Raw genomic sequence first — 48,288 nt, 5'->3', positions numbered from 1 at the left:
GGTTACATTCCGAACCCGGAAGCTAAGCCTTTCAGCGCCGATGGTACTGCAGGGGGGACCCTGTGGGAGAGTAGGACGCCGCCGAACTCCTTTTAGGAAGAGCCCCGTGCCCTTGTGGCACGGGGCTTTTCTGCGTTTCCGGACCGGTTGTGGCCGGCCCCTCCCCGGCTGGCCATGGCCCTCTAAAGTCGGCCTGCAGCTTTGAGGGCCAGGTACGCATCGGCGAGGGCGGGTGCGAGGGCATCGGGCGGTGCGTCGACCACGACGACGCCCTGGCGCCTGAGCTGTTCCGCGGTGCGAAGGCGCCGGGCCTGGGCTTCGGCTCCGGCGGCCGCCTCGTATATCGCGTCCACTGTGCCCCGTGCCCGGGCCATTCCTCGACGTGCGGGTCAGCTACTGCCGCGAGCAGCACGGTGTGGAGCTGGGTGAGCCGGGAGAGTACCGGCAACAGCCCCTCCTCCACGGCCGCCGCGTCCAGACTGGTCAGAAGGACGACCAACGAACCACGAGGGGCATTTGCCAGAGCCGTGGCTACGAGACCTCGTGCATCGGTCTCCACGAGCTCCGGTTCGAGCGGTGCCAGCGCATCGACCACGGCTGCAAGGGCCTCCCCGGCCGCACGGCCCTGAACCCTCGCCCTGACGCGACGGCTGTAGGCGAGCAGGGCGACGCGGTCGCCGGCACGGGTCGCGAGAGCGGTGAGGAGCAGCGTCGCGTCCATCGCCGCGTCCAGGCGTGGAACGTCGCCGACCCGGCCTGCCGACGTACGGCCCGTATCGAGGACGAGAAGGATGTGCCGGTCGCGCTCGGGGCGCCAGGTCCGAACCGCGACTGCGGCCTGACGAGCGGTGGCCCGCCAGTCGATCGAGCGGATGTCGTCACCGGGGCGTAAGCGCGCAGGCTGTCGAACTCCGTACCCTCCCCACGGGCCAGGATGCTGGTACGGCCGTCCAGTTCGCGCAGCCTGGCGAGCCGCGACGGCAGATGCTTGCGACTCGTGAACGGCGGAAGGACGCGGATCGTCCACGGCACCTGGTGGTTGCCCTGGCGCGCAGCCAGTCCCAAAGGGCCGTACGAGCGGATGGTGATCTGCTCGGCTCGGCGGTCGCCTCGGCGTGTGGGACGCAGAAGGGTGCTCAGACGCCGTCGCTCGCCGGGCGGAACGGTCAGCGTGTGGCGGGAGGCGGATGGCTCGGTGTCGGGCAGCCAGCTGCTGGGAGGCCAGGCATCACGGAGGTGTGCCCGCAGCCGCCGACGGGAAGGATTGGTTACGGTGAGTTGCACTTCTGCCCCGTCACCGAGTCGAACGGATGTATCACCGGATCGGGTGAACTGAAGCGAACGCACTGGCGCTGCCAGGGCATAGTCGCACAGAATTGCCAGTGAAATCGGGGCATTGACCGCGAGCATTCCCGTCCAGCTCGGGGCCACGATGCCTACAGGGAGTGAGCCGATGGCGGCCAGCAGGGCGGCGCGTCCGGTGAGGGCCACGGTTCATCGCCTCATCGGGGTACGGGGACATGGGCGAGAACAGCGGTGATGACGGAGTCGGGGGTGACCCCTTCCATCTGCGCTTCCGGACGCAGTTGGATGCGGTGTCGGAGCGTGGGGAGGGCCAATGCCTTCACGTCGTCCGGAGTTACGTAGTCGCGGCCGGTGAGCCAGGCCCAGGCTCGGGCGGTTGACAGCAGTGCGGTGGCGCCTCGGGGTGAGACGCCGAGCGAGACCGAGGGGGAATCACGCGTGGCACGACAGATATCCACGACGTAGCCGGCGATCGCGGGGGAGACGATTGTCCCGGCGACCGCGATGCGGGCGGCTTCCAGATCGGCGGGACCGGCGACCGGGCGTATACCTGCCGCCTTCAGATCGCGCGGATCGAAACCGCCGGCGTGGCGGGTGAGGACGTTGATCTCGTCATCGCGGGTGGGAAGCGGGACCGTCAGCTTCAGTAGGAAACGGTCCAGTTGGGCCTCGGGAAGCGGGTAGGTGCCCTCGTACTCGACGGGGTTCTGCGTCGCGGCGACGAGGAAGGGCTCCGGCAGGGGGCGGGGCGTTCCATCGACGGTGACCTGACGCTCCTCCATTGCTTCCAGGAGGGACGACTGGGTTTTGGGAGGCGTCCGGTTGATCTCGTCGGCGAGGAGGAGGTTGGTGAAGACAGGGCCCGGCTGAAAGGAGAACTCGGCGGTGCGGGCGTCGTAGACGAGCGGCCCGGTGACGTCGCTGGGCATCAGGTCGGGGGTGAACTGCACGCGCTTGGTGCCGAGTTCGAGTGATGCGGCAAGGGCCCTGACGAGCAAGGTCTTGGCCACGCCGGGGACGCCTTCGAGTAGGACGTGGCCTCGGCAGAGGAGGGCGACGACCAGCCCGGTCACGGCTGGGTCCTGACCAACGACCGCCTTGGCGATCTCGGAGCGCAGCGCTTCCAGGGAGGCGCGGGCTGCTTCGTCGCCGCTGACGGTCCCGGTTGTGCCGGCGGGCACGGGTGGCGGGGCGCTCATGAGGTTCGGACCTCTCTTTCGAGGGAGTCGAGTTGGTCTGCCAGAAGTACGAGGGCGGCGTCCTCGGAGGGGGCCGGGCCGAAGAGCAGGTCGCTGACGGAACCGTGGGCATGGCCGAGGCGTGCCGACAGAGCGGGGAGGAGCACGGCGGGGGGTGGGCGTCTCGCGGGGAGACGCCCACGAGGGGCGCCACGTGGGTGCGGGTGGCGCGGCGGAGTGAGGCGGCGGCCCTGTCGCGTGTGTTGGCCTTGCGGTTGAGCCGGGCCCGGCCCTCGGTGGACTCGGAGGCCCGGATGGCCACCGGCAGGTGTTCGGTGACGAGGGGGCCCAGGCGCCGGGCCCGCCAGATCGCGGCGAGGACGGCGGCGAGTACGAGTTGCAGGGTGCCCCATAGCCAGCCGGACGTTGATCAGCTCGACGAAGCTGCTCTCACCGTCCACAGTGTCGCCGTTCGTAGCGCCGTCGTCGTCTGTGGTGCCGCCGGCGGAGGGATCAGTGAGTGAGGGGAGGTACCAGACCAGGTGTGGGCGGGAACCGAGGAGTTGAAGGGCCAGGGATGCGTTTCCCTGGTGGTCAAGGCGCTCGTTGTACAGGAAGTCGGGGGAACCGAGAAGGACGGTGTCACCCGATGCGGGCTGCCGCAGAAGGAGGACGGAGGGCAGACCGGCGGCTGGGTAGCAGGCGGTCGCGTCGAGACCGTCCGAGGCGTAGCGGATGCCGCCCGTCTCGACGGCTCCGGCTCTCAGGGCCGCAGCCATGGAACAGCCGGGGGGACGTGCCACCACGGAGGTGGAGGGCTCGGCACGGACGCCGGGGGCCAGTGTGCCCACGGAGCTGGGGCCCGCACCGAGGAGAACGGTGCGGCCGGCCGTGGCGGTGGTGGCTGCGCGCAGGGTGGTCTGCTGGTGAGGTGTCAGCAGGTTGGGAGCGGTGACGAGGAGCGTGGTGTCGGCTCCGGTTGCGGAGGCGGCGTCCTGAAGCGTGGTGACGACGCGGACGGATACGCCGTGATCCTTGAGGAGTTCCGCGATGGCCCTGCTGCCGTAGCGGTCCGCCGAGCGGCGGTCCGGTCGGGGCGGGGGTCCAGCAGTGTTCGCTCTTCGAGGGAACGGACGATCGCGCGCATCCGTTCCTGGACGGCCTGGTTCCAGCGGCCGGCGACGGCGTGGGCCTCGGCGGCGGTGCGGTGGTCCGCGGTACTGCGGGGGCCGTCTTCGAAGAGTGAGTCGGCGGGCCGTGCGCCGCGTTGCGGGACGCCGAGCCGCCACCAGAGCGCGGCGGCCAGAGCGATGACGATGAGGAGGAGAACGACCAATCCGGCCGGCCCGCCCGGGGAGGCCCCGGCGGCCGCCGAGAGGATGTCGCCGAACCAGTCCCACACATGGTCGAGAGCGCGTTGGAGGAGGTTCGGATCGTTCTCGTGGTACGCGCCCTTGGACAGTTCGCGCTTTGCCGCTTCCCGGGCCGGGAGGCGCCCGGTCTCCACGGGGGCGCCGCCGCTCGCCCGTATCAGCAGGAGTGCTGTCTCCCGCCCGCCCCCGACACGGTGTCAGCTCCTGTCGTCGTAGCCCGGCAGGCCCGCTGCCCTGGCGAGGTCGAGGTCGAGTGCCTCGCGGCGGATGCGCTGGTCCACGTAGAGCAGGGCCATGACGCCGGCGTAGAGGGGATAGGTGATCGTCGTGACGGCCACGTCGCCGATGGCGGAGATGATCAGGAACGGCCAGCCGAATCCGGTGGTGCTGCCGTCGAGGAAGGAGTCGAGAGTGCCGCCGTCGGCAGTGACCGCGATCAGGCCGAAGGGGATGCCGACCAGCATGGTCACGATGAATGTCAGAGCCAGGGCCAGGGCCAGGATGCCGAAGATCCGCCACCACGCGTCGCGGACCAGCTTGGCGGAGCGCCGCATGGACGCGGTGATCGATTGCCGTTCCAGCATCAGTGCCGGGGAGGCGAGGCTGAAACGGACCATCAGCCAGACGGAGACGACCGTTGCCGCGAGCAGGCCGAGAAACGCCAGGCCGACTCCCGCGGTGTCGCCGATCAGGAAGACCGGGAGGACGCCCGCGGCCATGACCGCCCCGCCCAGGACGGGAAGCAGGAGCGTCAGGCCCAGCAGGGGGAGCAGCCTGGGCCGGGCCTCGGCCCAGGCGTCGGACAGGGTGACCGGGCGCCCCAGCACCGAGCGGCTGATCACCACGGTGAGTACCGCCGTGATGAAGATCAGGGCCAGCATGAAGATGAACACGGACGGGGCGGTGTCGAGCAGGCTGAAGCGGAGCGAGTCCGCGGTCTGGCGCAGGGCCTCCGGGCCGGTGGCGTTCCGGTCCAACGTCGGAGGGTCGGGCAGCAGGTATCGCTGAACGAGGAGGTTGGCGGTCTGGGCGACCACGGAGACGGGGAGCGAGATGCCGAGGACCGCGCGCCAGTGGGCGCGCATGGCGGAGACGGCGCCGTCCAGGATCTCGCCGACGCCGAGCGGCCGGAGCGGGATGACACCGGGTTTCGCCGCGTCCGGGAGCCGGCCCCAGCCCGGACCTTGCGGGGAGGCGCCCCAGCCCTGCCCCTGCGGGGAGGCGCCCCAGCCGGGGCGGCGAGGCGGGGTGCCTGGGCCGGGCGCGGTGTGGCTCGGCGGGGACCACTGCCCGGCGGGCGGCTGCGTGGAAGCCCAGGTTCCCGCGGGTCCGCTGCCGTCGACGGGTTCGGAAGGCCGGGGAACGCCCGTCTCCTGGCCGTCGGAGGGGGCAGATCCGGGCGAGGCCCAGCCCGGAGTGTCGTTCATTCTTGCTCCTTCACGGTCCTGTCCGCGCATCGGGGCGTCAGGTTGGCAGCCATCGTGCCACGCGTTGCACAGGCGCGGGCCTGCCCTTGTATCTCCCCAGTCCCTTCATGTCCGGGCGAGTCACCGGGCAGACTGGGCGGATGGCTGATCAGGACGCGCAATCGCCGGTGGGCAGCGAGCCCGCCGGGCTATCCGTACTTCGCTGGGACGAACCTCCGGAAGGCCCCGTACTGGTGCTCCTCGACCAGACGCGGCTGCCGGCCGAGGAAACGGAGCTGGTGTGCACCGACGTGCCGGCACTGGTGGGCGCGATCAGGACCCTCGCGGTGCGGGGCGCTCCTCTGCTGGGCATCGCCGGGGCCTATGGGGTGGCTCTGGCCGCGGTGCGGGGTTACGACGTGGCGGAGGCCGCCGGGCTGCTGGAGCAGGCGCGGCCCACCGCGGTGAACCTCGGGTACGGGGTGCGGCGGGCTGCCGCGGCGTACTGGGCGGCTCTCGACGAGGGGGCGGGGCAGGAGCAGGCCGGGGCGGCCGCGTTGGCGGAGGCCAGGGCGCTGCACCGGGAGGATGCCGAGGCCAGCGGGCGGATGGCGCGGTTCGGTCTGGACCTGCTGGAGGAGCTGATTCCGGGCGGAGGCCATCGGCTGCTGACCCACTGCAATACCGGGGCGCTCGTCTCGGGGGGCGAGGGGACTGCCTTCGCGGTGGTGCTCGGCGCGCACCGGGAGGGCCGGCTGCGGCGGCTGTGGGTGGACGAGACCCGTCCGCTGCTGCAGGGCGCCCGGCTGACCGCGTTCGAGGCGTCGCGCAACGGCATGCCGTACAGCCTGCTCACGGACAACGCGGCCGGTTCGCTGTTCGCCGCGGGGGAGGTGGACGCGGTGCTGATCGGGGCGGACCGTATCGCCGCGGACGGTTCCGTGGCCAACAAGGTGGGGAGCTATCCGCTGGCGGTGCTCGCCAAGTACCACCACGTACCGTTCATCGTGGTGGCGCCGTTGACTACCGTGGATCTGCTCACTGTGGACGGGGCGTCGATCACCGTGGAGCAGCGTTCCGGGCGGGAAGTGACGGAGCTCACATTCTCGCCGCGCGGGGCCGGGGGCGAGGAAGTGGGCGGGGTGGCCGTGGCCCCGGTGGGAACCCAGTCGTACAACCCCGCCTTCGACATCACGCCGCCGGAACTGGTCACGGCGATCGTCACGGAGGAGGGCGTAATCTCGCCGGTCACGGGGGCCGGGCTGGCCGAGCTGTGTGCCAGATCATCGCAGGTAACGATTAGCTAATGGGATGATGTCGTTTATGAAGGGACGCGTCCTTGTCGTCGACGACGACACCGCACTGGCCGAGATGCTCGGGATTGTGCTGCGTGGTGAGGGTTTCGAGCCGTCGTTCGTAGCGGACGGCGACAAGGCACTTGCTGCATTTCGAGAGGCGAAGCCGGACCTGGTCCTGCTCGACCTCATGCTGCCCGGCAGGGACGGCATCGAGGTCTGCAGGCTGATCAGGGCCGAGTCGGGTGTGCCGATCGTCATGCTCACTGCCAAGAGCGACACGGTTGACGTGGTGGTGGGCCTGGAGTCCGGGGCCGACGACTACATCGTCAAGCCGTTCAAACCGAAGGAGTTGGTCGCCCGCATCAGGGCACGTCTGCGCAGGTCCGAAGAGCCTGCCCCGGAGCAGCTGACCATCGGGGACCTGGTCATAGATGTCGCCGGGCACTCGGTGAAGCGGGACGGGCAGTCCATCGCGCTGACGCCGCTGGAGTTCGACCTGCTGGTCGCGCTCGCCCGAAAGCCGTGGCAGGTCTTCACCCGGGAGGTTCTCCTGGAGCAGGTGTGGGGTTACCGCCATGCCGCGGACACCCGCCTGGTCAACGTGCACGTCCAGCGGCTCCGCTCCAAGGTCGAGAAGGACCCGGAGCGGCCGGAGATCGTGGTGACCGTCCGAGGTGTCGGTTATAAGGCCGGACCGAGCTGACATGTCCCTGGGTAGCACTGCTCCGAAGCCCGGGGAGCCGGGAGTCCGTGCGGAGCGGGCTGCCGGTTCAGGGCACACGTCGTCTCCCGTCGAGCGCTTCCTGCAGGGCGGCCGGTTGTTCCAGGACCGGGCGCCCGGCGGGCCGGTGCCGCGATTGCTGATGCGCTGGGTGCGGCGTCCGCTGCTGCCCGCCGTACGGCTGTGGCGGCGCAACCTCCAGCTGCGGGTCGTCGCCGGCACGCTGCTGATGTCACTCGGAGTGGTCCTGCTGCTCGGCCTCGTCGTGATCGGGCAGGTGCGCAACGGCCTGCTGGACGCGAAGGGCAAGGCCGCCCAGACACAGGCCGCCGGCGGGTTCGCGGCCGCCCAGGAGAAGGCCAACGCGCCTCTCACCCCCGCTACCGGCCAGGGCGACGACGCCGTGGACGGCACGACCGCCAACAACTCTTGGCGCACCGAGCTCGTCGACCAGCTCGCCAGTGGCGGGAAGAACGCCTTCAACGTGGTGGCGCTCAGCGCCGACGAGGGCTCCCGTGCGCCACGCGGCTCGGGAAGCGTCGAGGCCGCGAGCATTCCGCAGAGCCTGCGCGATTCGGTGAACAAGGGCCCCGGGGCCTTCCAGACGTACTCGTTGATCCAGTACGCCAACGGGCAGGAGTCGCAGCCCGGTCTCATCGTGGGCAAGCGCCTCTACGACATCGACCGCAATCCGTATCAGCTGTACTACGTCTTCCCGCTCACGCAGGAGGAGAAGTCCCTGACGCTGGTCAAGGGCACGCTGGCGACCGCGGGCCTGTTCGTGGTCGTGCTGCTGGGGGCCATCGCCTGGTTCGTGGTGAGGCAGGTCGTCACCCCCGTGCGCATGGCGGCGGGGATCGCCGAGCGGCTCTCCGCGGGCCGGCTCCAGGAACGGATGAAGGTCACCGGCGAGGACGACATCGCCCGGCTCGGTGAAGCCTTCAACAAGATGGCGCAGAACCTCCAGCTGAAGATCCAGCAGCTGGAGGAGCTGTCCCGGATGCAGCGGCGCTTCGTCTCGGACGTCTCGCACGAGCTGCGCACACCCCTGACGACGGTACGGATGGCCGCCGACGTCATCCACGAGGCGCGTGTCGACTTCGACCCCGTCACGGCCCGGTCCGCCGAGCTGCTGGGGGACCAGCTCGACCGCTTCGAGTCGCTGCTCTCCGACCTGCTGGAGATCAGCCGCTTCGACGCCGGCGCGGCCGCGCTGGAGGCGGAGCCGATAGACCTGCGGCAGGTCGTACGCCGGGTGATCGGCGGCGCCGAACCGCTGGCGGAGCGCAAGGGCACCCGTATCCGGGTGGTCGGGGACGAGCAGCCCGTGATCGCCGAGGCAGACGCGCGGCGGGTCGAGCGGGTCCTGCGCAACCTCGTCGTCAACGCGGTCGAGCACGGCGAGGGACGCGATGTCGTCGTGCGGATGGGCGCGGCGGGCGGAGCGGTCGCCGTCGCCGTCCGGGACTACGGCGTGGGGCTCAAGCCCGGCGAGGCGACCCGGGTCTTCAACCGCTTCTGGCGGGCCGACCCGGCCCGTGCGCGGACGACCGGCGGCACCGGCCTCGGCCTGTCCATCGCCGTCGAGGACGCCCGGCTGCACGGCGGCTGGCTGCAGGCATGGGGCGAGCCGGGCGGCGGTTCGCAGTTCCGGCTGACGCTGCCGCGTACGGCGGACGAGCCGCTGCGGGGCTCGCCCATACCGCTGGAGCCCGAGGACTCGCGGCGCAACCGGGAGAACCGGGACCGGGCCTCGGACCCGTCGGCCACCGGCAGCGAGCACAGGCTGCTGGCGGTGCCCTCACAGCACGCCACCACGGGCCGCTCACCGCTGCCCGTTCCGGACCGGGCCCCCCTGCGGGCCAGGACCGCGCCTGCCTCGGTGCACCCGGCGGCCCTGCCGGGCAACGGGGCGCGCGTGGTGCCGCGTCCCGCGGAGGAGCGGCCGGGTGCACCCAACGACTCTCCGGGGCGCGGTACCGGGGCGGGAGGACACGACTCGTGAACACTGACCGTCTTCACGGCGGCCGTGGGCGTACGGCGGGGATGACCGTGCTGATCGGGTGCGGCGCGCTGCTGCTGTCCGCGTGCGGCTCGATGCCCGTCACCGGGGACGTCAAGGCCGTCGACGCCTCGCAGCCCGGCGACTCCCAGGTCCAGGTGTACGCGGTCGCCCCGCGGGACGGCGCCACGCCGAACGAGGTGGTCGACGGCTTCCTGGAGTCGATGACCAGCGACGACTCCGACTTCCGGACGACGCGCAAGTACCTCACCAAGGAGGCGTCGCGCCGCTGGAAGCCGAGCGCGGAGACCACCGTGCTGGCCAAGGCGCCGAACCGGAGCGACCGGCCGGTCCACGACGGCGACCGCAGCACCACCGATGTCACCTACATCCTGACCGGGGAGAAGGTGGCGACGGTCGACGAGCAGAACGCGTACCAGCCGCTGGTCCCGTCCGACTACTCCCGCACGCTCCACCTGGTGCGGGAGAAGGGGCCGGACGGCAAGGAGTGGCGCATCGACCGCGTGCCGGACGGGCTGGTGCTCGGCCAGTCCGACTTCAAGCGGCTCTACCGCTCCGTCAACAAGTTCTACTTCGCGACCGGCCGGTCCGACGCGCAGGCCGCCCTCGTCGCCGACCCCGTCTACCTCCGCAACCGCACGGACCCCGCCACCGGGATGGACACGGTGACGCAGGCGGTGCGCAGCCTTCTGCGGGGCCCGACCGACTGGCTGCGGCCGGTGGTCGAGTCGCGCTTCCCCTCGGGGACCGGTCTGAAGAAGGGCGTCGCCTCCCTGACGCCCGACGACCGCAACGTCCTGAAGGTGCCGCTCGACAAGAAGGCCGACGGGGCCGGTCAGCGGTCCTGCCGGATGATGGCCTCGCAGGTCCTCTTCACGCTCCGCGACCTGACGTCCGCGCGGGTCGAACAGGTGGAGTTGCAGCGTTCGGACGGTTCGCCGCTGTGTGTGCTCGACGCGGACCAGGCCGAGGCGTACGCCCCCGACCGTTCCTCGGGCGGACCCGACAGCCAGTACTTCGTGGACGCCAAGGGGCGCGTGGAGCGCATCCCCGGCAGCACCAGGGGCAGCGGTGAACCGGAGCCGGTGGCCGGTCCCTTCGGCAGCGGTGCGCTGCGGGTGAGCGCGGTCGGCGTGGCCCGGGACGAGCAGTCGGCCGCGGCGCTCTCCCAGCACAACGACGCGCTCTACGTCACGTCCATAGCCGCCGACGGTGAGCTGCCCCTGCCCGCCGTGACGAGCAAGGCGGGCAACGCCGAGGACCGACTGACGGCGCCCAGCTGGGACGGCCGGGGCGACCTCTGGGTCGCCGACCGGGACCCGAAGAACGCCAGGCTCCTGCGCCTGCCCCACGGCAAGGGCAAGCCGCAGGAGGTCACCGTGCCGAGCCTCGACGACGGCAGCCGGATCGCGGCGCTGCGGCTGTCCTCGGACGGGGTGCGCATAGCCCTCCTGCTGACCAAGGACGGCCACACGACGCTGAAGATCGGCCGGGTCGAGCGGCAGGGTGCGCAGGACGACGCGCAGGTGTCCGTGGTGGACCTGCGGCAGGCGGCGCCGCAGCTCGCGGACGTGACGGCGGTGTCCTGGTCCGGCCGCAGCCGCCTCGTGGTGGTCGGCAAGGAGCAGGGCGGCGTGCAGCAGGTCCGCTATGTGCAGGCGGACGGCTCGACGCCCTCCTCGGGGGTGCTGCCCGGGGTCAACCAGGTGCTCGCCATCGCCGCCGCGGACGACGAGCAGCTGCCGCTGATGGCGGACACGTTCGGCGACGGGATAGTGAAACTGCTGCCGGGCGACAACTGGCAGACCGTTCTCAAGGAGGGCTCCGCGCTGGTCTACCCGGGCTGAGACCGGCGGTTTTCCACAGGGGTGGCCCGGCTGCCCCGGCGGGGGCACAGTGGTGTCATGCGTGGGTGGTGGCGGGAGATCACCGGACTCGTCCTGCCCGTCTCCTGTGGCGGCTGCGGCAGGGCGCGGACGGAGCTGTGCGACGCCTGCGGCGCGCAGCTGCACGGCGGAGCGCCGCGCCGGGTGCGCCCCGCGCCCGAGCCGCCCGGCCTGCCCGCGGTGCACGCCGCCGCCGGCTACGAGAACGCGGTACGGGCGGTGCTGCTGGCCCACAAGGAACGCGGGGTACTCGCCCTCGCGCGGCCCCTCGGCAGCGCCCTGGCGGTCGCGGTGCGGGCCGGGACGGGGCAGCTGGCCGACGGGCGGCCGCTGCTGCTGGTGCCCGTGCCGTCCACGCGGCGGGCGGTGGCGGCGCGCGGGCACGACCCGGTGCGGCGGATCGCATGGGCGGCGGCCGCGCACCTGCGGCGGGCGGGTACGTCGGCGACGGTGGCCGCGGTGCTGCGCCAGCGCCGGGCGGTGGTGGATCAGGCGGGGCTGACCGCCCGCGAGCGCCAGGCGAATCTGGCGGGGGCGTTGAGCGTGGTGAGCGGAGGCGGGCGGCTGCTCGGCCGCGGGCGGGTGGTGCTGGTGGACGACCTGCTGACGACGGGGGCCACGCTGGCCGAGGCGGCACGCGCGCTCGCCTGCGCCCAGGGGCCCGTCGGCACCGGCGTGATGGTGTGCGACGCGGCCGTCGTCGCGGCGCCCCCGGCGGCTTTCGACGCAGCATGTCCCGTTGCCCGCGAAATAAACCGGAACTGAAACTGGACTTGCATCGTTGCAGGTAGTGAGTGGGTAAAGAGACCTGAACGGAGGTACGCGCGAGTAGCGGGTGCCGACATCCGTCCGAGCAGGCTATGTTCGGTTGTGAGGAATGGTGAATGCCGGGCCTCGACGAATGCACCACCAGGTTTCGGGCAGGCGACCCACCGGTCGAGAAACCGGAAATTCGGTGGGGTGGAGACCTTGCCGACGGGGGAGGAGGAGGTGGAAGTCACCGAGTCCGCGGCTCCGGTCATCACCGGAGCCAGGTGCAAAAGGGAGATGCTCCGCCATTGAGCGGGGCGATCCGGGAACGGAGTTCTGCGTGGACATCGTCGTCAAGGGCCGCAAGACCGAGGTGCCCGAGCGGTTCCGCAAGCACGTGGCCGAGAAGCTGAAGCTGGACAAGATCCAGAAGTTCGACGGCAAGGTGATCAGCCTCGACGTGGAGGTGTCCAAGGAGCCGAACCCTCGTCAGGCAGACCGCTGCGACCGGGTGGAGATCACGCTCCGCTCGCGCGGACCGGTCATCAGGGCAGAAGCGGCCGCAGGCGACCCGTACGCAGCGCTGGACCTGGCCACCGGCAAGCTGGAGGCCCGGCTGCGCAAGCAGCACGACAAGCGCTACAGCCGCCGGGGCGCGGGGCGCATCCCCGCTGCGGAGGTCGGCGAAATGGTGCCGGACGCGGCATCGTTCAACGGCGACGGCGAACTGATCGCCGACGAGACGGCACAGCCCGCACCCACCACCAGGGTCGGCTCGCTCGAAGTACAGGGCGAAGGGCCGCTGGTGATGCGCGAGAAGACGCACGTCGCGGCGCCCATGTCGCTCGACCAGGCGCTCTACGAGATGGAGTTGGTCGGACACGACTTCTATCTGTTCGTCGACAACGAGACGAAGGAGCCCAGTGTCGTCTACCGGCGGCACGCCTACGACTACGGTGTCATTCATCTGAGGACCGACCCGCTGGCCGCCGACGAGGCGGGCGGCGCCGGCGGTGCGCTCGGCGGCTGACGCCACCACTTCATGGTGCCCCTGGAGCGTCTGTGCGCCCCCAGGGGCACCCGTGTGCCACCGCGGGATCACCGCGGGATCACCGCGCTGAGCGTCCCGGCATGAAATCATGGCGGCCCGAGCCAATCGGTGTTCTGTGAACTGCCGTTGGCGGACAGTTCGTGAACTTCAGGCCGTGGCCTTCAGGGGGAGGAACGATGGCGGATACCTTCGGGCCCGTGCGCGACGCGAGGGGTGCCGACGACGCGGCGGCCGTCCTGGCCGGCGAGGACCGGCACAACGGCTACCGCAAGGAGCCGATCCGGGTCCTGGTGGTCGACGACCACGCCCTCTTCCGCAGGGGCCTGGAGATCGTCCTCGCGCACGAGGAGGACATCGAGGTCGTCGGTGAGGCGGGCGACGGCGCCGAGGCGGTCGACAAGGCGGCCGACCTGCTGCCGGACATCGTGCTGATGGATGTCCGGATGCCCCGGCGGGGCGGCATCGAGGCATGCACCTCCATCAAGGAGGTGGCCCCCAGCGCGAAGATCATCATGCTGACGATCAGCGACGAGGAGGCCGATCTCTACGACGCCATCAAGGCCGGCGCCACGGGCTATCTCCTCAAGGAGATCTCCACGGACGAGGTCTCCACCGCGATCCGCGCGGTCGCCGACGGGCAGTCCCAGATCAGTCCGTCCATGGCGTCCAAACTGCTCACCGAGTTCAAATCGATGATCCAGCGCACCGACGAACGCCGACTGGTACCGGCGCCCCGGCTCACCGAGCGCGAACTCGAAGTCCTCAAACTGGTCGCCACCGGCATGAACAATCGCGATATCGCGAAGCAACTGTTCATTTCCGAGAACACCGTGAAGAACCACGTGCGCAACATTCTGGAGAAGCTCCAGCTGCACTCCCGCATGGAAGCGGTGGTCTATGCCATGCGGGAGAAGATCCTCGAGATCAGGTGACCGGCGCGCGCACAACGCGGTGACCGGCACGGGGCAAAGCGCGGTCAGGCCAGGAAGCGGGTGATTTCCGCCGCGAGCGGCCCGCGCAGCTCCGGCGCCTCCACCCGCTCCAGCCGCACGTCCGTGCAGCCGACCCAGGAAGCCGCCTCCACCAGGGCCTCCGCCATCGGCGCCACGGCCTTCACGCCCGCCAGCGACACCTGCCGGGCGATCAGCGTGCTGCCGTCGCGGGCCGGGTCGACCCGGCCCTGAAGCTTTCCGCCGGCCAGCAGCGGCATCGCGAAGTAACCGTGAATCCGCTTCGGCTTGGGCACGTACGCCTCAAGGCGGTGCGTGAAGCCGAAGATCCGCTCGGTGCGCGCACGCTCCCAGACCAGCGAGTCGAACGGCGACAGCAGCGTCGTGCGGTGCCGCCCGCGCGGTTCGACGGCCAGCGCCGCCGGGTCCGCCCAGGCCGGCTTCGCCCAGCCCTGCACGGACACCGGCACCAGACCGGAATCCGCCACCACCGCGTCGAACTGCTCCCCCTTGAGCCGGTGGTAGTCCGCGATGTCCGCCCGGGTGCCCACGCCCAGCGACTGCCCCGCGAGCGCCACCAGCCGGCGCAGGCACTCCGCGTCGTCCAGGTCGTCGTGCAGTACGGCGTCGGGCAGGGCGCGCTCCGCGAGGTCGTAGACCCGCTTCCAGCCGCGCCGCTCGGTGCACACCACCTCGCCGTACATCAGGGCGCGCTCGACGGCCACCTTCGACGCCGACCAGTCCCACCACTCCCCGCCGTTCTTCGCGCCGCCCAGCTCCGTCGCCGTCAGCGGCCCCTCGGCGGTGAGCTGCTTGATGACGGTGTCGTACGCGCCGTCCGGCAGGTCGTGGTGCCACTGCGGCCGCGCGCGGTAGGCGCGGCGGCGGAACGCGAAGTGCGGCCACTCCTCGACGGGCAGGATGCACGCCGCGTGCGACCAGTACTCGAAGGCGCGGCCGCCCGACCAGTACGCCTCCTCGACCGTGCGCCTGCCGATCGCGCCCAGGCGCGCGTACGGGATCAGCTCGTGCGAACGGGCCAGCACCGAGATCGTGTCCAGCTGTACGGCGCCGAGGTGCCGCAGCACGCCGGGCACCCCCGCCCGGCGGTCCGGGGCGCCCAGGAATCCCTGGGCGCGCAGGGCGATCCTGCGTGCCTGGTCGGCGGAGAGTTCGACTGCGGGTGGCTGCACAGACGTCATGCTCCGCACTCTAGGGGGCGGCACTGACATCGACGGGTGGTGCCGGACAGGGGGGATCACCCCGGAACGTTACGGGGTGGGCGCCGGGACATAGGCCCGGCTGCCGGCCAGGCCGAGGTCGGAGGGGAGCAGCGCGCCCACCCACGTATCGCGGCGCACCCCCTTGTTGAGCAGCCCCGAGCGCTGGTCGCCCTCCATCCGGAAGCCCGCCTTCAGCGCGACGGCCCGCGACGGGACGTTGCCGGTCTCGGCCTTCCACTCCAGCCGGTCGCAGCCGAGCGCGGTGAAGCTCCAGCGGGCGGCGCACAGGACCGCCTCGGTCGTGTAGCCGCGGCCCCGCTGCTCCTTCGCGGTCCAGAAGCCGACCTCGTACGTGCCCGGGCCGCTGCGGCTGTTGATGCCGAGCGCGCCTATCAGGGGCCCGCCCTCGCGCGGCAGCACGGCGAAGTTGTACATCGAGTCGTCCTGCCAGCCGTCGGGACAGAGCCGGGCGGTGAAGAGCTCCGCGTCGGGCCGCCCGTACGGCGAGGGGACCACCGTCCAGCGCTGGATGTCGGGGTCCTGGCAGGCGTCGTACACCGCGTCCGCGTCGGCCGGGACGAAGGGGCGCAGCAGCAGGCGGTCGGTGGTGAGGGTGATCGGTTCCATGAAGGGATTCTGGTGATGCGGCGGCCGGGAGGCGAGGACTTTTCGCGTTTCCCGGCACCTTCCGCGCCCTTCGTCCGTTGACTCGGGAGGGCACCGCGGGGACAACGCGGTGGCAGCCCTCCCGGCGCGGCGGGGTCCTCGCTTACGATGGCCGTTGCGGTGGGGCCCACCTGCCGTGCCCGCGCCAGAGTCCATAACACGACCCAGTGCCAGGCCCGACCGGCAAGGAGACCAACCTCAGTGTCCGTCTTCCACAAGCTCATGCGTGCAGGCGAAGGCAAGATCCTGCGCAAACTGCACCGCATCGCGGACCAGGTCAGCTCCATCGAAGAGGACTTCGTCAACCTCTCCGACGCCGAGCTGCGGGCGCTCACCGACGAGTACAAGGAACGGTACGCGGACGGCGAGAGCCTGGACGACCTGCTCCCCGAGGCGTTCGCGACCGTCCGCGAGGCGGCCAAGCGCGTCCTCGGCCAGCGCCACTACGACGTCCAGATCATGGGTGGCGCCGCGCTGCACCTGGGCTACGTGGCGGAGATGAAGACCGGTGAGGGCAAGACCCTCGTCGGCACGCTGCCCGCGTATCTCAACGCCCTGTCCGGCGACGGCGTGCACCTGATCACGGTGAACGACTACCTCGCCTCGCGCGACTCCGAGATGATGGGCCGGGTCCACAAGTTCCTCGGCCTCTCCGTCGGCTGCATCATCGCGAACATGACTCCGGCCCAGCGCCGCGAGCAGTACGCCTGCGACATCACGTACGGCACGAACAACGAGTTCGGCTTCGACTACCTCCGCGACAACATGGCGTGGTCGAAGGACGAGCTGGTCCAGCGCGGCCACAACTTCGCGATCGTCGACGAGGTCGACTCGATCCTCGTGGACGAGGCCCGTACGCCGCTGATCATCTCCGGCCCGGCCGACCAGGCCACCAAGTGGTACGGCGACTTCGCCAAGCTGGTCACCCGCCTGGCCAAGGGCGAGGCGGGCAACCCGCTCAAGGGCATCGAGGAGACCGGCGACTACGAGGTCGACGAGAAGAAGCGGACCGTCGCGATCCACGAGCCCGGCGTCGCCAAGGTCGAGGACTGGCTCGGCATCGAGAACCTGTACGAGTCGGTGAACACCCCCCTCGTCGGGTACCTCAACAACGCCATCAAGGCCAAGGAACTCTTCAAGAAGGACAAGGACTACGTCGTCATCGACGGCGAGGTCATGATCGTCGACGAGCACACCGGCCGCATCCTCGCCGGCCGCCGCTACAACGAGGGCATGCACCAGGCGATCGAGGCGAAGGAAGGGGTGGACATCAAGGACGAGAACCAGACGCTCGCCACGATCACCCTCCAGAACTTCTTCCGCCTCTACGGCAAGCTCTCCGGCATGACCGGTACGGCGATGACCGAGGCCGCCGAGTTCCACCAGATCTACAAGCTGGGCGTCGTGCCGATCCCGACGAACCGGCCGATGCAGCGCGCCGACCAGTCGGACCTCATCTACCGCACCGAGGTCGCCAAGTTCGCCGCGGTCGTGGACGACATCGCCGAGAAGCACGAGAAGGGGCAGCCGATCCTGGTCGGCACCACCTCCGTCGAGAAGTCCGAGTACCTCTCGCAGCAGCTCTCCAAGCGCGGTGTCCAGCACGAGGTGCTCAACGCCAAGCAGCACGACCGGGAGGCGACGATCGTCGCCCAGGCCGGCCGCAAGGGCGCGGTGACCGTCGCGACGAACATGGCCGGACGAGGCACCGACATCAAGCTCGGCGGCAACCCCGACGACCTCGCCGAGGCCGAGCTGCGCCAGCGGGGCCTCGACCCCGTCGAGCACGTCGAGGAGTGGGCGGCCGCCCTTCCCGCCGCGCTGGAGAAGGCCGAGGAGGCCGTCCGCGCGGAGTTCGAGGAGGTCAAGGAGCTGGGCGGGCTGTACGTCCTCGGTACGGAGCGGCACGAGTCGCGTCGTATCGACAACCAGCTGCGCGGCCGTTCCGGCCGTCAGGGCGACCCGGGCGAGTCCCGCTTCTACCTGTCGCTCGGCGACGACCTGATGCGGCTGTTCAAGGCGCAGATGGTCGAGCGCGTCATGTCGATGGCCAACGTGCCGGACGACGTGCCGATCGAGAACAAGATGGTCACGCGGGCGATCGCGTCGGCGCAGTCGCAGGTCGAGCAGCAGAACTTCGAGACGCGTAAGAACGTCCTGAAGTACGACGAGGTGCTCAACCGGCAGCGCGAGGTCATCTACGGCGAGCGGCGCCGGGTCCTGGAGGGCGAGGACCTCCAGGAGCAGATCCGCCACTTCATGGACGACACGATCGACGACTACATCCGCCAGGAGACGGCGGAGGGCTTCGCCGAGGAGTGGGACCTCGACCGGCTGTGGGGCGCGTTCAAGCAGCTCTACCCGGTGAAGGTCACGGTCGCCGAGCTGGAGGAGGCCGCGGGAGACCTGGCCGGGGTCACCGCGGAGTTCATCGCCGAGTCGGTCAAGGACGACATCCACGAGCAGTACGACGAGCGGGAGAAGACGCTCGGCTCCGAGATCATGCGTGAGCTGGAGCGGCGCGTGGTGCTGTCGGTCCTGGACCGCAAGTGGCGTGAGCACCTCTACGAGATGGACTACCTCCAGGAGGGCATCGGCCTGCGGGCCATGGCGCAGAAGGACCCGCTGGTCGAGTACCAGCGCGAGGGCTTCGACATGTTCAACGCCATGATGGAGGGCATCAAGGAGGAGTCCGTCGGCTACCTGTTCAACCTGGAGGTCCAGGTCGAGCAGCAGGTCGAGGAGGTGCCCGTCCAGGACGAGGCGACGTCGCTGACCAAGGAGGACTCGGTGCCGGCCGCGCGGCCGGAGATCCGGGCCAAGGGGCTGGATGCTCCGCAGCGGCCGGACCGGCTGCACTTCTCCGCTCCCACGGTCGATGGGGAGGGCGGGGTGGTCGAGGGTGACTTCTCCAACGGGGACGGTGCGGGTGCCGGTGCCGGTGCGGGGTCGGATGGGCTTACTCGGGCGGAGCGGCGGAAGGCGCAGAAGGCCGGGGGCGGGGGGCGGCGGCGCAAGAAGTAGCTTGCGCTGACGTTCTGGGTTTGTGGCCGGGCCGGGCACCGATGGGTGCCCGGCCCGGCCGTTGTTGCGCCTGCGGCGGGCCTTGTCCCCTACCCGCCCCTTCCCGAAACCGGGGCGCCGCCCCGGACCCCGCGCCTCAAACGCCGGCGGGGCTGGGTGTGCGGGGTGCTGCCCCGGCCCCGCGCCTCAAGCGTCGGCGGGGCTGGGTGTGCGGGGTGCTGCCCCGGCCCCCGCGCCTCAAACGCCGGCGGGGCTGGGAGGTGTCACGCGGGGTGGGAGGGCCTGGTGGGCCATGCTGGCTCCCCCCGCCCCTCGGGGCCCTTCGAGCCCCTCGGGCCCTGGAGGGGCCCTGCGAGCCCTTCCCGGCCTCGTAGAGCCCCGGCGAGCCATCCCGGCGCCCTTGTCGGCCCCCGCGCCCTCCTCCGGGGCCTCTGAGGGCCCCCTGCGACCCTCCCGTGCCCCCGAGAGCCCCTGTGAACCCTTCCCGGGCCCTATGGAGCCCCGACGAGCCTCCCGGGGCCCCCAACGGGGCCCGCCGCGCCCTCCGCACCCCCAGCGGTGCCCGCCGCGCCCCCGGGGCCCCCAGCGGGGCCCGCCGCGCCCTCCGCACCCCCAGCGGTGCCCGCAGCGCCTTCCCGGACCCCAGCGGGGCCCATCGCGCCCTCCGCACCCCAACAGCGGGGCCGCGCGCACCTCCCGGCCCCCCGAGCGCGCACGCCCCGGCGGGTCGTGGCCCCGGTGTCCCCGGTCGTTCATCGCGTCCGCATCGGGGTGTTGCCCAGTTCCACCGCCGCGCAGCGCCAGCGGAGGTCCGGGCCCTGTTCCAGGCGGAAGGCCATGGCGCGTACCTCTTCGCCGGCGGCGATGCTGGCGCAGGCTTCCACTACGCCGGGGGCCGGCTGGGCGCCTCGGCACATGCGGATGACCGGGCGGGTGCCCCGGGTCCTGAGGGGGGTGGTGGGGGCCAGTTCGGCCAGTTGGTCGTAAGCATCGCCGATGGTGTGGCCGAGCATCCAGTGGACCGGGCGCTGGCCGCTCAGGACCGCCAGCAGGCGTTCCGCGAACCAGTGGTGGGGGCGCATGCGCCTCGGGGTCCGGTGGCGTTGGGCGGGTACGGCTTCGGGCCTGCGTGCGTCGTGCCGTCCTGCGGGCCGGGTCCTGTTCATGGTCATCGCTGTCGCCCCCGTGCTCCAGAGGCCCGGTGAATACCGGGCGGTAACTTCTGCTGGTGATCTTCTACGGGGGCGCGGGGGCCGCCGCAAGCGGCCGTGCGCCCGGTCGGGTGCCGCCTCGAATTCACCTATCCGGGTGGTCGGGACCGTCCGGAGCGGGGGCCTGGGGCGGGGTGGGCAGGGTGAGCGGGCGTCGCCGGGTGGACGGGAGCGGGCCCGTACGCGTAACCCCAAAGGGGGACGCCGCACGTATCCTGAGGGCGTCTCCGACTACGAAAGCGGCTCAGTCATGCGCGTGTACGTCCCCCTGACCATCGCCGGGCTCGCAGCGGCGCACCGGGCCGGCGAACTCGGGCCCGGTCCGCTCACCGCCTACGCGGTGACCCCCGCCCTGCGCGAGTGGTACGTCTCCGACGACATCGAGGAGCTGGAGTACGCGGCGCTCAACCGGGCCGCGTCCGCCTCGCTGCGGCTGATCGCCGGGGACCCGCAGGCCGCCCGGCGGCGGGTCGTCGTCGCCGTGGACGTCCCGGACGGTGCCGCGGTCGCCGACCCGGACCACATCCTCGACGCCTCCTCGCTCGGCGAGGTCACGGTCGCCGGCGCCGTGCGGCTGACCGACGCCGCCGCGGTCCACGTCGACTCCGACGACGCGGACAAGGACGTCACGGCGGCCGCCGCCGCGCTCGGAGCGGCGGACCTCGGGGACGACGACGCGCAGTTCACCGTGGACGGCGCCGAGGACCACGAACTGCTCTGGTTCGGGGTGCAGGAGATTCCCGGTCTGATCGGGTAGCCGGCCGGTTGTCAGTGGGGGCGAGTATTTTTCTGGGCATGGGGATCGCACCGGAACGCCACCGTACGCATCTGGTCTGGGACTGGAACGGCACGCTGCTCGACGACAACACCGCCGTCGTCGGCGCGACCAACGCCGCGTTCGGCGAGATCGGCCTCGCGCCGATCACCGTGGAGCAGTACCGGGAGATGTACTGCATCCCGATACCCCGTTTCTACGAGCGGCTGATGGGCCGGCTCCCCACCGACGCCGAGTGGGAGCGCATGGACGGCGCCTTCCACCGCCACTACACCGAGCAGCGGGATGCCTGCGGGCTGACCGTCGGCGCCGCCGAGCTGATCGCCCAGTGGCAGCTGACCGGGCGGAGCCAGTCGATCATGAGCATGTACCAGCACGAGGAGCTGGTCCCCGTCGTGCGCGGATACGGCATCGAGCGGCACTTCGTGCGCGTCGACGGGCGCACCGGGCCGTCCGGCGGCAGCAAGGCGCAGTACATGGAGCGGCACCTCGCGGAGCTCGCGGCCCTGGACGGCATATCCCCGCGCCACACGGTCGTCATAGGTGACGCGGTGGACGACGCCCTGGCCGCCGCCCACGTCGGGGCCAGGGCGGTCCTCTACACGGGCGGCTCGCACAGCCGGGCCAGCCTGGAGAAGGCCGGTGTGCCCGTCGTGGACACCCTGGCCGAGGCCACGGCCCTCGCCGAGAGGCTCGCGGAGTAGGCAGCTCCTCGTCCGACGGGCCCCGCCCCGCCGCCCCGCTCCGGTCGGTCGCCGGGGCGGTCGAACGGTCGGAGCGGGCTGTCCGGAGTGTCTAATTACGCGGCCTTCTTTTGTACACATCCGGATCGTGACGGTGACGGGCGCGGGCGAGATAGCCTGGACCCCGTGATCAGCGCGATACGCCTCGGGGGCAGCGAAGCCCCCGGCCAGCGCCCGGAGTGCCACAGTGCCCGGGCCGTCCCGACTGATCCTTCCCGCCCGGCCCGAATGCCGAAAATGGCCAATAAGGTCCCGGGGATCTCTCATCGCGGCATAGCGTCGACCCAGACCGGAAACCCCGCGTCGTGGCGTTACGCCGACCTTTTCACCTACGTCACGCAACGGCGCGCGACAGGAGCCAGAGGACATGCAGACCAAGCTGGACGAAGCCAAGGCCGAGCTGCTCGCACGGGCCGCCAAGGTAGCTGACAACAGCCCGGGCGGTGGTGTCGGCGGGCCGGGCGGTGCCCCCCGGGTGCACGTCGCGGCCACCGGGGCCGACGGCGGCACGGGGGCCGGGCAGGAGCGATCCCGCGAGGACGTCCTGCTCTCCTATCTCCAGCGCTACTACCTCCACACGGCTCCCGAGGACATCGCGGGCCGGGACCCGGTCGACGTCTTCGGCGCCGCCTCCTCGCACTACCGGCTGGCCGAGGAGCGCCCCCAGGGCAAGGCGAACGTCCGCGTCCACACCCCGACCGTCGAGGAGAACGGCTGGACCTGCAGCCACTCCGTGGTCGAGGTGGTCACCGACGACATGCCCTTCCTGGTCGACTCCGTCACCAACGAGCTCTCCCGCCAGGGGCGCGGCATCCACGTCGTGATCCACCCGCAGGTCATCGTCCGGCGTGATCTGACCGGCAAGCTGGTCGAGGTCATCACCGAGGGCGCCGGCATCTCCACCGGCCCCCAGACCGGCCGGAAGAACGACAGGGGGGCGAAGGACGCCAAGGCCGGGCTGCCGCACGACGCGGTCGTCGAGTCCTGGATCCACGTCGAGATCGACCGCGAGACCGACCGCGCCGACCTCAAGCAGATCCAGAGCGACCTGCTGCGCGTCCTGTCCGACGTACGGGAGACCGTCGAGGACTGGGAGAAGATGCGGGACGCGGCGCTGCGCATCGCCGACGACCTGCCCGGCGAACCGCTGGACGACCTCGCCGACGACGAGGTCAACGAGGCCCGTGAGCTGCTGCGCTGGCTCGCCGCCGACCACTTCACCTTCCTCGGCTACCGCGAGTACGAGCTGAAGGACTCCGACGCGCTGGCCGCCGTCCCCGGCACCGGCCTCGGCATCCTGCGCTCCGACCCGCACCACAGCGAGGACGAGGCGCACCCGGTCAGCCCCTCCTTCGACCGGCTGCCCGCCGACGCCCGCGCCAAGGCCCGCGAGCACAAGCTCCTCGTCCTGACCAAGGCCAACAGCCGGGCGACCGTGCACCGCCCCAGCTACCTCGACTACGTCGGCGTGAAGAAGTTCGACGCCAAGGGCAACGTCGTCGGTGAGCGCCGGTTCCTCGGCCTGTTCTCGTCCGCCGCCTACACCGAGTCCGTGCGCCGGGTCCCCGTCATCCGCCGCAAGGTCGCCGAGGTGCTGGAGGGCGCGGGCTTCACGCCCCACAGCCACGACGGCCGCGACCTGCTCCAGATCCTGGAGACCTACCCGCGCGACGAGCTGTTCCAGACGCCCGTCGACCAGCTCCGCTCGATCGTCACCTCGGTGCTCTACCTCCAGGAGCGGCGCCGGCTGCGGCTCTACCTGCGCCAGGACGAGTACGGCCGCTACTACTCCGCGATCGTCTACCTGCCGCGCGACCGCTACACCACCGGTGTGCGCCTCCGGCTGATCGACATCCTCAAGGAGGAGCTGAACGGCACCAGCGTCGACTTCACCGCCTGGAACACCGAGTCGATCCTGTCCCGGCTGCACTTCGTCGTCCGGGTCGCCCCCGGCAGCGAGCTGCCGAGCCTCACCGACGCCGAGGCCGACCGCATCGAGGCCCGCCTGGTCGAGGCCGCCCGCTCCTGGGCCGACGGCTTCCAGGAGGCGCTGAACGCCGAGTGCGGCGAGGAGCGCGCCGCCGAACTGCTGCGCCAGTACGGGCACTCGTTCCCCGAGGGCTACAAGGCCGACCACTCCGCGCGCGCCGCCGTCGCCGACCTGATCCACCTCGAAGCCCTCAAGGAGAACGAGCGGGACTTCTCCCTCAGCCTGTACGAACCGGTCGGCGCCACTCCCGGCGAGCGCCGCTTCAAGATCTACCGCACCGGCGAGCAGGTCTCGCTGTCCGCCGTCCTCCCCGTCCTCCAGCGGCTCGGCGTCGAGGTCGTGGACGAGCGCCCGTACGAGCTGCGCTGCGCGGACCGTACGCACGCCTGGATCTACGACTTCGGGCTGCGGATGCCGCGGGCCACCGCCAACGGCGGCTACCTGGCAGACGGGGCGCGCGAGCGGTTCCAGGACGCCTTCGCCGCGGTGTGGACCGGCGAGGCGGAGAACGACGGCCTCAACGCCCTGGTGCTGAGCGCCGGTCTCGACTGGCGGCAGGCCATGGTGCTGCGCGCCTACGCGAAGTACCTGCGCCAGGCCGGTTCCACGTTCAGCCAGGACTACATGGAGTCCACCCTCCAGAACAACGTCCACACCACCCGGCTGCTGGTCTCGCTCTTCGAGGCCCGGATGTCGCCGGGGCGCCAGAGCGCGGGCACCGAGCTGATCGACGGGCTCCTCGAAGAGCTCGACGGCGCCCTCGACCAGGTCGCCTCGCTGGACGAGGACCGCATCCTGCGGTCCTTCCTCACCGTCATCAGGGCGACCCTGCGCACCAACTTCTTCCAGCACGCGGACAGCGGCCGGCCGCACGCGTACGTGTCGATGAAGTTCGACCCGCAGTCCATCCCGGACCTGCCCGCGCCCCGCCCGGCGTTCGAGATCTGGGTCTACTCGCCGCGCGTGGAGGGCGTCCACCTGCGCTTCGGCAAGGTCGCCCGCGGTGGTCTGCGCTGGTCGGACCGGCGCGAGGACTTCCGTACCGAGATCCTCGGCCTGGTCAAGGCGCAGATGGTGAAGAACACCGTCATCGTGCCGGTCGGCGCCAAGGGCGGCTTCGTCGCCAAGCAGCTCCCGGACCCCTCCGCGGACCGGGACGCCTGGATGGCCGAGGGCATCTCCGCCTACCGCACCTTCATCTCGGCGCTGCTCGACATCACGGACAACATGGTGGCCGGCGAGGTCGTGCCGCCCAAGGACGTCGTCCGCCACGACGAGGACGACACCTACCTCGTCGTCGCCGCCGACAAGGGCACCGCGAAGTTCTCCGACATCGCCAACGAGGTCGCCGTCGACTACGGCTTCTGGCTCGGCGACGCGTTCGCCTCCGGCGGTTCGGCGGGTTACGACCACAAGGGCATGGGCATCACCGCCCGCGGCGCCTGGGAGTCCGTCAAGCGGCACTTCCGGGAGCTCGGCCACGACACCCAGACCGAGGACTTCACCGTCGTCGGCGTCGGCGACATGTCGGGTGACGTCTTCGGCAACGGGATGCTGCTCTCCGAGCACATCCGGCTCGTCGCCGCCTTCGACCACCGGCACATCTTCATCGACCCGACGCCGGACGCCGCGACCTCCTACGCGGAGCGGCGCCGCCTCTTCGACCTGCCGCGCAGCTCCTGGGCCGACTACGAAAAGGAGCTGATCTCCGCGGGCGGCGGCGTCCACCCGCGCAGCGCCAAGTCCATCCCGGTCAACGCCCACATGCGCGAGGCGCTCGGCATCGAGCCCGGCGTCGCCAAGATGACGCCCGCCGAGTTGATGCAGGCCATCCTCAAGGCCCCCGTCGACCTGGCGTGGAACGGCGGCATCGGCACGTACATCAAGTCCTCCGCCGAGTCGAACGCGGACGTCGGCGACAAGGCCAACGACGCGATCCGCGTCAACGGCGCGGACCTGCGCGCCAAGGTCGTCGGCGAGGGCGGGAACCTCGGCGCCACCCAGCTCGGCCGGATCGAGTTCGCCCGGGCCGGCGGCCGGATCAACACCGACGCGATCGACAACAGCGCCGGTGTGGACACCTCTGACCACGAGGTGAACATCAAGATCCTGCTCAACGGCCTGGTCCGGGACGGCGACATGACCGTCAAGCAGCGCAACAAGCTGCTCGCCGAGATGACCGACGAGATCGGCCACCTGGTGCTGCGCAACAACTACGCGCAGAACACGGCCCTCGCCAACTCGGTCGCGCAGGCGCCCTCGCTGCTCCACGCCCAGCAGCGCTTCATGCGCCGGCTCGGCCGCGACGGCTCTCTCGACCGGGCGCTGGAGTTCCTGCCCACCGACCGGCAGATCCGTGAGCTGCTGAGCGCCGGCAAGGGGCTCAGCCAGCCGGAGCTGGCCGTGCTCCTCGCGTACACGAAGATCACGGCGGCGCAGGAGCTGATCGGGACCAGCCTGCCGGACGACCCGCACCTGCAGAAGCTGCTGCACGCCTACTTCCCGCAGCAGTTGCGCGAGCGCTACTCCGAGGCGGTCGACGCTCACGCCCTGCGGCGCGAGATCATCACCACGGTCCTGGTGAACGACACGGTCAACAGCGGCGGTTCGACCTTCCTGCACCGGCTGCGGGAGGAGACCGGCGCCTCGATCGAGGAGATCGTGCGGGCGCAGTTCGCGGCCCGCGAGATCTTCGGGCTCAGCCAGGTGTGGGACGTCGTCGAGGCCCTCGACAACGAGGTCGCCGCCGACGTCCAGACCCGTATCCGGCTGCACTCGCGCCGGCTCGTGGAGCGCGGTTCGCGCTGGCTGCTCGGCAACCGGCCGCAGCCGCTGGCGATCAGCGAGACGGTCGACTTCTTCCGTGACGGCGTCGAGCGGGTCTGGGCCGCGCTGCCCAAGATGCTGAAGGGTGCCGACCAGGAGTGGTACCAGGGCATCCTGAACGAGCTCACCGAGGCGGGCGTCCCGGACGAGCTGGCGCAGCGCGTCGCCGGCTTCTCGTCCGCCTTCCCGGCGCTCGACATCGTGGCGATCGCCGACCGCACGGGCAAGGAGCCGCTGGCCGTCGCCGAGGTGTACTACGACCTCGCGGACCGGCTGGGGATCACGCAGCTGATGGACCGGATCATCGAGCTGCCGCGGGCCGACCGCTGGCAGTCCATGGCCCGGGCGTCCATCCGCGAGGACCTGTACGCGGCGCACGCGGCGCTCACCGGCGACGTGCTGAGCGTGGGCAACGGGTCCTCCTCGCCGCAGGAGCGGTTCGAGGCGTGGCAGGAGAAGAACGCGGCGATCCTGGCCCGGTCGCGCTCCACGCTGGAGGAGATCCAGGGCTCGGACGCGTTCGATCTGGCGAACCTGTCGGTGGCGATGCGGACGATGCGGACGCTGTTGCGTACGCACGTGTAGGCGTGCGGGTGCGGTGAGGGCGAGGCGGCTGCCGGGTGCGTCCCGGTGGCCGTTTCGTCCTCAAGCGCCGGACGGGCTGGAGAGGCGTCCTCAAGCGGCGGACGGGCTTAAAGGATGTCCTCAAGCGCCGGACGGGCTGGCGGGGACGGGCGGGCTCGAAAGGTGTCCTCAAGCGCCGGACGGGCTGGAGGCGCCGGACGGGTGGGAGGGGGCGGGTGGGCTTGGGAAGGGTTCTCAGGCGCCGGGGCGGGGGGAGCGGGTGGATTTCTCGTATTCCGCGACCACTTCCTCCGCCGGGCCGTCCATGCGTAGTGTGCCGGCCTCCAGCCAGAGGGCTCGGTCGCAGGTCTCGGTGATCGACTTGTTGGTGTGGCTGACCAGGAACACCGTGCCGGCCCGGCGGCGCAGTTCGATGATCCGGTCCTTGCTGCGGCGCTGGAACCGCGCGTCGCCCGTCGACAGGGCCTCGTCGATCAAGAGGACGTCGTGGTCCTTCGCGGCGGCGATCGAGAAGCGGAGGCGGGCGCCCATGCCGGAGGAGTACGTGCGCATCGGCAGGGTGATGAAGTCGCCCTTCTCGTTGATGCCGGAGAAGTCGACGATCTCCTGGTAGCGCTCGCGGACCTCCGCACGGGTCATGCCCATCGCGAGGCCGCCGAGCACGACGTTGCGTTCGCCGGTCAGGTCGCTCATGAGCGCCGCGTTGACACCGAGCAGCGAGGGCTGTCCGTGGGTGTGGACGCGGCCCTTCGTGGCGGGCAGCAGGCCGGCGATGGCTTTCAGCAGGGTGGACTTCCCCGAGCCGTTGGAGCCGATCAGCCCGATCGCCTCCCCCTTGTACGCGGCGAAGCTGACGCCCTTCACGGCGTGCACCTCGCGCACCCCCGGGCTCTGCCGGCGCGAGGCGAGCCGGCTCAGCGCCGAGGTGGCGCTGCCCCTGCCGGTGCGGGCGCCGTTGACCTTGTACGTGATGTGGACGTCGTCGACGACGACGGTCGGGACCGCGGAACCCGTGTGCTCAGCCACGTCCGTAACTCTCCTCGGCCTTCCAGAAGTAGATGAAGCCGCCCACGCCGGCCAGCAGCGCCCAGCCCGCGGCGACCGCCCATACGTGCGGGGGCAGTTGGCCCGCGCGGAAGCTGTCGACGAGCGCGAACCGCATGAGGTCGATGAAGACGGCCGCCGGGTTGACCTCCAGGGCGAGCTTCACCAGGTGCGGGACACGGTCGCCCCGCAGCATCGTGTCCATGCTCCACATCACGCCGGACGCGTACATCCAGGTGCGCAGGATGAACGGGGTGAGCTGGGCGATGTCCGGGGTGCGCGCGGCCAGGCGGGCCATGACCATCGAGACGCCGGTGTTGAAGACGGCCTGGAGGGCCAGGGCCGGCACCGCGAGCAGCCAGGACGGGCGCGGGTACTGGCCGAAGGCCAGAAGGATCAGGGTCAGCGCGCCCAGCGAGAAGAGCAGCTGCTGGAGCTGTTGCAGGGCGAGCGCGATGGGCAGCGAGGCGCGCGGGAAGTGCAGCGCCCGGACCAGCCCGATGTTGCCGCTGATGGCGCGGGTGCCGGCGGTGATCGAGGAGCTGGTGAAGGTCCAGATGAAGACGCCCGTGACCAGGAACGGGACGTAGTCCGGCACGCCGTGCTTGGTCTTCATCAGGATGCCGAAGATGAAGTAGTAGACCGTCGCGTTGAGCAGCGGGGTCATGATCTGCCAGATCTGGCCGAGCTTCGCCTGGCTGTACTGGGCGGTGAGCTTGGCGGTGGCGAAGGCCGTGATGAAGTGCCGCCGCCCCCACAGCTGCCGTACGTACGCGGGCAGGGAGGGCCGCGCCCCGCTCACGGTCAGGCCGTGCCGGGCGGCGAGGGCCGCCAGCTCGCCCGATCCGTAGGCGGGCGGAGCGAGGGGCGGCGAGGCGTCCGCCGGGGCCTGGGCTGTTGTCTGGCTCACCACGATCGCTTTCGACGGGAGGCGGGGAAGCGGGCAGGAGGGAGGATCGATCGCACGGCGACGGGACGGGTCCGTATCGTCGCTACGCCGAGGGTAGGACGCCGCGACGCCGGAACGCAACCGTTTCGTCGTCGCGGACTATGCTTCGGTCATGACCACCGACCCCGGAAGCCGCCGCCGAGCCCCGGCGGGAGCCGCCGTCCTGCGCGAGGACGTGACCGACGCCATCCGCAGCGCGGTGTTCGCGGAGCTGGCCGCGGTCGGCTTCGCGCGGATGTCCATCGAGGGCATCGCCCGGCGGGCGGGCGTCGGCAAGACCGCCGTCTACCGGCGCTGGAAGTCCAAGCTGCACCTGGTCCTGGACCTGGTCTCCGCCGTTGCCGCGCAGGGCATGCCCGCCCCGGCCACCGGCTCGCTCGACGGGGACGTGCGCGCCGTGCTCGAACTGGCCGCGTACGCCCTGCGCCATCCGCTGGCCTCCCAGGTCATCCCGGACCTCCTGGTCGAGGCGGCCCGGAACCCGGAGATCTCCGACGCCATCAAGGCCGCCCTGCTCGACCCGCAGCAGGGCGTCGCCGCGGTGGTCGTCCGGGACGCCGTCGCCCGCGGTGAGCTGCCCCCGGACAGCGACCCCGACCGTGCCCTCGACCTGATCGTCGGCCCGCTCTACTGGCGGCTCGCGGTGGTCCGCGGAGAGCTGCCGCCCGGATACCTGGACGACCTCGCCGCCTCGGCCGTGGCCGCCCTCACACACCGGGCGGACCCCGACGGGTGACGTCTCGATCATGTGTCCGAGCGTGCTTGTAGGGGTCACCCTTCCATCGGTTAGTCTGGTGGGCGGGCCGCCCACCGGGCCTTCCGGAGCACGCGTTCACCGTGCACCAGGACCGCCCGGGCGAAGCCCCGGGCAGGCGAGCACGGTGCAGGCGTAGTCACTCGTTCGGGACCGTAACCGGTGACCCCCGACCGTCCATACGGTTGAGCCCTACGGATAGCCAGGCCCTTGATGAACGGACGTGCTCAACATGCCGCCACGGCTCAGTGTCGTTGTCCCCGTCTACAACGTGGAACTCTTCCTGACGGACTGCCTTAAGTCCCTCGCGGAGCAGACCATGACCGACCTCGAGGTGGTGATGGTCGACGACGGGTCCACCGACGGCAGTGCCGCTCTGGCCGCCGAATTCGCCGCGCGGGACGACCGCTTCAAGCTGGTCAGCCAGAAGAACGGCGGACTGGGGCACGCCCGTAACACCGGTGTCCGCAACTGCGATCCGGAGAGCCGCTACCTGGCCTTCGTCGACAGCGACGACGTCATCCCGCCGAACGCGTACGAACTGCTCGTCGGCGCCCTGGAGGAGACCGGCTCGGACCTCGCGTCCGGCAACGTGCTGCGCCTGCGGGCCGGCGGCAAGCTCCAGCAGTCGCCGATGTTCCGCAAGCCGATGGCCACCACCCGGATGCGCACCCACGTCTCGCGCGACCTGGAACTCCTCGGCGACCGGATCGCCTGCAACAAGGTCTTCCGCCGCTCCTTCTGGGACGAGAACGAGTTCGCCTTCCCGGTCGGCGCGCTGTACGAGGACATCCCCGTCGTGCTGCCCGCCCACTTCCTGGCCAAGTCGGTCGACATCGTCAAGGACCCCGTCTACCACTGGCGCGACCGCCCCGGCTCGATCACCACCAGCCGGGCCGTCGTCCGCGGCATCCGCGACCGCGTCGCGCACGTGCAGGGCGTCTCGACCTTCCTGGCTCAGAACCGCCCGCCCGAGGACAAGAACCACTACGAGGCCCACGCCCTGGCCAACGACCTCTGGTACTTCATGGAGGTCCTGCCCGACGGCGACGAGGAATACCGGGCCGCCTTCCTCACGTACACCAACAAGTTCATCGACCAGGTCGACCCGTCGGTGCTCGACGGCCTTCCGTTGCGCCTGCGCGTGATGTGGTACCTGGTGCGCGAGCACCGCATGGACGAACTGCTCGCGCTGCTCATCCAGGACAAGCGCGAGCCCGGCGCCTTCGAGGTCAGCGGCATGCGCCGCCGCCAGGCCAACTACCCCGTCCTCACCAAGCCCGTGCCCGCCCCGGTGCTGCGCGTCGCCGACCGCGACCTGCCGCTCGCCGCCCGGCTGCGCGACGCCCAGTGGCGCGACGGCAAGCTGCACCTCAAGGGCTACGCGTACGTCCGCAACCTGCCCGTCACCTCCGGGCCCAGCGAGTTCCGGATCGGCTGGCTGCGCGCCGGCCGGCGCAACGTCGTCCCGCTGCGGCTGCGCCGGGTCGACGAGCCCGAGGCCACCGCCCGCGCCCGCCAGAGCCTGCACGACTACCACCGGTCCGGCTTCGAGACCTCCGTGGACGCCTCCAAGCTCCGCATCCAGGCCGACGGCGGCCCCAAGCAGCTCACCTGGCAGTTCGAGGTCGGCATCGCCCGGGGCGGCCTGCTGCGCCGCGCCTTCCCGTCCGTCCGCGAGGCGTCCGTCGCGCCGCCCGTCCACCGCCCCGACGGCGACCACCGCATCGTGCCCGCCTTCGACGGCGACAAGCTGGTGCTGCACGCCGAGCGCGTCGACGCCCGGTTCGAGACCCACGGCGCGGGCGCCGAGGCCGGCACCGTGCGGGTCACCGGCGTGGTGCGATCCCGCCTCGTCAAGGGCGAGTTGACGCTGCGTCTGACGCACGGCGCCACCAAGACCACCTACGAGGTCCCCGCCACCGTGGGCGGGGGCGCGGGACCCGCCGCCGGCTGGAGCCGCTTCACCGCCGACCTCCCGCTCGCCGCGATCGAGGAGGCCCGCCCCACCGGGGACGAGGCGCCCAGGAGCATGTCGTACAGCGTCCACCTGACCGGCCCCAAGGGCCTGAAGGCGTCGCTCGACACGCCGGGTGCGGTGCTGCCCGGCCGCTACCCGCTCGCCGACGCCGACGGCGTCCGCCACGAGCTGGGCTTCGTCGCCAGCGCGCGCGGCAACCTGGTGATCAGCGACCGCCCCGTGCAGCCCGCCGTCGAACTGGCGAGCTGGACGGACGACGGCCGGCTGTTCCTGGAGGGCACGTTCCCCGAGGACCCGGAGCACCCGGTCGAGCTGGTGGCGCAGAACAGCAGCCACCGCGAGGAGCAGATCTTCCCGGTCGAGTTCACCGGACCCGAGGACGCGCGCCGCTTCCGCGCCGAGCTGCGGCCCGACGCCGTCGAGGGTCCCGGCGGCGCGCTGCCGCTGGGCGAGGGCAACTGGTACTTCTTCTTCCGGGACAAGGGCGCCGCCGACGAGAGCGGTGACCGCGCGCTGCGCATCCCCGCCTCGGCCTTCCACACCCTGCCCGTCACCCGCCGCCTCTCCGGCCGCGACTACACCCTGGAACGGCGCTTCGGGGACCAGCTCCTGGTCGTCTCCGGCTCCGTGCTCAGCGCCGCCGAACGCGGCCCGCGCGCCAAGCGGCTGCTGAGCGAGGCGTACGCGGCCCAGCGCACCGAACCGGTGCGCGCCGCCGCCCTCTACAGCACCTTCGACGGCCGCCAGTTCTCCGACTCGCCGCGCGCCGTCTACGAGGAGCTGGTGCGCCGGGGCACCGAGGTGGAGCACCTGTGGGTCGTCCGCGACCAGCAGGCGGTCATCCCCGAGGGCGCGACGGCCGTCGAGCACGGCTCCGTCGCCTGGCACGAGGCGCTGGCCCGCAGCCGCTACATCGTCACCAACACGCAGCTGCCCGAGTGGTTCGTGCGGCGCGAGGACCAGACCGTCGTCCAGACCTGGCACGGCACCCCGCTCAAGCGCATCGGCCTCGAACTCGCGGGCACGGCCCAGGCGAACGCCGCCTACATCGCGACCCTCGCCGACCGGGCCAAGCAGTGGGACTTCCTGGTCTCGCCGAACACGTACTCCACCCCCGTCCTGCGCCGCTCGTTCGGCTTCGAGGGCGAGGTGCTGGAGTGCGGCTACCCGCGCAACGACATCTTCCACGCCGCCGACCGCGCCAAGGTCGCCGCGGCGGTACGGGAGAAGCTCGGCATCCCGGCCGGCAAGCGCGTCGTGCTGTACGCGCCGACGTGGCGCGAGGACCAGCGCCTGGGCGGCGGCCGCTACTCGCTGGGCCTCCAGCTCGACCTGGCCGCCGCCGAGCGCGAACTCGGCGACGACACCGTCCTGCTGGTGCGCCGTCACTACATGGTCACCGACCGGCTCCCGGACAGCGGCACCGGCTTCGTCCGCGACGTCTCGCGCTACCCGGACGTCGGCGAACTCATGCTCATCAGCGACGCCCTGGTCACCGACTACTCCTCGCTGATGTTCGACTTCGCCCAGACCGGGCGGCCGATGCTCTTCCACACCTACGACCTGGAGCACTACCGCGACACGCTGCGCGGATTCAGCTTCGACTTCGAGTCGCGGGCGCCCGGCCCCCTGATCCCGGGCTCCGACGACCTGATCGCGGCGCTGCGCGACCCCGAGCGCGCCATCGCGGGACACGCCAAGGCGTACGAGCAGTTCCGGCACGACTTCTGCGACCTCGACGACGGCCGGGCGACCGCCCGGGTGGTCGACCGCATGCTGTAGTCCACCCGCCCCGCACCCAGGGGATCGTCCCGTGCCCGGCCGGTACCGCCACCGGCCGGGCACCGGTGTGTCCGGGGCAGGGGTTTACGCGACGGTGACGGTTCGGTGCGTTGCTTAACGTCGCCTCCTTGCTACGTTCTGTTTTCATGGGTATCCGAATGTGGGGCGAAACAGACGTGCGGCGGGCCGGAACCGCCGTGCTCGCCGCGGCGACCGCCGGCCTCCTCACCCGCATGATCATCGCGGCCAACTCGCCCGGCCCGGCCGATGTGCGCATCTTCCGGGGGTTCGCGAAGGCCATCACCGTGTACGGCCCCGTCCGCATCTACGAGCACCCGCTCCCCGGACTGCCCGTCTACAACCACCCGCCGCTGGCCGGCTGGATGCTGATGGGGCTCAACAGCCTCACCGACCTCGGGTTCTCCTTCGCCACGCTGATCAGACTCCCCGCGTCGGCCGCCGACTTCTGCTGCGCGCTCCTCGTGTTCGAGATCGTCCGCCGCCGCGCCGCCCTGCGCACCGCGATGCTCTGCGGCATCGGCGTCGCCGTCAGCCCGGTGCTCATCGCCACCTCCGGCTACCACGGCAACACCGACGCGGTCGCCATCGCCTTCGCCCTGGCCGCCGCCCACCTGCTGGCCGACCGGAAGTCACCGCTGGCGGCGGGGGTGGCCGCCGCGCTCTCGATCAGCGTCAAGTTCATCCCGGTGGTGGTGATCCCGGCCCTGTTCGTGGCCGCGCTGCGCGGCGGGCGCCCGGTCCTGGTCCGCTTCGCCGCCGGCTTCGCGGGCCTCGCCGCGCTCGTGTGGGGGCCGGCCCTGGTCACCGTGCCGCTGCATCTGGAGCGCAACGTCATGGAGTACGCGGGCGGCAGCTACCGGCTGTGGGGTCTCGTGCGGTTCGCGGACGTCCTCGGGCTGCCCGAGCCGGTCATCGCCTTCATGCAGGGCGGCGGCCACTTCCTCTTCGTGCTGGTCTGCGTGGCCGCCGGAATCCGGCTCGCCTGGCTGCGGCCGGACCGGCTCCCCGGTGTCGTCGCCCTCACCCTGGGCCTGCTGCTGCTCCTGTCCACCGCCTCCGGCCTCCAGTACCTGACCTGGGCGGCCGCCGGCATGTTCGTCCTCGGACCGGTGGAGGGGTTCGCGTACAGCACGGTCGTCGGCCTGGTCGCCGTGCTCGGCTACAGCGGGCGCTCCGCCGTCCGCTGGAGCGAACCCGTGCTGTACCTGGGCGCCGCCGGCTGGCTCGTACTGGCGGTCGGCCTCGCCACCGGCGTACGCCGGATCCTCGCGGACACCGGCCCTGTTCATCCGTCGACCGAACCCGCACCCCGAGCGCAACTGGAGAACGCCCCGTGAAGGAAAGCCCGAGTCCCAGGATCGGCATCCTGGTGGTCGCGTACAACGCGGAGACAACGCTGGAGAACACGCTCGACCGGATTCCGGAGGACTTCCGGTCCCGGATCGACGAAATCCTCATTCTCGACGACGCGAGCCACGACGCGACCTTCACCGCGGGCTGCCGCTGGTCGCAGGCCGAGGGAATGCCCCGGACCGTGGTGATGCGGCACACCAAGAACCTCGGCTACGGCGGAAACCAGAAGGCCGGATACGCGCTGGCCGCCGACCACGGACTGGACATCGTCGTGCTGCTGCACGGCGACGGGCAGTACGCCCCCGAACTGCTCCCGGAGATGGTCGCACCCATCGAACGCGGCGAGTGCGAAGCCGTGTTCGGGTCACGGATGATGACGTCCGGCAGCGCCCTCAAGGGCGGCATGCCGATGTACAAGTGGCTCGGCAACCGCATCCTCACCCGGCTGGAGAACGGCCTGCTCGGCTCGGAGCTGACCGAATTCCACTCCGGTTACCGCGCCTACAGCGTCGACGCCCTGAAGAAGCTGCCGATCGACCGGAACACCGACGCCTTCGACTTCGACACCCAGATCATCGTCCAACTGCTGGACGCGGGCATGCGGATCAAGGAGATCCCGGTGCCCACGTACTACGGCGACGAGATCTGCTACGTCAACGGCATGAAGTACGCCAAGGACGTCGTCAAGGACGTCCTCGAATACCGGCTGGCCGTCAAGGGGTTCGGGACCTGCCCCTGGATTCCCAAGCCCGTCGAGTACGCCTTCAAGGCGGGCGACGGCTCCTCGCACGCCGTCATCCTGGAGAAGATGCGCGAGCTGCCGCCCGGCCGCGTCCTCGACCTCGGCTGCTCCGGCGGCCTGTTCGCCGAGCGCCTGGAGTCCCTGGGGCACGAGGTGACCGGCGTGGACTACGTCGAGGTGCCGGGCGTCCGCGAGAAGTGCGCCCACTTCCACCTCGCCAACCTGGAGGAGGGGCTGCCCGCCGGGGTCGGCACCGGCTTCGACTACGTCGTGGCCGGTGACGTCATCGAGCACCTCTCCCGTCCCGAACAGCTCCTCGCCGAGGTCGCCGGCGTGCTGCGGCCCGGCGGCCGGGTGCTGCTGTCGGTGCCCAACTTCAGCCACTGGTACTCCCGGCTGCGGGTCGCCGTCGGGGCCTTCGGCTACGACCGCCGCGGCATCCTCGACGAGACGCATCTGCGCTTCTTCACCCGGGCCAGCCTGCGCCGCACCGTCCGCGCCGCCGGATACGACGTCCTGGACCTCGCGTCCACCGGGGCGCCGTTCTGGTCGCTGCTCGGCCGGGGACCGCTCGCCGCGGTGCTCGGCGGAATGTCGCGGCTGCTGACCCGCATCCGGCCGACGCTGTTCGGCTATCAGCACGTCGCACTGCTCACCCCGCATGCGGCCGAGACGATCATCGCTGGAGAGCACGTCGATGTACAGGACATCCTCAACCGACAGTACGTCCCCGCCGACCGGGTCGGTGTCTGAGGCGCCCCGCCCCGGGCCCGCAGCGGCCCCGGCGCCCGAGCCCCCCGCCCCCGCAGTCAGGAGCAAGGCCATGACCCTCCCCAGTGTGCTGCTGCTCCTGTTCGCCGTGTTCTCGTCGGCGGGCGGCCAGATCATGCTCAAGCACGGGATGAAGGGCGCAGCGGCCGCCGCCGGGCGGGACGGCGGCTCCGTGGCGCTGCGCGCCGCGGGCAGCCCCTGGGTGGTGCTCGGCCTGGTGGTCTTCGCGGTGTCCGCGCTCGCCTGGATGACGACGCTGGCCAAGGTGCCGCTCTCCGTCGCGTACCCCTTCAACGCGCTGGGCTACCTGCTGATCGTGCTCGCCGGGGCGACCGTGCTGCACGAGCGGACCTCGCTGTGGACCTGGGGCGGCTCGCTGCTCGTGGTGGTCGGCCTGGTCACGGTCATGGCCGGTCAGCAGGGCTGAGCCCGCACGACGCCGAAGGGCCCGCCGCCGGAACGTTCCGGTGGCGGGCCCTTCGGCATGTGTGTGCTCGTCAGACGGTCCCGGGGGCGGGCGGCTCCTCGCCCAGCAGGACCCGGCGCACCACGCGCTCGGCGGCGCGGCCGTCGTCGTACGGGCAGAAGCGCTCCTTGAACGCCTTCAGCAGCGCCTCGTTCTCCGGGCTGTTCCAGCTGCCGTCGGTGAAGACCGCCGCCAGCTCCTCGGTGGTCGTGGCGACCGCGCCCGGGGTCTCGCCCGGCTCGCCGGACAGCAGGTCGAAGACGACACCGCGCACCGTGCGGTACGTCTCCCAGTCCGGGGCGTGGATGACGATCGGGCGGCCCAGGTGGGCGTAGTCGAACATCACCGACGAGTAGTCCGTGATCAGCGCGTCCGCCGCCAGGCACAGGTCCTCGACGCGGGGGTACGTGGAGACGTCGATGACCGACGCGTTCTCGGGGAGCCCCGCCCCGCCGTAGAAGTAGTGGGCGCGCATGAGGACCACCGTGTCCGGGCCGACGGCCGCGCAGAACGTGTCCAGGTCCAGGCGGTTGGTGAAGCCGGACTCGTAGTCGCGGTGGGTCGGCGCGTACAGCAGGGCCCGCTGGCCGGGGCGGATGCCGAGGTCCTCGCGGATCTTGGCGATCTGCTCCTCGGTGGCCGTCGCGAAGACGTCGTTGCGCGGGTAGCCCGTCTCCAGCGCACGCGCGGCGCTCGGGTAGGCGCGGGACCACACCTCGGTGGAGTGCGGGTTGGCGGAGACGCTCCAGTCCCAGCGGTCGACGCGCTTGAGCAGCCGGTCGAAGTTGAGCCCCTGGGCGGCCGCCGGGTAGTTCTGCTGGTCCATGCCCATGATCTTCAGCGGGGTGCCGTGATGGGTCATGACATGGATCTGGCCGGGGCGCTTGACCAGGTGGTCGGGGAAGTTGACGTTGTTGAAGAAGTACGTGGCGCGCGCCAGCACCGACCAGTAGCGGCGGGTCCCGGGCACCACGTAGTCGATGCCCTTGGGCAGCGAGTCCACCTGGTTCTTCGACACCACCCACACCCCGTGGATGTCCGGGGCCAGCTCCTTGGCCTTGCGGTAGATCGCCTCGGGGTTGCAGCTGACGCCGCGGTTCCAGTAGGCGGCGTACACGGCGAGCTTGGGGTCGAGCGGGAGCTTGCGCTGCGCCTTGTAGTAGCGCGCGGTGAACGACTTCTTCGCCTTGGCCCGGGCCGTGGTGGGCGCGGAGCGCAGACTGCGGCGGGTGGCGAGCGCGGTGTCCAGGGCGCCGAGCGCGGCGTACTTGCCGCCGCCCATCAGCTGCGGGCGCAGGCCCTTGGCGCCGCCGGGGAACGTGAAGCCGTCCGGGCGGTGGGCGCTGTGGAAGGAGGCGACCGCGCTGACGTACTGACGGCGGCGCTTGGTCACCGTCTGGTAGGCGGACAGCAGCTCCTGGACGGCCCGGTCGAAGAGGAGGCCGCGCACCGGCTTCAGGGCCGGGCGCGCCTCGACGAAGGTCATCAGCCCGTCGTACGCGTCGACGAGCTCCAGCGGTGTCGTGCCGACCGCCGGCTCGGCGTCGTCCACGAGACCGGGCAGGTGGCGCTGCGTGCGGTGCTCGACGCAGGCCGTGTCCAGGGTGGCCACGGAGGCGGCGACGGCGACGGCCTCCAGCGCGTACATCCGCTCGCCGTGCGGGCCGGGGCCGAAGGTCAGGCTCTCGCGCTCGGCGAGGGTGCGGCGCATCGCCCGGTTCCAGGACACCGGGGCGATGTCGAGGAGGTCGGGGCGCTCGGCGAGGGTGAGCGGTCCCGCGGGCATCGCGGCCAGCTTCTCCAGCGAGCGGGTCGAGCGGGTCTTGCCGCGGAACGGGCGCTTGCGGTGGCCGAACAGCAGCACGTCCGGGTCGCCGGTGGACTCCAGCCGGTCGGCGATCGCCTGTAGCGCGCCGGGCAGGTGGATGTAGTGGCCCTCCAGGAAGAGGAGGTAGTCCCCGGTCGCCCGCTCGATGCCGGCGTTGCGCCGTCCGTGCGCGCCGGCGCCCGGCGCCAGGTGCACGGCCCGGACGCGGCTGTCGCGCGCGGCGAACTCGTCCAGAACCAGGCCGGAGCCGTCCGGAGCACCGTCGTCGACCCCGATGACCTCGATGTCCGTGAACGACTGGGAGAGCACCGACTCCAGGCACTCGCGCAGACTGCCTCGGGCGCGACGGACGGGGATGATGACACTCAGCCGGGGCATACGGACTCTTTCTCGGACTGTGCGTACTGGAAGGCACACAGCGTACTGGGGGTGCACTCCGCAGGACGGTCAGGGGGCGGGCAGACGTACGAGGATCGAAGAGACGGGCGCGTCGGGCCCGGATGCCTGGTCGACCGCGCGGCTGATGAAGGCCCCACTTATCATACTACCTGGGACAGTAAGTGGACCTTGGGCCATTCGGGACGCACGGGTGGATGCCGGGCGCCCCAATCTGTGCGCAGCGGTGCGGGGCGGCCCGCACCTGCCGGACCGCCCCGCACTGTCGCACACCCGCCTGTGTCCGGCCGGTTATTTGACCGCCCCCGCCATCACGCCCGAGACGAACTGGCGCTGGAAGGCGAAGAAGACGGCGAGCGGGATCACCATCGAGATGAAGGCGCCGGGCGCCAGCACGTCGATGTTGTTGCCGAACTGCCGCACCTGCTGCTGGAGCGCCACCGTGATCGGCGGGGACCCGGAGTCCGCGAAGATCAGCGCGACCAGCATGTCGTTCCAGACCCAGAGGAACTGGAAGATCCCGAGCGAGGCGATGGCCGGCCCGCCCAGCGGCATCACGACCCGGGTGAAGAGGCGGATCTCGCCCGCCCCGTCCAGCCGCGCCGCCTCCAGCAGCTCCCGGGGGATCTCCGCGAAGAAGTTGCGCAGCAGGAAGATCGCGAAGGGCAGGCCGAAGGCCGTGTGGAAGAGGATCACCCCGAGCGTCGTCTCGAAGATCCCGATCTCGCCGAACAGCTTCGACACGGGGATCAGCGCGACCTGCACCGGGACCACCAGCAGCCCCACGACCAGCAGGAACCACCAGTCCCGGCCGGGGAAGTCCATCCAGGCGAACGCGTACCCGGCGAACGAGCCGATCACCACCACCAGGACGGTGGAGGGCACGGTGATCAGGATGGTGCTGAACAGCGAGTGGGTGAACGTCGGGTTGTCCAGCAGCCGGGAGTAGTTGTCGAAGGTCAGCTCGGACGGAGCGGTGAATATCTTCCACCAGCCGGTCGACGCGATCCGTTCCGGGCTGCGCAGCGAGGACAGCAGCAGCCCGATGGTCGGCATCAGCCAGAACAGGCCCACCAGGATCAGGAAGACCCGCATCGCGCCGCCGCCCGCACGCGCCGCGATCCGTGCGCCCAGCGACCGCCGGGCCTTCACCGCGCCGGTCTCCGGGGCGCCGCCCGGCCCGGCGGGGGCGGTGGTGGCCGAGGGTGTCGTCATCGGCGCCCCTCCTTCCGTATCCGCCTGATGTTGAAGAGCATCACCGGAATCACCAGCAGCAGCAGGAGCACGGCGATGGCGCTGCCGACCCCCAGGTCCGCGTCCGTGCCGAACGAGGACCGGTAGAGCTGGAGCGCCAGCACGTTCGCGTCGTCCTGGGACGAGCCCGGCGCGATGATGAACACCAGGTCGAAGACCTTGAGCACGTTGATCATCAGCGTGACCAGCACCACCGCGAGGACCGGGGCGAGCATCGGCACGGTGATCCGGCGGAACACCTGCCACTCGTTGGCCCCGTCCACCCGGGCCGCTTCGAGGAGTTCGCGCGGCAGACCGGCGAGGCCCGCCGCGATCAGCACCATGGCGAAGCCCGCCCACATCCAGACGTAGCTCCCGATGATGCCGGGCGTCACGAGGGTCGGGCCGAGCCATTCCACGCCGTTGTACGGCTCCTTGAAGTTGGACGCCGGGAGCCGGAGTCCGGCGCCGTCCGCGGAGGCGGGCAGCGTGAACGTGCCGTCGGCGCCCGCCGTGGCCGATGCGACCACCTTGCCGTCCTTGACGGCCTCCACCTTGATGCCCTTGAGCCCCAGCTCCCTGGCGTCGATGACGTTGGGTCTGCCGCCGCCGCCCTGGGTGAAGTCCAGCCACGCGGTGCCGGTGATCTCTCCGCCGGACGCCGGACCCGGGGCCCTGGCCGGCTTCGCGTCACCGGGCATCTTGGCCGGAAGCACGCCGACCAGGGGGAGGTGGACCGGCTGCCCGGCCCGTACCGGCGTCTTCGTCACGAAGGCCCCGCCGCCCGCCGCCTTCAGCGGGTGGACGGGCAGCGGGTGCGCCTTGGGGAAGCCGGCCGACTGGGCGAACGTGTCGTGCACGCCCACCCACACCGCGTTGGCCACCCCGCGCTCCGGCGCCTGGTCGTACACCAGCCGGAAGATGATGCCCGCGGCGAGCATCGAGATCGCCATCGGCATGAAGACGACCAGCTTGAACGCCGTGCCCCAGCGTATGCGTTCGGTCAGCACCGCGAAGATCAGCCCGAGAGCGGTGGCGACCGTCGGCGCGAACACCACCCAGATCGCATTGTTCTTGACCGCCGTACGGATGGTGTCGTCCGTGAACAGCGCCTTGTAGTTGTCGATGCCGGCGAAGCCCGTACCCGCCTGGTCGAAGAACGACCGGTAGACGGAGTACACGATCGGGTACACCACCAGCGCCCCGAGCAGCACCAGCGCGGGCAGCAGGAAGAGCGCCGCGATCACCCTGCGGGTGCCCGTCACGCTCCGCCTGCCGCGCGCACCGGGGGAGCCGGACGGCGCGGGCCCGCCCTTCCTGGGGGCGGGTACCGAAGTCCCGCCGGAGGGTTGCCTGTCGGCGGGGAGCGCCTCGTCGGCGCCCCCCGCTGCCGCTGTCGTCATGCCGTCAGCTCTTGTACGCCTTGGCCGCCGCCGACTCCAGCGCGGCCTGGGTCCCAGCGATGTCCTTCGGGTTCTTCAGGAAGTCCTGGAGGATCTTCCACTCGCCCTTGCCGGGCGTCCCGCCGAACGACTGCGGAGTCTGGTCGGACATGTCGAACCGGACGGCGTCACCGGCCGCGATCAGCGCCTTCGCCATCGTGCGCTGCACCTCGTTGGGGTACGCGGCCGGGTCCAGCTCCTTGTTCGGTGAGATGAACCCGCCCTGCTCGGCGGCGATCTTCGCGGCGTCGGCGGAGGCCAGCCAGGTCAGCAGCGCCTGGGCGCCCTTGCCGTCCTTCAGCGCCACCGCCGCGTCGCCCCCGGTCACCACGGGCGACTCGGCGCCGACCGCGGGGAACGGGAAGACCTTCGCGTCCGTGCCGATCTTCGCCTTCGTCTGCCCGATGTTGACGGCGACGAAGTCGGCCTCGTAGACCATGGCGGCCTTGGGCTGGTCGCCGCCGGTGAAGGTCTGGGTGACCGACGTCGGGAACTCGGTCTGCAGCGCGCCGTCGGCGCCGCCCGCGATCAGGGACGGCTTGCCGAAGAGCTGGGCCAGCGAGGCCAGCGCGTCCTTGACGGACGGGTCCGTCCACTTGATCTTGTGCTGGGCCAGCTGGTCGTACTTCTCCGGGCCCGCCTGGGAGAGGTAGACGTTCTCGAACCAGTCGGTGAGCGTCCAGCCGTCCGCGCCGCCGACCGAGACCGGGGTGATGCCCGACGCGGACACCGTCTCGGCCGTCGCCAGGAAGTCCTTCCAGGTCTTCGGCTCGGACGCGCCCGCGTTCTTGAACGCCGCGGTGTTGTACCAGACCAGCGACTTGTTGGCGGCCTTGTAGTAGACGCCGTACTGGGTGCCGTCCACCGCGCCGAGGTCCTGCCAGACCTTCGCGTAGTTCTTGGTGAGCTGGGCCTTCGCCTCGTCACCGACCGGCTTGGCCCACTTCTTCGCGACGGCCTGCTGGATCGCGCCGACCTGCGGGATCACCGCGACGTCCGGCGGCTGCCCGCCCGCGATCTTCGTACCGAGGAAGTTGACTATCGGGTCCTGTGCCGGGACGAACGTCACCTTCGCGCCGGTGCGCTTCTCGAACTCCTTGAGGACCTTGACGAAGTTGGCCTGTTCGGCACCCGTCCAGACCGCGGCGACAGAGAGCTTCTCACCGTCCAGTTTCGGTAAAACGACGCTCGGCGCGGAGTCCTTGCCCGTCGTGGCGCCGCCGTCGTCCGTCTTCTTGTCTCCGCCGTCACCGTCGTCGCTGCAACCGGTGAGGGCCAGTGCGCCGATGGCGGCGAACACCACGGCTGCCCTGCGCATCCGAAGGGTTGTGCCCATTCCTGCCCCGTCTCTCTGTGCGCGTGCGCCGGTCCGGCGCCGGTCCTGAAAGCCGGTGCTGCCGGTCCCGCGTCACGTCGTCGTGTCCGCACAGTCCTACGCCCGGCGCTCGGGTGCCGCAATACCGTCTTCCGGCCCAAGTCCTTGATCGTGATGGGCTCGTGACGTCATCTCAGTGCAGGTATCCGGCCATTGGGGGACGAGGGGGCCGTGGAGCTCCAGCGCCGTTCAGGGGCGGCTCCGGCATGACTCGGGGCGTACGCGGGTGCGGCTCAGGGAGCGGCCCGTTCCCAGGAGTCGGCCCGCTCCCGCGTACGGGGTTCGGCCCGCTCCCGTTCCCAGGGGTCGGCCCGCTCCCGTTCCCAGGGGTCGGCCCGCTCCCGCGAGAGGGCTCTCCATGCCGCCCCTTGAGGGGGCGTACGGGGGTGGCGCGGCCTTTCGAGCCGGGTGCAGGCGCCCGCCGGGCGGGGCTCTTACGGGGGCCGGCTCGGCGGGCCGGCTTGTCGGGCCGGCGTCCTTCGGGTGGGGCGGCTTGGCGGGCCGGCGTCCTTCGGGTGGGGCGGCTTGTCGGGGCTCCGTCAGACGTGCAGGGGCGTGAGCGGTTCCGCGTTCACCGAGCGGGCCGCCCTCTCCAACGCACTGGCGAGCAGCGCCAGGTCCGTCGGCCCGTTGCCCAGCTCGCGGACCGGGCGGCGGGTCGGCGGATCGCCCATCCGCTCCCATTCCAGCGGGACGACCGTCGGCCGCAGCGTCGCCGTGCGCGGGATGCGGCCCGTCACCCGGCCGCCCTGGAACGGCGTGACCCTCCCGTCCGGGTGCCCGAGCCTGCCCCTCCCCGGCGCCGGCTCGTCCGGCGAGGGCGGGACCGCGGGCGGGTCGAGCACGATGCGCAGCCGCGCCCCCCGGGCCAGCTCGGTGTCCTCCGTGCGGTCCGGGCGGGCCGAGGTCGCGACCAGGTGGATGCCCAGCCGGCCGCCCTCCCTGGCCACCGCCTCCAGCGCCCGCACGACCGAACCGGCGGCAGGCCGGCCCGGGCTGCCGAGCGCCGGGGCTATGAGCGCGTCGAAGTCGTCCACGAGCACGACCAGCCGGGGCAGCGGCGAGGGCCCCGGGTCCACGGTCCGGCCGGCCGCCGGGCGCAGCCGCAGGGTGCCGCTCATGGGCGCCTCGATGTCGCCCCGCTGCCCGGAGGCGCGCTGCTCGGAGGCGCCGGGCGCGCGCTGCCCGACCAGGCGCGGGGCCGCCTCGTGGGCCGAGCCCGTCTTCTGCGCCGGAACGGGCACGGCCGCCTGCCCCGCCTCGTGCCGGCTGTGCCACTCGGCGAAGTCCAGCCCGCCGAGGAGTTCGGCGCGGCGCTTCACCTCGCCGCCCAGCGCCTGGGCGAACTCCCGCATCCGGACCGGGTCGGAGGCCACCAGGTGCGTGAACGCGTGCGGCAGCTCGGTGCAGGGGCGCAGGCTCTCGCCGCGCTCACCGCCCGCCCCGTCGACCAGCACGATGCCCAGCCGGTCAGGCCGGGCCGCGGCCGCCAGCGACGCGGCGACGGCCCGCAGCAGCTCGGTGCGCCCGCTGCCGCCGGGCCCCTCGATGAGCAGGTGCGGCCCCTCGTCGGCGAGATCCACGCTCACCGGGCCCCGGGGCCCGGCCCCGAGCACGACGACGGGACGCCCGGCGTAGACGGCGGGGCGGGGGACGGGGGCGCCGGTGCCGGCGGGGCGGGGGACGGGGGTGCCGGCGGGGCCGCCGGTGCGTGTGCCGGAGCCGGTTCCGGTGCGCGGTCCGGTGCTGGTCCCGGAGCCGGTTCCGGTGCGCGGTCCGGTGCTGGTCCCGGAGCCGGTTCCGGTGCGCGGTCCGGTGCTGGTGCCGGTCTGGGGCATCGGGCCCGTCCGTGTGCTCGGGCCGGACTCGGCGGCGCTCGGGTACGGGGTGCGGCCGGAGCCGGCGGTGGTGGGGCCCGGGTAGCGGGAACGCCCGGAGCCCGGGGAGTCCAGGGACTCGGCCGACGTGCGCTGGGCGCCCACGCGCGGGGCCGCCGTACGGGCCTCGTCGCCCGCTCCCCGTACCGTCGCGCCCGGCTGGTCGTCCGCCGTCGACGCCCAGCGGGCCATCAGGGACGCCGGGGTGGCGCGGGCCAGGCCCAGTTCGTCCAGGAGGCGTGCGGACGGCGGGAGCGCCACCGGGGCCTGCCGGCCCGGCAGCGCGGCCGAGCCCTCCGCGCGCAGCGGGGCCAGCGCCCGTCCGAACCGCTGGGCCCAGTGGGCCGACACCGCGTCCACCGCCGCGACCGTGCCGTGGCCCGCCGCCCGGCCGCCTGCCGTGCGCAGCAGCCGCAGCGCCGTCGCCACGTCGCCGCTCAGCATCCCCACCGCCCCGCACTCGCGGAAGGCGATCGACGCGTGGCACGCCGCCTCGTACGTCGCGGCGACCGGGGAGGTGGGGGTGGCGGCCGGCGTCTGGGCCAGACAGATCAGATGGATGCCCGCCGCCGCGCCGGCCGCGGCCAGCCGGGCCGTGTTCTCGCGGAGCACCGCCGCGCCCGGGTCGCCGTCCACGATCACCACGGTGAACGGGCCCTCGTACTGCCCGGCCGCCTCGGCGACCGTGGCCGGGTCCAGGCTCGCCCAGCCGGGGCCGAGCGGCCCGTCGTCCAGCCGGCGCACCAGCTCGGCCGTCCTGGCGAGCGCCTGGTCGCGGTCGAACGCCAGCAGCAGCCGGCAGTCCTGGCCGTGCATCGGCCGCAGATGGGGCAGCCAGCCCAGCCAGGCCCACTCCCGGCGCCGCTCCTCGGCCGTGCGCGCCCGGTCCGTGCTGATCAGCACGATCTCCAGATCGGTGGGGGAGTGCAGCGCGGCCAGCTGCGCCACGACGGACCGGGCGAGCCCGGACAGCCGCTCCCGGGGCCCGGCGAGCCCCAGCGCACCGGCCTCCCGCAGCCCCACGGTCACCGGCACGGCGGGCAGGTCGGCCCGGTCGGTCGTGCCCAGCCGGACCACCAGCGCCTCCGGGTGCGCGGGATCGCGCTCCCACAGCCGGGGGCCCGGGCCCAGGGCGGTCAGCAGGACGGACGCCGGATCGGGCCAGGTGCCCTCCGGGGCGGTGGGCAGCGAGGCGGAGGTGGCCTCGGGGGCGGGCGGGGCGGCCGCCTCGGGGGCGCTCGCGGGCGCGGGCTCCGCCCTGCCGCCCTTGAGCCGGCGGGCCCAGGCGCCTATGCCGCCGCGCCGGGGCGCCTCCTGCTCGGGGAAGCGGCCGGGGTGCCCGGCGGACGGGCCCGGCCGGGACCCGGTGTCGGAATCGGGTGCGCGGTGGTCGGGCCAGTGGCCTTCGGGGCCGGAGGCGGGGGCGTCCGGGCCGTCGTACGAGGGGTCGGGGACGGGCTCCGCCGGGGCTTTGGCCACGCGCAGGTGGCCCTCGCCGTCCGGGGCCGTCCGCAGTGTCGGCGTACGCGCGCCGGAGGCGAGCCGCAGCGTCGACTCGCCGAGCCGCAGCAGCGCACCGGGATGCAGCAGGACCGGGCGGTCACGGATCTCCGCCCCGTCCAGCGAGGTGCCGTTGGTGGAGCCCAGGTCGGCCACCGTGACCCGGCCGTCCTCGCGGACCGTGACCTCGCAGTGCAGCCGGGACACATCGGGGTCGTCCAGCGGTACGTCGGCCTCGGCCGAGCGGCCGATCCGGATCGTGCCGCCGTGCAGCAGGTGGACACCGCCCGCGTCCGGGCCGGCGACCACCCGCAGTTGGGCGGGGACCGCTTCGTCCGTCGTCTCGTCCTCGCCGGGTGCCTGGAGCGAGAGCACCGCCCCGTCCACCAGGGGCGGTTCACCGAGCGCGCACCGCTGCGCGTCCAGCCGCTCCCGTCCGGCGAAGAGCACCACCGCACCGCTGCCGAGGGAGCCGTCGGGACCGGCGACGGCCATGGCCAGGCCGGACGCGACGGCGGCCAGCGCCGTCCCCGCGGGGGCGGTGACCAGCACATCGCAGGCGCGCGCCGGGGTCTGGCCGCTGGGCGGCGCGAGGACGGTCAGCCGGATCTGCATCGCCGTCAGCGGTCCCTTCTGCGCGCGGTGCCCGGCAGGGGGAACGCCCTGTGATTCCCCCCACCCGGCACGGACGCGTCGTCCGGTACAGGTTCGACACGCGCCGCGGGGCTCCCGACCCCGCAGTCGTGCTGTAGGCATCCTCGCACCTGCCACTGACAACACGCCCGGCAGTGACCACTAAGTGATCTTGGAAGGTCTGCTGTGGCCCCAAAAGTGCCGCATGACCGGTTCTCCCGGCGCGCCCGCGTCCGGTCCCCGCCCGGCAACCATCCGGTCCGCGCCCGCGTCCGGTCCCCGCCCGGCAACCATCCGGTCCGCGCCCGCGTCCGGTCCCCGCCCGGCAACCATCCGGTCCGCGCCGGCGTCTTCCCCCGCGACCGGTGCGCGCGGGGAGCAGAGGGCGCACATCTGGGGATAGCGGACAAACGGGTAACCTTCCCGACCCGGCCGGCCACCGCGGCGCAGCCTCTAGAGTGGGCCGGAAACTCCGGAGGGACATCCGGGGACCGCAAGCACCACGACCAGCAGGGAGCGCATGACGTGCGGCCGGTAGGCAGCAAGTACCTGCTCGAGGAGCCGCTGGGACGCGGCGCCACGGGCACCGTCTGGCGTGCCCGCCAGCGCGAGGAGGCGGGCGCCGAGGCGGCCGTGGCCGGCCGGCCGGGCGAGACCGTGGCGATCAAGGTCCTCAAGGAGGAGCTGGCCAACGACGCGGACGTCGTGATGCGGTTCCTGCGGGAACGGTCCGTCCTGTTGCGGCTGACCCACCCCAACATCGTGCGCACCCGCGACCTCGTCGTCGAGGGCGACCTCCTCGCCCTCGTGATGGACCTGATCGACGGCCCCGACCTGCACCGCTACCTCCGCGACAACGGCCCGCTCACCCCGGTCGCCGCCTCGCTGCTCACCGCGCAGATCGCCGACGCGCTCGCCGCCAGCCACGCCGACGGGGTCGTCCACCGCGACCTGAAGCCCGCCAACGTGCTGCTCTCCGAGCCCGACGGCGAGATGCGCCCGATGCTCACCGACTTCGGCATCGCGCGCCTCGCCGACTCCCCGGGCCTGACCAGGACCCACGAGTTCGTCGGCACCCCGGCGTACGTGGCGCCGGAGTCGGCCGAGGGCCGCCCGCAGACCTCCGCCGTCGACATCTACGGCGCCGGCATCCTGCT

31 protein-coding genes, 1 rRNA gene and 1 pseudogene (1 of these 33 cut by a window edge) are annotated in these 48,288 nt (G+C 71.8%); 18 read left to right on the top strand and 15 right to left on the bottom strand.

Annotated features, from left to right (window positions below; translation table 11 throughout):
* Positions 1–87 (top strand): 5S ribosomal RNA (rrf, locus tag E6R18_RS19145); the annotation flags it as partial.
* Positions 88–182: 95 nt separating this feature from the next.
* Here rrf and E6R18_RS19140 read toward each other — a convergent pair.
* The 5 genes and pseudogenes from E6R18_RS19140 to E6R18_RS19120 all read right to left on the bottom strand — a co-directional run bounded on the left by E6R18_RS19140 (position 183) and on the right by E6R18_RS19120 (position 5,283).
* A pseudogene (locus E6R18_RS19140) lies at positions 183–1,491 on the bottom strand (DUF58 domain-containing protein).
* 11 nt (positions 1,492–1,502) lie between these two features.
* Complete coding sequence (locus tag E6R18_RS19135; RefSeq protein ID WP_136318110.1) at positions 1,503–2,504, bottom strand: MoxR family ATPase; 1,002 nt, start codon at positions 2,502–2,504, stop codon at positions 1,503–1,505.
* Positions 2,501–3,535: a DUF4350 domain-containing protein gene (locus tag E6R18_RS19130; protein WP_240799788.1), complete on the bottom strand. Its 1,035-nt coding sequence runs from the start codon at positions 3,533–3,535 to the stop codon at positions 2,501–2,503. The genes E6R18_RS19135 and E6R18_RS19130 overlap by 4 nt, the downstream gene beginning before the upstream one ends.
* Complete coding sequence (locus tag E6R18_RS19125) at positions 3,418–3,990, bottom strand: hypothetical protein (protein ID WP_240799787.1); 573 nt, start codon at positions 3,988–3,990, stop codon at positions 3,418–3,420. Before E6R18_RS19125 ends, E6R18_RS19130 begins: the two co-directional genes overlap by 118 nt.
* A gap of 63 nt (positions 3,991–4,053) precedes the next feature.
* Positions 4,054–5,283, bottom strand: a complete 1,230-nt coding sequence (locus E6R18_RS19120) for a glycerophosphoryl diester phosphodiesterase membrane domain-containing protein (protein WP_136318109.1) — start codon at positions 5,281–5,283, stop codon at positions 4,054–4,056.
* A gap of 140 nt (positions 5,284–5,423) precedes the next feature.
* Here E6R18_RS19120 and mtnA point away from each other — a divergent pair, with 140 nt between their 5' ends.
* The 7 genes from mtnA (at position 5,424) to E6R18_RS19085 (ending at position 13,923) form a co-directional block, all read left to right on the top strand.
* Positions 5,424–6,569 (top strand): S-methyl-5-thioribose-1-phosphate isomerase, encoded by a 1,146-nt coding sequence (mtnA, locus tag E6R18_RS19115; protein ID WP_136318108.1) that lies wholly within the window; start codon positions 5,424–5,426, stop codon positions 6,567–6,569.
* Positions 6,570–6,573: 4 nt separating this feature from the next.
* Positions 6,574–7,263 carry a two-component system response regulator MtrA gene (gene mtrA, locus E6R18_RS19110; protein ID WP_005316841.1) on the top strand — a complete coding sequence of 230 codons (690 nt, stop codon included), beginning with the start codon at positions 6,574–6,576 and terminating at the stop codon, positions 7,261–7,263.
* Position 7,264: 1 nt separating this feature from the next.
* Entirely contained in the window at positions 7,265–9,286 is a 2,022-nt protein-coding gene (mtrB, locus tag E6R18_RS19105) for an MtrAB system histidine kinase MtrB (RefSeq protein ID WP_136318107.1), read from the top strand.
* Between the two features lie 41 nt (positions 9,287–9,327).
* The gene (locus E6R18_RS19100) at positions 9,328–11,151 is read left to right on the top strand and encodes an LpqB family beta-propeller domain-containing protein (RefSeq protein WP_136318115.1); all 1,824 of its coding nucleotides are present in this window, start codon (positions 9,328–9,330) and stop codon (positions 11,149–11,151) included.
* A 57-nt stretch (positions 11,152–11,208) separates the two neighbouring features.
* Entirely contained in the window at positions 11,209–11,955 is a 747-nt protein-coding gene (locus E6R18_RS19095) for a ComF family protein (RefSeq protein ID WP_136318106.1), read from the top strand.
* Positions 11,956–12,280: 325 nt separating this feature from the next.
* The gene (gene raiA, locus E6R18_RS19090; RefSeq protein WP_136318105.1) at positions 12,281–12,970 is read left to right on the top strand and encodes a ribosome-associated translation inhibitor RaiA; all 690 of its coding nucleotides are present in this window, start codon (positions 12,281–12,283) and stop codon (positions 12,968–12,970) included.
* A 197-nt stretch (positions 12,971–13,167) separates the two neighbouring features.
* Positions 13,168–13,923, top strand: coding sequence for a response regulator transcription factor (locus E6R18_RS19085; RefSeq protein ID WP_136318104.1), 756 nt, complete (start codon positions 13,168–13,170; stop codon positions 13,921–13,923).
* Between the two features lie 44 nt (positions 13,924–13,967).
* On the opposite strand, the gene E6R18_RS19080 is transcribed toward E6R18_RS19085, so the two are convergent.
* Complete coding sequence (locus E6R18_RS19080; protein ID WP_136318103.1) at positions 13,968–15,143, bottom strand: crosslink repair DNA glycosylase YcaQ family protein; 1,176 nt, start codon at positions 15,141–15,143, stop codon at positions 13,968–13,970.
* Between the two features lie 69 nt (positions 15,144–15,212).
* Positions 15,213–15,791, bottom strand: coding sequence for a GNAT family N-acetyltransferase (locus E6R18_RS19075; protein ID WP_136318102.1), 579 nt, complete (start codon positions 15,789–15,791; stop codon positions 15,213–15,215).
* Between the two features lie 240 nt (positions 15,792–16,031).
* Here E6R18_RS19075 and secA point away from each other — a divergent pair, with 240 nt between their 5' ends.
* Positions 16,032–18,854 (top strand): preprotein translocase subunit SecA, encoded by a 2,823-nt coding sequence (secA, locus tag E6R18_RS19070; protein WP_136318101.1) that lies wholly within the window; start codon positions 16,032–16,034, stop codon positions 18,852–18,854.
* A 752-nt stretch (positions 18,855–19,606) separates the two neighbouring features.
* Here the strand turns inward: secA and E6R18_RS19060 are convergent.
* A complete protein-coding gene (locus tag E6R18_RS19060) occupies positions 19,607–20,026 on the bottom strand; it encodes an Rv3235 family protein (protein ID WP_136318099.1) in 420 nt (139 codons plus the stop codon).
* 289 nt (positions 20,027–20,315) lie between these two features.
* Between E6R18_RS19060 and E6R18_RS19055 the strand changes: the two genes are divergently transcribed.
* The 3 genes from E6R18_RS19055 (at position 20,316) to E6R18_RS19045 (ending at position 26,984) form a co-directional block, all read left to right on the top strand.
* Entirely contained in the window at positions 20,316–20,822 is a 507-nt protein-coding gene (locus tag E6R18_RS19055; RefSeq protein WP_136318098.1) for a hypothetical protein, read from the top strand.
* 38 nt (positions 20,823–20,860) lie between these two features.
* Positions 20,861–21,544, top strand: coding sequence for an HAD family hydrolase (locus tag E6R18_RS19050; RefSeq protein WP_136318097.1), 684 nt, complete (start codon positions 20,861–20,863; stop codon positions 21,542–21,544).
* Between the two features lie 406 nt (positions 21,545–21,950).
* Complete coding sequence (locus tag E6R18_RS19045) at positions 21,951–26,984, top strand: NAD-glutamate dehydrogenase (RefSeq protein ID WP_136318096.1); 5,034 nt, start codon at positions 21,951–21,953, stop codon at positions 26,982–26,984.
* Between the two features lie 234 nt (positions 26,985–27,218).
* On the opposite strand, the gene E6R18_RS19040 is transcribed toward E6R18_RS19045, so the two are convergent.
* Together E6R18_RS19040 and E6R18_RS19035 are read right to left on the bottom strand one after the other, a co-directional pair.
* On the bottom strand, positions 27,219–28,010 hold the full coding sequence (locus E6R18_RS19040; protein WP_136318095.1) for an ABC transporter ATP-binding protein: 792 nt from the start codon (positions 28,008–28,010) through the stop codon (positions 27,219–27,221).
* A complete protein-coding gene (locus E6R18_RS19035) occupies positions 28,003–28,941 on the bottom strand; it encodes an ABC transporter permease (protein WP_136318094.1) in 939 nt (312 codons plus the stop codon). The genes E6R18_RS19040 and E6R18_RS19035 overlap by 8 nt, the downstream gene beginning before the upstream one ends.
* Positions 28,942–29,089: 148 nt before the next feature.
* Here E6R18_RS19035 and E6R18_RS19030 point away from each other — a divergent pair, with 148 nt between their 5' ends.
* From E6R18_RS19030 to E6R18_RS19010, 5 genes are all read left to right on the top strand, one after another.
* A complete protein-coding gene (locus tag E6R18_RS19030; protein ID WP_136318093.1) occupies positions 29,090–29,713 on the top strand; it encodes a TetR/AcrR family transcriptional regulator in 624 nt (207 codons plus the stop codon).
* Positions 29,714–29,954: 241 nt separating this feature from the next.
* Positions 29,955–33,494: a bifunctional glycosyltransferase/CDP-glycerol:glycerophosphate glycerophosphotransferase gene (locus E6R18_RS19025; protein ID WP_136318092.1), complete on the top strand. Its 3,540-nt coding sequence runs from the start codon at positions 29,955–29,957 to the stop codon at positions 33,492–33,494.
* 146 nt (positions 33,495–33,640) lie between these two features.
* Positions 33,641–34,852: a glycosyltransferase family 39 protein gene (locus tag E6R18_RS19020; protein ID WP_240799786.1), complete on the top strand. Its 1,212-nt coding sequence runs from the start codon at positions 33,641–33,643 to the stop codon at positions 34,850–34,852.
* The gene (locus tag E6R18_RS19015; protein ID WP_136318091.1) at positions 34,849–36,363 is read left to right on the top strand and encodes a methyltransferase domain-containing protein; all 1,515 of its coding nucleotides are present in this window, start codon (positions 34,849–34,851) and stop codon (positions 36,361–36,363) included. The genes E6R18_RS19020 and E6R18_RS19015 overlap by 4 nt, the downstream gene beginning before the upstream one ends.
* A gap of 70 nt (positions 36,364–36,433) precedes the next feature.
* On the top strand, positions 36,434–36,808 hold the full coding sequence (locus E6R18_RS19010; protein ID WP_202453469.1) for an EamA family transporter: 375 nt from the start codon (positions 36,434–36,436) through the stop codon (positions 36,806–36,808).
* Between the two features lie 70 nt (positions 36,809–36,878).
* Here E6R18_RS19010 and E6R18_RS19005 read toward each other — a convergent pair whose 3' ends face one another.
* The 5 genes from E6R18_RS19005 to E6R18_RS18985 form a co-directional block, all read right to left on the bottom strand.
* The gene (locus E6R18_RS19005; RefSeq protein ID WP_136318090.1) at positions 36,879–39,053 is read right to left on the bottom strand and encodes a bifunctional glycosyltransferase family 2 protein/CDP-glycerol:glycerophosphate glycerophosphotransferase; all 2,175 of its coding nucleotides are present in this window, start codon (positions 39,051–39,053) and stop codon (positions 36,879–36,881) included.
* Between the two features lie 309 nt (positions 39,054–39,362).
* Complete coding sequence (locus tag E6R18_RS19000) at positions 39,363–40,286, bottom strand: carbohydrate ABC transporter permease (protein WP_206308318.1); 924 nt, start codon at positions 40,284–40,286, stop codon at positions 39,363–39,365.
* Positions 40,283–41,707 (bottom strand): sugar ABC transporter permease, encoded by a 1,425-nt coding sequence (locus E6R18_RS18995; protein ID WP_136318089.1) that lies wholly within the window; start codon positions 41,705–41,707, stop codon positions 40,283–40,285. The genes E6R18_RS19000 and E6R18_RS18995 overlap by 4 nt, the downstream gene beginning before the upstream one ends.
* 4 nt (positions 41,708–41,711) lie before the next feature.
* A complete protein-coding gene (locus E6R18_RS18990; RefSeq protein ID WP_206308317.1) occupies positions 41,712–43,082 on the bottom strand; it encodes an ABC transporter substrate-binding protein in 1,371 nt (456 codons plus the stop codon).
* Positions 43,083–43,660: 578 nt separating this feature from the next.
* Positions 43,661–47,113 (bottom strand): FHA domain-containing protein, encoded by a 3,453-nt coding sequence (locus E6R18_RS18985; RefSeq protein ID WP_136318088.1) that lies wholly within the window; start codon positions 47,111–47,113, stop codon positions 43,661–43,663.
* Positions 47,114–47,656: 543 nt separating this feature from the next.
* On the opposite strand from E6R18_RS18985, the gene E6R18_RS18980 reads away from it, so the two are divergent.
* Positions 47,657–48,288, top strand: the 5' portion of a protein-coding gene (locus E6R18_RS18980; protein WP_136318087.1) for a serine/threonine-protein kinase. 1,063 nt of this gene lie beyond the right edge of the window; 632 of the gene's 1,695 nt are visible here — the first part of the coding sequence; the start codon lies at positions 47,657–47,659; its stop codon lies off the right edge, out of view.

The organism is Streptomyces sp. A1277, assembly GCF_004795015.1.
Taxonomy (GTDB): Bacteria; Actinomycetota; Actinomycetes; order Streptomycetales; family Streptomycetaceae; genus Streptomyces.
This window is presented reverse-complemented; position numbering and strand designations above follow the sequence as displayed.

Excerpts from the sequence above, each read along its gene's own strand:
- E6R18_RS19000 (WP_206308318.1), bottom strand. The coding sequence starts at position 40,286 with ATGACGACACCCTCGGCCACCACCGCCCCCGCCGGGCCGGGCGGCGCC.
- E6R18_RS19045 (WP_136318096.1), top strand. The coding sequence starts at position 21,951 with ATGCAGACCAAGCTGGACGAAGCCAAGGCCGAGCTGCTCGCACGGGCC.
- mtrB (WP_136318107.1), top strand. The coding sequence starts at position 7,265 with ATGTCCCTGGGTAGCACTGCTCCGAAGCCCGGGGAGCCGGGAGTCCGT.
- E6R18_RS18995 (WP_136318089.1), bottom strand. The coding sequence starts at position 41,707 with ATGACGACAGCGGCAGCGGGGGGCGCCGACGAGGCGCTCCCCGCCGAC.
- E6R18_RS19080 (WP_136318103.1), bottom strand. The coding sequence starts at position 15,143 with ATGACGTCTGTGCAGCCACCCGCAGTCGAACTCTCCGCCGACCAGGCA.
- E6R18_RS19100 (WP_136318115.1), top strand. The coding sequence starts at position 9,328 with ATGACCGTGCTGATCGGGTGCGGCGCGCTGCTGCTGTCCGCGTGCGGC.
- E6R18_RS19050 (WP_136318097.1), top strand. The coding sequence starts at position 20,861 with ATGGGGATCGCACCGGAACGCCACCGTACGCATCTGGTCTGGGACTGG.
- E6R18_RS19085 (WP_136318104.1), top strand. The coding sequence starts at position 13,168 with ATGGCGGATACCTTCGGGCCCGTGCGCGACGCGAGGGGTGCCGACGAC.
- E6R18_RS18990 (WP_206308317.1), bottom strand. The coding sequence starts at position 43,082 with ATGGGCACAACCCTTCGGATGCGCAGGGCAGCCGTGGTGTTCGCCGCC.
- E6R18_RS19030 (WP_136318093.1), top strand. The coding sequence starts at position 29,090 with ATGACCACCGACCCCGGAAGCCGCCGCCGAGCCCCGGCGGGAGCCGCC.
- mtrA (WP_005316841.1), top strand. The coding sequence starts at position 6,574 with ATGATGTCGTTTATGAAGGGACGCGTCCTTGTCGTCGACGACGACACC.
- E6R18_RS19060 (WP_136318099.1), bottom strand. The coding sequence starts at position 20,026 with ATGACCATGAACAGGACCCGGCCCGCAGGACGGCACGACGCACGCAGG.
- E6R18_RS19005 (WP_136318090.1), bottom strand. The coding sequence starts at position 39,053 with ATGCCCCGGCTGAGTGTCATCATCCCCGTCCGTCGCGCCCGAGGCAGT.
- E6R18_RS19135 (WP_136318110.1), bottom strand. The coding sequence starts at position 2,504 with ATGAGCGCCCCGCCACCCGTGCCCGCCGGCACAACCGGGACCGTCAGC.
- E6R18_RS19055 (WP_136318098.1), top strand. The coding sequence starts at position 20,316 with ATGCGCGTGTACGTCCCCCTGACCATCGCCGGGCTCGCAGCGGCGCAC.
- E6R18_RS19120 (WP_136318109.1), bottom strand. The coding sequence starts at position 5,283 with ATGAACGACACTCCGGGCTGGGCCTCGCCCGGATCTGCCCCCTCCGAC.
- E6R18_RS19095 (WP_136318106.1), top strand. The coding sequence starts at position 11,209 with ATGCGTGGGTGGTGGCGGGAGATCACCGGACTCGTCCTGCCCGTCTCC.
- E6R18_RS18985 (WP_136318088.1), bottom strand. The coding sequence starts at position 47,113 with ATGCAGATCCGGCTGACCGTCCTCGCGCCGCCCAGCGGCCAGACCCCG.
- E6R18_RS19010 (WP_202453469.1), top strand. The coding sequence starts at position 36,434 with ATGACCCTCCCCAGTGTGCTGCTGCTCCTGTTCGCCGTGTTCTCGTCG.
- mtnA (WP_136318108.1), top strand. The coding sequence starts at position 5,424 with ATGGCTGATCAGGACGCGCAATCGCCGGTGGGCAGCGAGCCCGCCGGG.
- E6R18_RS19020 (WP_240799786.1), top strand. The coding sequence starts at position 33,641 with ATGGGTATCCGAATGTGGGGCGAAACAGACGTGCGGCGGGCCGGAACC.
- E6R18_RS19075 (WP_136318102.1), bottom strand. The coding sequence starts at position 15,791 with ATGGAACCGATCACCCTCACCACCGACCGCCTGCTGCTGCGCCCCTTC.